Source organism: Sphingopyxis sp. (assembly GCF_025869345.1).
GTDB lineage: Bacteria > Pseudomonadota > Alphaproteobacteria > Sphingomonadales > Sphingomonadaceae > Sphingopyxis.
Genome location: NZ_JAOZVW010000083.1, coordinates 1 through 42,680 on the forward strand (window position 1 = coordinate 1; position 42,680 = coordinate 42,680).

A 42,680-nucleotide genomic window follows, 5' to 3' on the forward strand; every position below is an offset into this window, starting at 1 on the left:
GACAATGATAATCCAGCCTTTCGAAGCCGAACTGCACCCGCGGCAAGGGCGAAGCGTCTTGATAAAATGGGGACCGCTGGTCTAATGCGCCGCGATTGTCCGCCTGCGGCGGCTTATGACAGGACGGCATGTGACAGCGAATAGTGGCGATTATCTGGCGGCGAACCGCGTGCGGATGGGGCGTCCCGGCGTCGCCGGGCACGGCCGCGACCGTTTCGGGCTGACCGGCACGTCGCAGGCGTTCGACCCGCGCACCGTCGCGATCCGCCCCGACCTCGCCGACATCGCGGTCGCCGGCACCCATTTCGCGCCGCACTATGCCGCGCCGATGATGATGAGCGGCGTGCTGCCCGCCGCGGCGATGCGCGCTTCGCCTTCGCTCGACGCCGAGCAGACGAGCGAATTGCTGTTCGGCGAAGGCTTCGCGCTGCTCGACCTCACCGGCGGCTGGGCGTGGGGTTACAGCCTCGCCGACCATTATGTCGGCTATCTCGCCGCCGAAGCGCTCGGCGCGCCGATCGCGCCGACGCACCGCGTCGCGATGATCGAGGCGATGCTCCATTCGGCGCCCGACGCCGCGAGCGGCGGTCCCGCCGTGCTCCCGCGCGGCGCGCTCGTGATGGGCGAAGTTGAGGGCGAATGGCTCAAGACCGCGCACGGCTACCTCCCCCTCGCCGCGCTCGTCGAGGCGGGCCGCGCCGAGGACGATCCCGCCGCGGTGGCCGAAAGCATGGCGGGAACGCCTTATCTGTGGGGCGGGCGCACCGCGAACGGCATCGACTGCTCGGGGCTCGTCCAACTCGCCTGGGCCGCGGCGGGCATCCGCCTGCCGCGCGACAGCGACCTTCAGCTTGGCGCGCTCGGCGCCGACAAGGACGTCGCCCCCGCCGGTCTTGCCCGCGGCGATCTCGTCTTCTTCCCCGGTCATGTCGGCATCATGGCCGACCCGGCCACGCTCATCCACGCGAGCCGACGATGGATGGAGGTCAGGACCGAGCCGCTCGCCGACGTCGTCGCGCGCTTTGCGGAAGAAGGACATCAGCCGCCGGTGAGCGGCATGAAGAGATTGCGATAGCATCATCATGACACAGACGGTTTTCATCGACGGCGCGGCGGGGACGACGGGCCTCGAAATCGCCGAGCGGCTGGCCGGCCGGACCGAATTTTCGCTGATCACGCTCGACGAGGCGCGCCGCAAGGATGCCGCCGCGCGCGCCGAGGCGCTGAATGACGCCGATTTCGTCATCCTCTGCCTGCCAGACGCCGCGGCGGTCGAGGCGACGGCGATGATCGCGAACGAGCGGACGCGGGTGATCGACGCCTCGACCGCGCACCGCGTCGCGCCGGACTGGGCCTATGGCTTTCCCGAACTCAATGCGGGCCAGCGCGCGGCGATCGCGGCGGGGAAGCGGGTCAGCAATCCCGGCTGCTATCCGACCGGCTTCCTCGCGCTCGTCGCGCCGCTCGTCGCGGCGGGCATCGTAGCGCGCGATGCGCGGCTCAGCGTCAATGCCGTCTCGGGCTATTCGGGCGGCGGCAAGGAACTGATCGCGCGCTTCAAGGCCGACGCAGACATCGGCTTTCGCAGCTATGGCCTGACCCTTGCGCACAAGCATGTGCCGGAGATGCGCGAGCACGCAGGCCTGGCACATCCGCCGATCTTCGCGCCCGCGGTCGTGCCCGTCTTTCGCGGGATGCTCGTCGAGGTGCCGCTCGCCTTCGATCACGCGGTCGCGGACGCGGCTTTCGAGGCTCTCGCGGCGCATTTCGAGGGATCGCCGCTGATCAGCGTCCGCCATGCGGGCGACGAAAGCGAGCTTCTGCTCCGCAAGAGCGACGCCGCGACCGACCGGATGGAGCTGATGCTCTATGCCGACCCGAGCGCCAGCCAGCTCCGCCTCGTCGCGCGGCTCGACAATCTGGGCAAGGGCGCGAGCGGCGCATGCGTCCAGAATCTCAACATCATGGCGGGATTGGCCGAGACGGCGGGCCTGCGGCTGTAAGGCCCCTATCGTCATTGCGAGCGAAGCGAAGCAATCCAGGGCGGTTTACGCCACTCTGGATTGCTTCGCTTCGCTCGCAATGACGAAGGCCTTGGAACTCAATGCACCGTGTCGAGCGCGGTTTCGATCGAGAGATAGGTGATCAGTCGCTCGATCTGCCGCCAGCGCGCGAAATAGAGATGATTGCCGAGCACGCGATATTGTTCCGCGCGCGCCGCCGCCGCGAAACCGGCTTCCTCGCCATGCTCGCGGATCAGCATGTCGGCATCGTCGATCGCCGCGCGATCGGCAAGAAAGGGTGCTGGCAGTTGCATGACGTTCCCGGCCCGTTGCATCGGCGCCCCTTCTAACCCGCACGCCTGACCAGCCCGTTCCCGACCGTGATGAACATCGGGGTAAGGTTAATGCCGGCGATGCGGGAGTTAACCAACATCCCGCGCCAATCGCCCCTTTGCCGCCGCCGCATCGCGGTGTAAGACCGGCGTCATGCGCAAAATCCTGAAAATTGCCGGCCTCGTCCTCATCCTTCTGATCGTGGCAGCCGCCGCCGCTTATTATTGGCTGTCGCGGCCCGACGTCGCGCGCTTTTCGACCGCCGAACTCAGCGGCCGCGTGCCGGTGATGGCGGCGCAGCGCGGTCAGACCATCCCGACGGTGAACGTGCCCGAGGCGACAAGCTGGCCCGCCGGCCAGGCCCCGCACGCCGCCGAAGGACTGGCGGTCACGCGCTTTGCCGAGGGGCTCGATCACCCGCGCTCGATCTTCGTGCTGCCCAACGGCGACGTGCTGGTCGCCGAGGCAGAGAGCCCGCCGCGCGACACCTCGGGGATCGAGAACAAGATCATGGGCCGCCTGATGAGCAAGGCGGGCGCCGGCGGCAAGTCGGCGAACCGCATCACCCTGCTCCGCGACGCCGACGGCGACGGCAAGGCCGAGGTGAAGACCGCCTATATCACCGGCCTCAACTCGCCCTATGGCATGGCGCTGATCGGCAAGACGCTCTACGTCGCGAACACCGACGCCATCCTCGCCTTCCCCTATGTTGAGGGCGAGACGGTGATGAGCGGCAAGCCCAAGAAGATCGCCGACCTGCCCGCCAAGGGCACCAACCGCCACTGGACCAAGAGCCTCGTCGCGGCGCCCAACGGCTGGCTCTATGTCGGCGTCGGCGCCGATTCCAACATCGGCGAAAAGGGCATGGGCAACGAAACCCGCCGCGCCAGCGTGCTCGAGGTGCGGCCCGAGAACGGCTATGTGCGCACCTATGCCGCGGGCATCCGCAATCCGGTCGGGCTCGCTTATTATCCCGGCAGCGACCGGCTGTGGGCGGTCGTCAACGAGCGCGACATGCTCGGCAGCGACGTGGTGCCCGACTATATGACCACCGTCGATGAAGGCGATTTCTTCGGCTGGCCGTGGTATTATTGGGGCGGCTTCGTCGACCCGCGCGTTCCGCCCGAGGAAGAGGATCGCCGCCAATATGTGAAGCGCCCGGAGTATGCGCTCGGTGCCCATGTCGCGCCGCTCGGCTTCACCTTCACCGAAAAGTTGGCGCTGGGTGAGCGCTGGGCGAACGGCGCGCTGATCGCGCGGCACGGATCGTGGAACCGCGAGCCGGTGGCGGGCTATGACGTGATCTTCGTCAAGTTCGGCGCGAACGGCAAGCCGGTCGACGCGCTGCCCGTCCCCTTCCTCGACCAGTTCCTCGCCAAGGACGGCAAGACGACCCGCGGCCGTCCCGCCGACGTCAAGGTCGCGAAGGACGGCAGCGCGCTGGTCGCCGACGATACGGGGAATGTGATCTGGCGGGTGGCGAAGGCGGGATAACGCCAAGACACCTCGTCATTGCGAGCGAAGCGAAGCAATCCAGAGTAGGCGTAAACCGCTCTGGATTGCGTCGCTTCGCTCGCAATGACGGATAGCTTGCGCGGGTCTAGACCCGCATCGGCATCAGCACATAGAGCGCCGGGCTCTTCTCGCTCTCGCGGATCAGCGTCGGGGCATTGGCGTCGGCGAGGTGCAGCTCGACGCTGTCGCCGTCGACCTGGCCTAAAATGTCGCTGAGATAACGCGCGTTGAAGCCGATCTCCATCGCGTCGCTGTCATAACCCGCGGCGAGCTCCTCGGCCGCGGTGCCGTTTTCGGGGCTGGTCACGCTCAGCGTGATGCGGTCCTTGTCCAGCCCGACCTTGACCGCGCGGGTCTTTTCGCTGGCGATGGTGGAGACGCGATCGACGCCCTGGAACAGGCTCTTCGGATCGACCTTGAGCAGCTTGTCGTTCGCGGTCGGGATGACGCGGCTGTAATCGGGGAAAGTGCCGTCGATCAGCTTCGAGGTCAGCACGGCGTTGCCGAGCTGGAAGCGGATCTTCGACGCCGACAGGCTGATCTCGACATTGCCCTCGGCCTCGTCGAGCAGCTTGCGAATCTCGCCGACGCATTTGCGCGGGACGATGACGTCGGGCATCCCGGTGGCGCCGTCGGGGCGCGTCACCGTGTAGCGCGCGAGGCGGTGGCCATCGGTCGCCGCGGCCTTCAGCACCGGCCCCGTCGCATCCTCGGCGACGTGGAAGAAGATGCCGTTCAGATAATAGCGCGTTTCCTCGGTCGAGATGGCGAAGCGCGTCTTGTCGATGATCTGGATAAGTTCGGCCGCGGGCAGCTCGAAGCTGGTCGGCAGGTCACCCTCGGCGATCACCGGGAAATCGTCGCGCGGCAGCGTCGGCAGGTTGAAGTTCGAACGGCCGGCCTTGACCTGCATCTTGCCCTCGGCGGCGGCAAGGCTGACCTCGGCGCCCTCGGGCAGCTTGCGCGCGATCTCGAACAGGGTGTGCGCCGACACCGTTGTCGTGCCGGGGGTCTCGACCTTCGCGGCGATCGTCTCGACGACCTGGAGGTCGAGGTCGGTCGCCATCAATTTGAGCTGGCCCGTCGCATCGGCTTCGATCAGGACGTTCGACAGGATGGGGATGGTATTGCGCCGTTCGACCACCGACTGGACGTGGCCGAGGCTCTTCAGAAGCACTGCGCGTTCGATCGTCGCTTTCATTCTAATCCGCCATCCTCAGTATCTTGCGGGAAAAGTCCCTGAAGGCCGACATCGCAGGCGCGGCGGCGCCCCGATTCCCTGCCCCCGTAAAAATGTCCACCTTCCTTAACGAACGCATCGCGCCGCGCAAGCGATGTATGGGGCAGAACGGCTTTACCCGAGGCCTCCTTCCCCTTCATTGTCATGCTGAACTTGTTTCAGCATCCATGGTCTGCCATTTCGGCCTTGGGCCATGGACCCTGAAACAAGTTCAGGGTGACGGAGAAAAGAGACGTCATGCCGGTTGGAAAAGTTGAGCGCGCCGGATGGGCCACGACGGCATTTTTCATCCTGACCTTCGGCATTCCGATGTTCGCCCTCGCCGCCGCGCCGGCCGCGCTCGGCATCTTCGACGGCTGGGGGGCGTTTCGCGATCCCGGCACCCCGCGCTGCTACGCCATCGCCGCGCCCGCCGCGACGATCGGCAAGCCGCAGGTCAAGGCCTATGCCAGCGTCGGATATTGGCCCAAATCCCGCATTCGCGGGCAATTCTACGTCCGCCTGTCGAAGCAGCGCGGCGCGGGGCGCGAGCTGCGCCTGACGGTCGGCAGCCGCCGCTTCATCCTGACCGGCAACGGCGTCCACGGCTGGGCGAGCGACGCGCGGATGGACGCGGCGATCATCGCCGCCATGCGATCGGCACCGAGCATGAGCGTCGAAAGCGCGACCGCGACGGGCGGCGCGATCGCCGATACCTATCGCCTGCGCGGCGCCGCGACCGCGATCGACGCGGCGGCGCTGGGGTGCGCCAGCTTTCGTTGAGGGCGTTAGGAAAAGCGGCCGCACCGCCTACGCACGCGCCAGCCGCGTCAGCGCGCCCGCCAGAAAATCGAGGACGATGCGCACCCGCGGCACGTGACGAAGCCGCTCGTGGGTGAGCAGCCACAGGCCCGTCGTATCGTCGGCCTTGGGCGGGATGCAGCGGATGAGGTCGGGTTCGTGGTCGGCGAGAAAGGCCGGCAGGATGGTGAGCCCCATCCCCGAGCGCACCCCGGCGAGCAGGCCCGCCGCCGAATCATATTGCATGACCACCGATTCCTCGAGCCGATATTGCCGGAGCCACGCGCGGTAGGGCTCCCAAACCGATCCGCCGCCGCCGATGAAGGGATGGGTCGCCAGTTCCTCGCGGCTGTGCGGGATGCCGTGGCGGTCGGCATAATCGCGGCTGCAATAAAGCGTCCAGCCGTTGTCGGCGATGCGCCGCCCGACGAGGCCCGCGCCCGCGGGCTGCTTGCTGCTGCGGATCGCGATGTCGGCGGCGCCCGCGGCGAGATCGCGCGGCTCGTCCGACGTGTCGAGGTGGATATGGATTTCGGGATGCGCCGCGCGCAGATCGCGCAGGATCGGCGGCAGGACGGTGATCGCGAAAATCTCCATCACCGTGACGCTGACCGCACCGCCCGCATCGCGTGAGCGAGCGCCCGCAGCTTCGTCGAAGCGATCGGCAGCGTCGCGAACCGCCAGCGCGTTCGCCAGCATCGCCTCGCCCACCGGGGTCAGCGCATAGCCCGCCTGGCGGCGTTCGAAGAGGGTAAGGCCCATCGCCGCCTCCAGCGCCGCGATCCGCCGGGCGACCGTCGTCTGGCTGACGCGCAGCGCGCGTGCCGCCGCGAGCGTGCTGCCGCTCTCCGCGACGCCAAGGAAATAGCGAAGGTCGTTCCAGTCGAACATGATGTCTTGTGCGCGATACGCGCGATGGGCGCATTCTGCAATTTTGCAGAACAGCCGCGCAACATCGTTGCTCCCGCCGCTGGGGGCCGGGGATTATCTCTCGTTTTACCGGCTTCCTCCCCTCCTTATCAGCCGGCCGATGGAGACAAAGATGAGCAAGATTCTGATCCTCGCCGCTCTCGCCGCTGCTTCGCTGGCGCAGCCCGCTTTCGCCCAATCCGCCGCGCCGCGAACGGCGACGGTGGCGCACGCCGACCTCGACCTGAGCACCGCAAAGGGCGTCAAGACGCTCGACCGCCGCATCTGGCGCGCCGTCGTCGCTGTGTGCGGCACCGCGCCCGACTATGACCTCAAGGGCAAGAACGACGTCCGCGCCTGCCAGCGCGAGACGCGCCTCCTCGCGTCGGCCGAGGCCGAACAGGTGGTCGCCGACGCGGCGCGGGCCCAGCCAATCCGCATCACGACCCGCGCGAAATAGCGCCGCCGCCCGTCACCAGACGCCGGGCAGCAATCGCCAGCGAGTGCGCGCGGCATAGGCGGAGTAACCCGGCAGTTCGCGCTGCAGCAGCCGGTCTTCCCACGCGGTGCGCAGGACGAGGACGGCGCTCGCCACGAAGGCGGGGAGCGCCGCCCACAGGCTGCCGAGCGCGAAGGCCATGCCGAAGAAGAGCAGGATCGCGGCGGAATAGCCGGGGTGGCGGACGGCGCGATAAGGTCCGCTGTCGATCACCCGCTGGTGCCGTTCGGACTGGATGCGCACGCCGGGCTCGAAGAAGGGATTGACCGCCTGCGCCCAGGCGGTGACGGCAATGCCCGCGAGCAGCGCCGCATAGCCCGCGACGATGAGCCAGAGCGGCGCGAGCGACCAATGATAGCGCCCCGCATCGAAGGCCGCGACCGGCAGGATCGCGATCATCGCGGGCAGGATGACCGCGAGCAGCGCCTTGTCCCAGCCCTTCGTCCCCGGCTGAAAGCGGCTGCGCGCACGATAGATCACCGGATTGACGCGCGCGAGGATGACCCCCGACACGCCGAAGCCGATCACGACGACGGCGACGAAGACCCAGCCCGGCCGCCAGCCCAGCGATCCCGCGGGCCAGAAGATCAGCAGCAGCAACGAGAGCGGCAGCGTGACGGCATAGACGATCGCCTTCGCCGGCGACATCGCAGGCGGCTCTCGGGGAGGCGGTTCCTGGGGCGCATCCATCGTCCGGTCTCCTTCATTCGCGCGTGTCGAAGGCGGTTCGCGACGCCTCGACCCGGTCGAGATTCGCCTCGGCCCAGAGCCAGACGCCGCAAAAGGCCTCACCCAGGCTCTGGCCGAGCCCGGTCAAGCTATATTCGACCTTGGGCGGCACGACCGGATGCACCTTGCGATCGACAAGGCCGTCGCGCTCCATCGCGCGGAGCGTCTGGGTCAGCATCTTCTGGCTGATACCGGGGACTAGCTGCGACAGGCGCGTGAAGCGGCAGGTGCCATGCTCCTCGAGCGCCTCGAGCAGCAGCATCGTCCATTTGTCGGCGACTCGGCCGATCAGCTCGTTGACGAGCGTTTCGACGCGCGGGTCGAGCGCTTCATAGGCGGCGGGCGCAATTTTTTCGACACTGGGCATCGCGGAAAATCCAAATCTCTCTTTCGGGTAACTATGGCACTTTCTGGTGCCTACTTTCCTTTGGAGAGTATGGGATTAATTGGGGGATGTCGAGAACGGGAAACGGCTAAACGACCAATTGCCCCAACCCGTCATTCCCGCGAAAGCGGGAATCCCGCTATTTTTCTTTTTTTTCGCGCCTTTGCGCCTTTGCGTGGAACTCAAAAAAAATCTCACGCAAAGGCGCGAAGAAGAAAGCTGGATTCCCGCGTTCGCGGGAATGACGGGGTCGGGACCCTCGATGAGATGCACCGAAGCAATCAAGGAACCATCCTCATGAAAACCACAGGCAACACCATCCTCCTTTCCGGCGGCGGCTCGGGCATCGGGCTCGCGCTCGCACAGCGCTGGCACGATGCGGGCAATGTCGTGATCGTCACCGGCCGCAACGCGGCGAAGCTGGATGCCGCGGTCGCGGGCCGCGTCAATTTGCACGCGAGGGTGCTCGACGTGACCGATCCCGCAGCGATCGCGGCCTTCGCGAAGGAGATCGTGGCGGACTTTCCGGCGCTCAACATATTGGTGAACAACGCCGGCGTGATGATGTACGAACAGGCGGACGCGAAGCGCGACCTGACCGACGCCGAGGCGACGGTCGTCACCAACATCCTCGGCCCGATCCGGCTGATCGACGCGCTGGTCGATCATCTGGCGGCGACGGCGGACAGCGCGATCGTCAACGTCACCTCGGGCCTCGCCTTCGTGCCGCTGCCCAAGGCGCCGACCTATTCAGCGAGCAAGGCGGCGCTGCACAGCTATACGCAGGCGCTGCGCGTCCAGCTGGAGGGCATGGTCGAAGTGATCGAACTCGCGCCGCCCGCGGTCCGCACCGAATTGACGCCGGGGCAGTCGACGCGCGAGGCCTATATGCCGCTGGATGCTTTCGCCGACGAGGTAATGGCGTTGTTCGGGCAGACGCCGACGCCCGCGGAAATATTGGTGCAGAATGTCCTGCCGCTGCGCAATGCGGAAGCCGATGGCGCGGTGGCCGAGCGGCTGGCGTTTCTGAAGAACCTATAACCCCGTCCCCAGATCGTCATTGCGAGCGCAGCGAAGCAATCCGGAGTCTCCTTGCACCGCCCTGGCTTGCTTCGTCGCTGCGCTCCTCGCAATGACGAGCGCGAGAATTGCGCTTTTCCCCCTTCCCGCCTATATGCGCGCGCATCATGCAGATTCCCGGCCATATCGACCCCGTGACCACGGGCACCGTTCCCCTGCGCGGGGGCAACCGTATCGACCTGGTCGGGCTGACCCGCGAGGCCATCGGCGGGGTGCTGGTCGAGGCGGGGCTCGACGCCAAGGCCGCGAAGCTGCGCGCGAAACAGATCTGGCACTGGATCTATCATCGCGGCGTCACCGATTTCGAGGCGATGACCGACATCGCCAAGGCAATGCGCCCGTGGCTGACCGACCGCTTCATCATCGGCCGCCCCACCGTGCGCGAGGCGCAAGTGTCGAACGACGGCACGCGCAAATGGCTGCTCGCCGCCGCCGATGGCCAGGAATATGAGATGGTCTTCATCCCCGATGCCGACCGGGGAACGCTGTGCGTGTCGAGCCAGGTCGGCTGCACCTTGAACTGCCGCTTCTGCCACACCGGCACGATGCGCCTCGTCCGCAACCTCGCGGCGGGGGAGATCGTCGGGCAGGTGCTGCTCGCGCGCGACGCGCTCGGCGAATGGCCCAAGGGGACGATGGCTGGCTTCGGCCCCGATCCCGAGGATGACGACGCCGACGAAGAGGGCAGCCACTACACCGCCGACGGCCGGATGCTCACCAACATCGTGATGATGGGGATGGGCGAGCCGCTGTATAATTTCGACGAGGTCAAGGGCGCGCTCAAGATCGTCATGGACGGCGACGGGCTCGCGCTGTCGAAACGCCGCATTACCCTGTCGACGAGCGGGGTCGTGCCGATGATGGCGCGCGCGGGCGACGAGATCGGCGTCAACCTCGCGGTGTCGCTGCACGCGGTCAGCAAGGAGGTGCGCGACGAAATCGTGCCGCTCAACCGCAAATATGGCATCGAGGAATTGCTCGCGGCCTGCGCCGCCTATCCCGGCGCGAGCAACGCGCGGCGCATCACCTTCGAATATGTGATGCTGAAGGACAAGAACGACAGCGACGACGATGCGCGCGAGCTCGTCCGGCTGATCAAGCATTATAATCTGCCCGCCAAGGTCAATCTGATCCCGTTCAACCCCTGGCCCGGCGCGCCCTATGAATGTTCGTCGCCCGAGCGGGTGCGCGCGTTCAGCAGCCTGATCTTCAAGAGCGGGATTTCGGCCCCGGTCCGCACGCCGCGCGGGCGCGACATCATGGCCGCGTGCGGCCAGCTCAAGAGCGCGGCGACCAAGCCGACCCGCGCCGAACTCGACCGCATCGCCGAGGAAAAGCAGGCCGCGCTGGGCTGACGTATCGGCTTAGGCCGTTTTCCGTCAAAGGGTGCCAACGGCCGCATACCTATGCTGTGTTGCAAAAACAACACAGGTAAGAAAATTGTCATATTCTGAACGATCCATTCATTGCAGCGACAGCCGCGAAGCCCATTTAGGGCCCGGGCCGCGACCCAAAGGGCGTGGTCCGAAGGAATGAAAAGGAAAAGATTATGAAGAAGTTCGCAGTTGCTGCCGCTCTCCTCTCGGCTGCTGTCGCCACCACCCCCGCCCTGGCCGCCGACGGCGGCGAAGCCCGCGTCGAAGTGCGCGGCGGCTATGTCACCGGCAGCGGTCTTGACGACGCGACCCTCGGTGTTGCGGGCGGCTATGATTTCGACCTCGGCTCGACGGCATTCGGCGGCGCCGAAATCGCCGGCGACAAGGTTCTGATCGACGGCGCCAAGGTCCAGTTCTCGGCCGGCGGCCGCGCGGGCGCTAAGATCGGCGTCAACGGCAAGCTCTATGCCAACGCCGGTTACACCTTCGGCCAGATCGACGATCCCTATGTCGGTGCCGGCTACCAGCACAAGCTGGGCCAGAACCTGTACGGCAAGGTCGAGTATCGCCACCAGTTCCTCGGCAACAACGTCAACGACTTCGACACCTTCGCGGTCGGCCTCGGCTTCGCGTTCTGATTCCTTCGGAACAGCGATATGACACGGAAAGGGGCGGCCCGCGGGTCGCCCCTTTTCTTTTGGGGAATGGCTGAGACCGCCTACCAGCCAACTTCTCTTATCGTCATCCCGGACTTGATCCGGGATCCATTAATCCGGCGCTGCGTGAAGGAATCCCGGATCAAGTCCGGGATGACGAAGGAAGCGAACGCAACGCCCCACCTCAAGACACCCCTCTTCCCTTTCCCCTCCGCCCGCGCCACGGTGCGCGGATGACCGCCTTCGCCTATATCGCCGCCGCACTGGCCGAGATCGCCGGATGCTTCGCCTTCTGGGCGTGGCTGCGGCTGGACAAGTCCGTCTGGTGGACGCTGCCGGGGCTGGCGTCGCTGGCGCTGTTCGCCTGGCTGCTGACGCTGGTCGATACCGATCACGCCGGGCGCGCCTATGCCGCCTATGGCGGGGTCTATATCGTCGCGGCGCTGCTGTGGCTGTGGACGGTCGAGGGTGCGCGGCCCGACCGCTGGGATCTTATCGGCGCCGCGATCTGTCTCGGCGGCGCGGCGATCATCCTGTTCGGCCCGCGCGGGGGCTGATGATCCCGCGCGGCGCCGGCTTCTATTTGAGCGCGTCGAGCGAAGCGCCGAAATTGATGTGATAGGGCTGACCGCCGAGCACGAGCGCGGGCACCGACTGGACGCCCGCGGCCTCGGCTTCGGCGACGCGGCCGGGATTTTCGCCGAGATGCACGCTCTCGACGGCATAGCGCGCGGGGTCGATCGCTTCGGCGACCGCCTGTTCGGCATCGACGCAAACGCCGCAACCGGCGTGATAGAAAATCGCTTTCCGGGTCATCGTTCTTCTCCTTCGATCGATCGCAATGGTAGCGACTCGATACAAATCATATGCCACCCGCAATATGGGTTGAGCAAATGGTTTTTAGTCGATACCATCCGCACATGACCGACCGGCTATCCGATCTGCTGACTCGCACCGCGCGGCTGATCGCGGGGGACGGCTATTGGGCGGGATTGAAGCCGGCCCAGTGGCAGGCCTTGCGCTATCTGGCGGCCGCCAATCGCTTTTCCCGCACCCCCGGCGCGCTGACCGCATGGCTGGGCCAGACCAAAGGGACGGTGTCGCAGACGGTCGCCGCGCTCGAACGCAAGGGGCTGGTCGAACGCTCGGAGGATCGGGACGACCGCCGTCTCGTCCGGCTGGCGCTGACCCCGGCGGGACGCGCGCGGCTGGCCGAAGCCCCCGAAACGGTCGCCGATGCGATGACCGCCGGCCTGACCGGTGACGAGCGCGCCGCGATCGAGCCGCTGCTGGCACGAATGCTGACCGAACATCTGGCGCAGCGCGGCTATCGTCCGTTCGGCCTGTGCGCCGAGTGCCGCCATTTCATCCGCGATGCTGCGGACGGCGCGCCCCATCGGTGCGGCCTGCTGGCGCTGCCGCTGTCGGCCGAGGATGCGGGCGCGATCTGTATCGAGCAGGAGGCGGCATGAGCATCGCGATCGACGCGGTTCTGACCGGCAAGGCGCGCGCCTTTCGCGGCGAGGAGGCGAGCGCGATCGGCAAGACGCCGTTCGCGGGCGCACGCGCCGTCCGCCGCCTCGGCGTCGACGGCGACGAGCAGGCCGACCTGACCGTCCACGGCGGGGTCGACAAGGCGATCCATCATTATCCGCGCGATCATTATGGCTGGTGGGCGGAAGCGCTGGGCGGTCACGCGCTGCTGACGGCACCGGGCGCGTTCGGGGAGAATATCTCGACCGAAGGGCTGGTCGAAAGCGGCCTTTGCATCGGCGACCGCTTCCGCCTCGGCACCGCGCTGGTCGAGGTCAGCCAGGGGCGCCAGCCATGCTGGAAGCTGGGGCATCGCTTCGGAATCGCCAGCGTCCCCGCGACGGTAGTGACGACCGGGCGCAGCGGCTGGTATTACCGGGTGATCGAGGAGGGCGCGGTCGCGGCGGGCGATGCGCTCGACCTGATCGAACGGCCGCTGCCCGAGTGGAGCGTCGAGCGGGTCTTCCGGCTGCTGATCGGCGGCGCGGGCAAGCGCGAGCCGGAGGCGCTGAGGGAACTGGCCGCGATGGAAGCGCTGGCGACGACATGGCGGGCGCGGGCGGCGAAGCTCATCTGATTTCTCGTCATTGCGAGCGAAGCGAAGCAATCCAGAGCGGTTTATGCCTACTCTGGATTGCTTCGCTTCGCTCGCAATGACGAAGTTATTTCGCGTTCGGCAGCGCATCCTCGACCAGCGGGGCCAGTCCCGCGGCCACGATCTTCACCCCTTCGGCATTGGGATGGATGTGATCGCCGAGCATCAGTTCGGGCTTTCCCACCACATTGTCGAGGATGAAGGGATAGAGGCTGGTTCCATATTTGGTCGCAAGTTCGGGATAGATCGGATTGAATTTCCTTGCATAATCCGGCCCCATGTTCGGCGCCGCGACCATGCCGGTGAGCACCACCGGGATACCGCGCTTCTTCAGTTCAGCGAGCATCGCGTCGAGGTTGCCGCGCGTCTGCGCCGCGTCGATCCCGCGCAGCATGTCGTTGCCGCCGAGCCCGAGCAGGACGAGCGCGGGCTTCGTCTTCGCATTATCGAGCACATAGGCCAGCCGCTGGCGCCCCGCCGCGCTGGTGTCGCCCGAAACCCCGGCGTTCTGGACCCGCGCGACGACGCCGTCGGCGGCCAGCGCCGCCTGCAATTGCGGCGCGAGCCCTTCCTTCGGGCCAAGCTGATAGCCGGCATAGAGGCTGTCGCCGAAGGCGACGATCAACGGAGCGTTCGCCGGGATCGCCGCCGCTTTTGCCTCACCGGCCTTGTCCTTCGCCGGCGCGGCGGGCACCTCGGCCGAACCGCAGGCGGCGAGCGGTTGGCAAAGCGCGATTACGCAACCATATATCAAGGCAGAACGCCATCCGGCCGTTTTCATGTCCAAAGGGCTCCTTCTTGATCGACGTCTCACGCGCTTCGCCCGATCTGGCAATCGCTGCCCACAATGTGACGCTGACGCTGGGGAGCGACAAGGCCCCGGTCGAAATTTTGCGCGGGGTCGATCTGGAGGTCGCGGCGGGCACGTCGGTCGCGCTGCTCGGGCCGTCGGGGTCGGGGAAAAGCTCGCTGATGGCGGTGCTCGCCGGGCTCGAACGCGCGGGCGGCGGGACGATCCGCGTCGCGGGGCTGGATTTCGGCGCGATGGACGAGGATGCGCTGGCGCGGGCGCGGCGCGGGCGGATCGGCATCGTGCTGCAGGCGTTTCACCTGCTGCCGACGATGACCGCGCTCGAAAATGTCGCGGTGCCGCTCGAACTGGCGGGAATCGCCGATCCGTTCGGCAAGGCGCGCGCCGAACTCGAAGCGGTCGGGCTCGGGCATCGCCTGACCCATTATCCCGCGCAGCTTTCGGGCGGCGAGCAGCAGCGCGTCGCGATCGCCCGCGCGATGGCGAGCGCGCCCGCGATCATCTTCGCCGACGAGCCGACGGGCAATCTCGACACCGCGACGGGGCAGTCGATCATCGACCTGATCTTCGCGCGCCGCGCCGCGCTGGGCGCGACCCTGCTGATCATCACCCACGATCCCGAACTGGCCGAACATTGCGACCGCGTGGTCGTGATGCACGACGGGCGGATCGAGGAACGCGCGTGAGGGGCGGCGCACGATCCTCCCCCAGCGGGGGAGGGGGACCACCCGAAGGGTGGTGGAGGGGCATGTGCCTCCCGACGCTTTCATCCGGCAAAGCACAGACCTGCCCGTGCCCCTCCACCATGCTTCGCATGGTCCCCCTCCCCGTGCCGGGGAGGATCTGATGCTCCCCCTCGCCACCCTTTGGCGGATTGCACGGCGCGATCTAGCGGCGCGGATTCGCGGGCTTCGGCTGCTTGCGGTCTGCCTGTTCCTCGGCGTCGCGACGCTTGCCGCGATCGGCAGCCTGACGAGCGGCATCACCTCCGAGCTCGAAGCGCGCGGACAGACGATCCTCGGCGGCGATATCGAGTTCAGCCTGCCGCAGCGCGAAGCCACGCGCGAGGAGCTGGCGGGCTTCCGCAGCGTCGGCACGCCGTCCTCGACGGTGCGGCTGCGCGCGATGGCGAACGCGCCGGGCGGCGATGCGCTGCTGTCGGAACTGAAGGCGGTCGACGGCGCCTATCCGCTTTACGGCACGATGCGGCTGGAGAGCGGCGCGCGCCGGGGCCCGCCGCCGCCGGGTGCGATCTGGATCGGCAAGGATCTGGCCTCGCGGCTCGACCTGACAGTCGGCGGGCCGGTGACGTTCGGCGAAAAGACATTCCGGATCGACGGCCTCATCGCCGAGGAGCCCGACCGGCTGGGCGAGGGTTTCGCGCTTGGTCCGGTCGCGATCATCGGCCTTGCCGATCTGCCCGCGACGCAGCTCATCCAGCCCGGAAGCCTCTACGAAAGCAAATATCGCGTCCGCCTGCCCGCAGGCGCCGATCCCGCAGCGACCGGGAAACGGCTGACCGCCGACTTTCCCGAAGCGGGCTGGAAGGTCACCGATCGCAGCAACGGCGCGCCGGGAACGCGCCGCTTCATCGAGCGGATGGGGCAATTTCTGGCCCTCGTCGGTCTCGCCGCGCTGGTGATCGCCGGGATCGGCGTCGGCAACGGCGTCGCAAGCTATCTCGCCGGCAAGCGGCCGGGGCTGGCGACGCTCAAGGTTCTCGGCGCCGACAGCGCGGCCATCCTGCGCATCTATGGCCTGCAAATCCTCGCCGTCGCAGCGGCGGCGATCGGTGCCGGGCTGGTGGCCGGAGCGCTCGCGCCGAGCCTGATCGGCTGGATCGCGGGCGACGTGCTGCCGGTGCGGCCGGGCTTCGCGCTCTATCCGCTGCCGCTCGCGGTGAGCGCGGCCTATGGCCTGCTGATCGCCATCGCCTTCGCGCTGCCGCCGCTCGCCGCGACGCGGCATGTGCCCGCGGCGGGGCTTTATCGCGCGACGGTCGACGGCGGCGCGCGGATCGACCGGCAGACGATCATCGCGGTCGGCGCGGCACTCGCGGCGATCGTTGCGCTGGCGGTCGGCACCGCGCGCGATCCGCTGTTCGCGCTGTCCTTCATCGGCGCGGTATCCGCTCTGCTGCTGATCCTCGTCGGGCTCGGCTGGCTCGTCCGGCGCACCGCGAGCCGCCTGCCCCGGCCGAAGCGGCCGCTGCTGCGCCTCGCGCTCGCCAATCTGCACCGGCCGGGTGCCGCGACCGGCGCGCTCGTGGTGGCGCTCGGACTCGGCCTCACGCTGTTCGTCACGCTCGCCGCGATCCAGACGAGCATCACCGCCGAGATCGCGCGCACCGTGCCGCAGCGTGCGCCGAGCTTCTTCGTCCTCGACATCCCGCGCGGCCGCGCGGGTGAATTTCGTTCGCTCGTGACCGATGCCGCGCCCGATGCCGCGATCAACATGATCCCGGCGCTGCGCGGCAGCATCACCGAATTTCATGGACAACGTGTCGACGAGCTTGCCGAACTGCCCGAAGGCGCGTGGGTGCTGCGCGGCGACCGCGGCCTGACCTACAGCCCCACGCTGCCGAATGGCAGCACGCTGGTCGGCGGGAAATGGTGGCCGGCCGACTACAAGGGACCGCCGCTGGTCAGCGTCGAGCAGGAGGTCGCGGCGTCGCTGGGGCTGAAGCTCGGCGATACGCTGTCGGTCAATGTGCTCGGCGTCGAGGTGCAGGCGAAAGTCGCCTCCTTCCGCACCGTCGAGTGGGACAATTTCGGGCTCAACTATGTCCTCGTCTTCTCGCCCGGCGCCTTCGACGCCGCGCCGCACAATATGGTCGCGACGGTCGCGGTGCCGCCCAAGGCCGAGGCCGGGCTCGCGCGCAGCATCCCGCGCGCTTTTCCGTCAGCCTCGCTGATCGAAGTGCGCGACGTCGTGTCGCAGGTCACGACCCTGCTCACCCAGATGAGCCAGGCGATTGCCGCGGCGGCGAGCATCGCGATCCTCGCCGGCATCGCGGTGCTGATCGGCGCGATCGCGGCGAGCCGCGAACGGCGGGTCTACGACAGCGTCATCCTGAAACTGCTCGGCGCCACGCGCGGGCAGATATTGGGGGCGCAGGGGCTGGAATATGCGGTGCTTGCCGGAATATTGGCGCTGCTCGCGCTGGGGCTCGGGCTTGCGGGCGCCTGGTATGTCGTGACGCAGCTTTTCGATTTCCGCTTCGCGCCCGATCCGGTGATCGTCGGCGCAACCCTGCTCGGCGGCGCGGGCCTGTCCTTCCTGATCGGGATCGCGGGAAGCTGGCCGCTGCTCTCGGCCAAACCCGCGCAGGCGCTGCGAAGCCTTTAACTCAGCAGGCGCACCACCGCCGAAATCGCGGCAATGCCCAGCACGACCGCGACCATCGCCTGCCACACATGCGGCGGCACGCGGCCGAACTGGCGGCCGCCGACGCGGTTGCCGAGCCACATCGGGACGAAGAGCAGTAGCGCGAGCAGGAACAATCGCTGCGTCGCGATCCCGACCCATAGCGCCGCGGCGGTGCCGGCGATCGCGGTGAGGAAGAAGATCAGCAGCATCGACGCGCGCGCGGTCCTGGGGTCGAGACGGCGGCGCAGATAGAAGGGCACGACCGGCGGCCCCGGCATCGCGGCAAAGCCGGTGAGGATGCCCGATGCGACCCCGGTGCCGATTACCGCGGCGCGGCCCGGCCTGTGCCCCTCGGGCTGCTTGGGGAGCAGCACGGCGACGAACGCCCCCACCGCGACCACCGTGATCAGCAGCCGCGCGACATCGGGCCGCGTCACATCGAGTACCGCCATGCCGATCGGCGTCGCCGCCATCGCGATCAGCCCGATCGGCAGCGCCGTCGCGCGGTCGGCGTCGGCGTGAATCAGCCCCAGCCCGACCGGCCCGATCAGCAGTTGCAGCAAGATGCCGAGCACCACCGCCTGCGCCGGCGGGATGATGAGGCCAAGTAGCGGCACGAGGATGATCGCCATGCCGAAGCCGGTCAGCCCGCGCACAAAGGCGGCGCCGAACGTCATCGCCGCGGCCCCGGCGAAAGTCAGCGGCGCGATGCCGACGAGATGCTGCAATCCGTTCAAGCCGGCGACTCCCCTGTTTCGGGATGCCGTAGCCGAGCTTGGCGGCAGTCGCTAGACTTTCGGCAGCGGCCAGAGATTGGCGGCTGGCCGTTCGAGAACGCGCGCGGCGATTGTGTGCAGACGCGTAGGCGCGAAGCGCCCGCTTTGGACAGCGCGCGCCAGCCAGCCCTCCAGCGAACCGCCGGTCTCGATCCATTTGTCGTCCCGCAGCATGCCATAAAAGGCACCCGCGAGCACATGAATGCCGTCGTCCGATTGACGCCAGCGGTCGGCGGGATTGCGCCCGACGCCCAGCGCTTCGCCGATCAACTGATCGAGCGCCTGCGTCAGATCCTCGTTGAGCAGGCCTTCGAGCGTCGTGTAGCCCCATTTGGGATCATGCTCGCGGACGATGCGGGTAATGAGTTGATCGTTAGCGAGGAGTGCGAGCGCCGCTTTCGCCGCCGCGCCGTCCATCGGCACCGGCGGGTGCAGCATCTCGTGCGCGGCATTGCGCACGGTGATCGCGGTGTTCCAGTCGGCCGCCTGCAGAAAGGTCTGTCCCTGCACCTTGATGCCGTGCGGCTTGCAGAATTGCAGCAGCACGACCTCGATCTCCGGATCGAAGCTGCGGCCGGTCAGCTTCTCCTGCAGGCTGATGACGTCATAGTCGGCAAGGTCGCGGGTCAGTTCGGCAATGCGCGCGTCGAGGCCAGCGGAGCGCTCGGCGCGGAAGGCGGCGAAACCGGCCGCTTGCATCGCTTCGAAAACCGCCTTCAGGCGCGGCGCCGCGCCGGTGAACCATCGCCAGTCGCTTTCGCTCCAGTAGCTGCTCTGGCGATAGGCCGGTAGCAAGGCGGTTTCGGGATTCGCCGCCGCAGCGATCAGCGCCGCGATGCTGCCGTCGTGACCAGAAAAAAGGACCGACGCCACCGGACCGAGCAGGCCGAAGCCCGCCTTCTCCGCCTCTTGCCATAACGCGGCGATGTCGGCGCGGATTGCTTGCGGCAGCCGCGGCGCGAACGCATCGACGTCGGCCCGATAATAGGTGAGGTAAAGCTCGCGCCCGGCCAGCGGGCCGAGGAAGGCAAGTGTGTCGAAGCCCTCCGATGCGCGAACCTTCCAGCGCGTGCGCGAGGCTTTGCGCTGGGCGTGACCGAGAGCGGGCGCGGCGAGGCCGGCGAGCGCGGCGGCGAGGAAGAAGCGGCGATCCATGCCGCCAGTCCTAGCCGCGCGGCGGCGCGGCGGCTTGAACGGATTTTGCCCGGAACCGGACCGGCGCCATCCCGGTCATCGCAACGACCGACCGCGCGAGATGCGCCTGATCGGCAAAGCCCTGATCGGCCGCGAACTCGGCAAGGCTCCCGCGCCACGACGGCAGCGCGGCCAGCGCCCGCCGCGTCCGCGCCTCCAGCCGGAAGCGCTTGGGCGTGACGCCATAGGCGCGTGCAAAGCCGCGGCTGACCGATGCGCGATCGAACCCCATGGCTTCGGCCCAATGCCCGAGCGTCAGATCGGGGTCGACCGCCAATGCCCCGGCAAGCAAGTCGGGCCAGTCGTCGCGTCGTTCCACGCCCGACCTGAAATTGTCGCACACATAGGTTGCCGCCGCGACCGGATCGCGTTCGGCGAGCCGCGCCGCCGTGTCGGGATCGGATATATATCCCGCTGCCGGAAGCGCCGCGGCGACTACAGGCAGGTTGAGGACCTGCGCGCCGCTGGCGCCGAAACGATCGCTATGCGCGGTCCAGTCGCCATGAACGATCGTCATTCCCGCGCGCGCGTTCAGCCGGCCTTGATCGCCGGCCTCCTCATATCCGCCACCGAGCACCAGCGCGATATAACCGCGGGCATGGCGGTGGCGCGGCAGGCACTCGCCCGCCATATGGCGGCCGATGCCGGCTGCGCTCAATCGCGGAGGTCCGGCGGCGTCGCTTCGCCCTTCAGCATCGCGATCGCTTCGGCGAGCGGCAGGATGCGCTGGCCGTCCTGGCCGAGGGTGCGGATCGCGACCGTGCCCTCGTCGGCCTCGCGCTTGCCGACGACAAGCAGATAGGGAACCTTCTGCAGGCTGTGCTCGCGCACCTTGTAGTTGATCTTCTCGTTGCGGAGGTCGGTCTCGACGCGGATGCCCGCGGCTTCGAGCTGGGCGGCGGCGTCCTTCGCATAATCGTCGGCGTCGCTCACGATCGTCGCGACCACCGCCTGCACCGGCGCGAGCCAGGTCGGGAAGCGGCCGGCGAAATGCTCGATCAATATGCCGATGAAGCGCTCGTAGGTGCCGAGGATCGCGCGGTGGAGCATCACCGGGCGGTGGCGCTCGCCATCCTCGCCCACATAGGAGGCATCGAGGCGTTCGGGCATCACGCGGTCGGACTGGATCGTCCCGCACTGCCACGTCCGCCCGATCGCGTCGGTCAGGTGGAATTCCAGCTTGGGGGCATAGAAGGCGCCCTCGCCCGGCAGTTCCTCCCAGCCATAATCCTCGTTCGCCATGCCGGCGCGCGCGACGGCTTCGCGGAGTTCAGCCTCGGCCTTGTCCCACATTTCCTCGCTGCCGAAGCGCATGTCGGGACGCAATGCGAGCTTTACGGCATATTTTTCGAACCCGAGTTGCTTATAGACGCGGTCGAGCAGCGCGCAGAAATCACGCACTTCCTCGACGATCTGATCCTCGCGGCAGAAGATATGGCCGTCGTCCTGCGTGAACTGGCGGACGCGCATGATGCCGTGCAGCGCGCCGTGCGGCTCGTTACGGTGGCAGCAGCCCATTTCGGCCATGCGCAAAGGCAGGTCGCGATAGCTCTTGATCCCCTGACGGAAGATCAGGACATGCGCGGGGCAGTTCATCGGCTTGAGCGCCATCCACTCGGCGTCGTTCGAGACGATCGGCCCCTCATCCTCGGTGTTCGGGATTTCGTCGGGGATGACGAACATATTCTCGCGATATTTGCCCCAGTGGCCCGATTGCTCCCACTGGCGCGCGTCCATCACCTGCGGGGTCTTGACCTCCTGATAGGCGGCGCCGTCGATCGCGCGGCGCATATAGGCCTCGAGCTCGCGATAGATGCGATAACCCTTGGGGTGCCAGAAGACGCTGCCGTGCGCCTCTTCCTGGAGGTGGAACAGGTCCATCTCGCGCCCGATCTTGCGATGGTCGCGTTTCGCGGCCTCTTCGAGACGCACGAGATGTTCGGCGAGCTGCTTCTTGTTGAGCCAGCCGGTGCCGTAGATGCGCGAAAGCTGCGCATTTTTCTGGTCGCCGCGCCAATAGGCGCCCGACACGCGCGTCAGCTTGAAGGCGGCGGGGTCGAGCTTGCCGGTCGAGGCGAGGTGCGGCCCGCGGCACATGTCCATCCAGCCGTCGCCGCTGCGATAGACGGTCAGTTCCTCACCCTCGGAAAGTTCGGCGGCCCATTCGGCCTTGAAACTCTCGCCTTCGGCGCGCCATTTGGCGATGAGCTTGTCGCGCTCCCACACTTCCCTGGTGAGGGGAAGGTCGGCGGCGATGATGCGGCGCATCTCCTCCTCGATCAGCGGCAGTTCGTCGTCGCGGAACGCGCCATGCTCGGCGGTCGGCGCGAAGTCGTAATAGAAGCCGTCGTTCGTCGAGGGGCCGAAAGTGATCTGCGTGCCCGGAAACAGGCTCTGCACCGCCTCCGCCAGCACATGCGCATAGTCGTGGCGCACGAGTTCGAGCGCGTCGGCCTCGTCGCGGCTCGTCACCAGCGCGAGGTTCGTGTCCGCCTCCAGCGGGCGCATGATGTCGCGCAGTTCGCCGTCGATCTTCGCGGCAAGCGCGGCCTTGGCGAGGCCGGGACCGATGTCGGCGGCGATCTGCGCCGGGGTGGTTCCGCGCGCGACTTCACGGGCAGAGCCATCGGGAAGGGTGACGCGGATCATCTGGGACATCGGAAAAGGGAGCCTTTCTGGGCAGGATTGCCGCGCTCCTTTGCCAGCGCGCGAAAGCAGCGGCAAGGGCCGTTTTCATGCGGAGGGGTTGCAATGATACATTGTATCATTATGTAGCGGCGCGATCTGCCAACGGAAAGCCCCTGCCCATGCGCCTCCCCGCCCGCCCTTCGCTGCGTTCGCGCGCCGCCGACCTGCTCGGCGTCGGCCTGTCGCTCGCCTGCCTGATCCATTGCCTCGCGCTGCCGCTGCTGCTGCTCGCCGCGCACGAAGGCTGGATCGCGGGGCTCGATCCCGAGACCGGCGACCGCCTGCTCACCTCGCTCGGCGCACTCGGTCTGGCGAGCGCCCATATCGCCAATTGGCGGCTCCGCCACGGCAAGGCTCCGTCTGGCATCTGAATCTGCGGGATTGGCTCGCTTGTCATTGTGTAAATGACGCTTGACAATCACCACTCGCGATGTCAATGCTCCTTTACTGATTAACAAGGGAGCTTGACCAATGCCGAAAATCCTCCGCATCCTCGCCCTGCCCGCCGCGATCGCGGCCCTTGCCGGGGCGGCCGGGCTAATGTCGCCCGGCCTGACCAGCACGCTGATCGTCGCGCTGCCCGCCTTCACCGCGGCGCTGCTGATCGCCAAGCGGCACGAAGCCGCGCTGGCGAAGGGCTGAACCGATGGCGATGAACCCCGCGCAGCGGCGCTATGTCGGCCGCATGATCCCGGTCAGCATCGCTTATGTGGCCGCGATCTTCCTCGCCAGCAGCCTCGTCCCGAACGGGTCGCCCGCGACCCCGCTGACCGTCGCCGTCGCGTTGGTCCCCGGCCTTGCGGTCGTCGGCTTCATCTGGGCGATGGGCAGCTATTTGTTCGAGCTCAAGGACGAATATGTCCGGCTGCTCGAAGTGCGCAAGGCGCTGATCGCGACCGCCCTGACGCTGGGCGTCTGCGCGACCTGGGGGATATTGGAAATCTACACCAATGTGCCGCGCCTCGCGATCTTCTGGGTCTTTCCGATCTGGTGCGTCGGCCTTGCCATCGGCGGGCTGGTCAATCGGCTGACGCTCGGCGCCGGCGGGGGGTGTCCATGAGGAACCGCCTCAAGGTGCTGCGCGCCGAGCGCGACTGGAGCCAGGGGGATCTGGCCGAGCGGCTCGAAGTGTCGCGCCAGTCGGTCAACGCGATCGAGACGGGGAAATATGATCCCTCACTCCCCCTCGCCTTTCGCATCGCCGACCTGTTCGGCCTCCCCATCGAAGAGATTTTCCTGAAGGACTAAGCCCGTGAAAAAAGTTTCCATTGCCGCGCTGTTCATTCTGCTGATCGCGATCATCGCCCATCGCGCCAACGCCGCCGAAGCGCCGACCGAAGGCGCCTGCTCCGCCGACATCACGCTCGGCAAGAGCGTGACGATCCTGAACGAGGGCCAGGGGCCCGACGTCATCCTGATCCCCGGCCTGTCGACCCCGCGCGCGGTGTGGGACCCGACCGCCGCGCGGCTGAAATCGAAATACCGGCTCCACATCGTCCAGATTCGCGGCTTCGGCGACGATGCCGGTGACAATGCCGAAGGGCCTGTGCTGCCACGCGTCGTCGAGGATATCCACGGCTTCATCGCGGACTGCATTACCGGACAGGACCGCCCCGCCCCGGCGATCATCGGCCACTCGCTCGGCGGCCTGACCGCGATGATGATCGCGGCGCGTGACCCGGAGGACGCCGGCAAGCTGATGGTCGTCGACAGCCTGCCCTTCTTCGGGATGCTGTTTGGCCCGGCCGCGACCGTCGCCACCGTCGAGCCGCAGGCGGCCGCGATGCAGAAGATGCTTGCCGCGAAGAGCAATGCGGAGGCCGACGACCGGACGCTGCAGATCATGTCGGCGACCGATGCCGGCCGCGCGCAGGTCAAGGCGTGGACGGCCACCGCCGACGCCCGGGTGGCGGCGCAGCTCATATATGACGACATGACCACCGACCTGCGCCCCGAACTCGGCGCGATCACCGCGCCGTTCACGATGCTCTATCCCTTCGACGCGAGCGCGATGCCGGCCGAGATGGTCGACGGCCTCTACAAGGGCGCCTTCGCCCCCGCGAAGACCGCGACGCTGAAGCGGATCGACGGCAGCCGCCACTTCATCATGCTCGACCAGCCCGCCGCCTTCGCCGCCGCGGTCGACGCCTTCCTCGCGAATTGACGGCACCCCGGCGCGCCGCCCTTGCGGGAGACGGGCTCTCCCGCTAGGGCGGCGGCAGCCGGAAAGGAGCCACCCCCAGATGTTCAAGCGCCTGTTCGTCGATCACCCGAAGAGCGTCGATGAAAATTACATCGAGCATTTCGGCGTCGCGTCGAAATTCGGGGTGACGATGATCTTCGGCGGCCTCTGCGCGCTGGTTCACGCGGTGGTCCCCGGCTGGTGCATCACCACCGGCAGCGACACGATCCGCCGCCTGAACCGGATCATGGTCGAACAGCGCGCCGCCAAGGGGCTGGCGACGATCCAGATGAACACGGTCGACTGGGTCATCTGACGCCGGTGGAAACGCCGCCCGATTATCTCGAACGCCCCGGCCGTCCGCGCCTCGCCTATCGCCATGTCGCGGGCCGGGGACCGGCGATCGTCTTCCTGCCCGGCTATATGTCCGACATGGCGGGCGGTAAGGCAACCGCGCTGTTCGATTGGGCGGCCGCCGAGGGGCACGCCTGCCTGCTGCTCGACTATGCCGGCTGCGGATTGTCCGACGGGCTGTTCGCCGACCAGACCCTGCTCGACTGGCGCGGCGACGTGCTCGACCTGATCGATGCGAAGGCCGACGGCCCGGTGCTGATCGCCGGATCGTCGATGGGCGGCTGGCTGATGCTGCTCACCGCGCTTGCGCTCGCCCAGCGCAACGGGCCGGGGCGCGTCGCCGGACTGGTGGGGATTGCGGCGGCGCCCGACTTTACCGAGTGGGGCTTCACGCCCGAGGAGAAAGCGATCATCCTCGCCGAAGGGGCGCTGGTCGAGGACACGCCCTACGGCGACCAGCCCTATGTCACGACGCGCGGCTTTTTCCAGTCGGGCGAGGCGAACCGGCTGCTCGATGCCGACATCCCCCTCGCCTGCCCGGTGCGGCTGCTGCACGGGCAGGAGGATGGCGACGTTCCGCCTGCGATCAGCCTGCGCCTCGCTGCGGCGCTCGCCAGCGAGGATGTGCAGGTGACGCTGGTCAAGGGCGGCGATCACCGCCTGTCGCGCGACGGCGACATCGCGCTGCTCATCGACACGGTGGCGCGCTTGGCGGCGGCAAATTAAACTTTGATTGAAAAAATTCCGTTCCCCCGCGAAGGCGGGAACGCAAAGTCTTTCAAAGGATCATCATGGCCCGCAGCGACTTCAAATTCCACGTCACCAAGCGCGTCCGCTATGCCGAGATCGACGCGCAGCGCGTCGTGTTCAACAGCCGCTACCTCGAATATTTCGACATCGGCATCACCGAATATTGGCGCGCGGTGGGCGTATACGACCGCTGGCCCGACCACAGCAGCCCCGAATTCCACGTCGCCCACGCCGAAGTCGATTACAAGGTACCGATCCTTCTCGACGAGGAGATCGATATCTGCGTGCGCTGCTCGCGCGTCGGCCGCAGTTCGATGACCTTCCTGTTCGAGCTTCACGGCAAGGGCGCGGACGACCTGCGCGCGACGGGCGTCGAGGTCAGCGTCCACGTCGCCGAAGCGCGCGGCGCGCCTACGCCTGCGCCGGATGATTTCATCGCATTGTTCGAAGCATTTGAAGGACGGGCTCTTCGCGCCTAACATGGGCGCATGACCCAATATCTTCACACCATGATCCGCGTCACCGACCCCGACGCCACGGTCGATTTCTTCAAGCTGATCGGGCTCGAGGAGGTGCGCCGTTTCGACAGCGAGGCAGGCCGCTTCACGCTGATCTTCCTCGCGCCGCCGGGACAGGCAGGCGTCGCCGAGGTCGAACTGACTTACAATTGGCCGCCCGAGGATGGCAGCGCGCCCGAAGATTATACGGGCGGGCGCAATTTCGGCCATCTCGCCTATCGCGTCGACGACATTTACGCTACCTGCCGGCGGTTGATGGACGCCGGAGTGACGATCAACCGCCCGCCGCGCGATGGCCATATGGCGTTCGTGCGCTCGCCCGACGGCATTTCGGTCGAACTGCTGCAAGACGGTCATCTGCCGCCGCAGGAACCCTGGGCCTCGATGCCCAACACCGGCGTCTGGTAAATCGGCCAAGGCTGGCCGCCCGGCGCTCCGTCTGGGAGGCATGAGGCCGGAAGAAAGGAGATATTCGTGAGCCCGCTCGACATCGTCCGCATTCCGGTCCTCAATGACAATTATGTCTGGCTGGTCCACGATTCCGACAGCAAGGCGACGATGGTCGTCGATCCCGCCGTCGCCGAGCCCGTGCTCGAAGCGGCGGCGGCGCGTGGCTGGACGATCACCGACATCTGGAACACCCATTGGCACCCCGACCACACCGGCGGCAATGCCGCGATCAAGGAAGCGACAGGCTGCACGATCACGGGTCCGGCGGCGGAATATGAGCGCATCCCGACGCTCGACGTGCGGGTGACGGGCGGCGACCGCGTCCGGCTGGGCGCGCATGTCGCCGAGGTGTGGGACGTGCCCGCGCATACCGCCGGGCACATCGCCTATCATTTCGGCGCCGACGGCGCGATCTTCGTCGGCGACACGATCTTCGCGATGGGCTGCGGCCGCCTGTTCGAGGGCACCGCCGAACAGATGTTCGCGAACATGCGGCGCTTCGATGCGCTGGACGATGCGACGCGCGTCTATTGCGCGCACGAATATACGCTGTCGAACGCACGCTTCGCGGTTACCGTCGACCCCGGCAACGCCCTGCTCACCGAGCGGCTGGCGGCGGTCGAGGCGGCGCGCGCGGCGGGCGAGCCGACGGTGCCGACCAGCATCGGTGCCGAGCGCGCGACGAACCCCTTTCTCCGCGCCGCCACGGCGGCCGAACTCGGCCGCATCCGCGCGTTGAAGGACGCCGCCTGATGCCGCGGCTTCACCGTCCATTCATTTCGAAAATGCCAGCATCCCCGATGCTGCAAGGAGCCTGACGATGACCCTGACGATAACGGGCAGCAAGCCGATCCGCGCCGCGGCGCTGGCGCTGTTGGCGGCGCCGATGATGGCAAGCTGCGCCCCCGGCGGCACCGCCGAAGCGGGCGCGGCGGCGCTCAGCCCCAAGCAGGCCGAACAGCTCGACAAGCAGCTCGCGGGCAAGGTGCCGGGCGAGCCGGTCCAGTGCCTGCCCAGTTACCGGACGACCGACACCATCCGCATCTCGGACAATATCCTGCTCTATCGCGCAGGCGGCAAGCTCGTCTATCGCAACGACCTCAAGGGAAGCTGCCCGGGCCTTGCGCGCGACAGCGACATCATGGTCGTGCGCCAGTTCGGCTCGTCGACCTGCGAAGGCGATTTCTTCCATCTGGTCGACCGCAGCAGCGGCATTCGCGGCCCAACCTGCGTCTTCGGTCCCTTCGTCCCCTATCGCAAACCGGCGGGGGACGCTGGCTGAGCCATCGGCTCGGCCGCAGGCGGGGCTCCGGTTTGCACCGAGCTCTTCGGGTCGCATCTCCGCCTGCATCGACCAAACCCCATCCCTCCCCTTCAGGGGAGGGCAGCGAGACTTGCCAGCTTGCTGGCTTAGTCGCAGCGGGTGGGGCCATCAGCCTTGCGCAAGGGCGGCCCTCCACCCCAACCCCTCCCCTGAAGGGAAGGGGCTTTCAGCCCTTATACAGCGCCGCGATCTTGTCCTCATAGACCTGCCGCAGGATATGCCGCCGGATCTTCATCGAGGGTGTCATCTGCTCATTCTCGATCGTGAAGGGTTCGTCCGCGAAGTCGAACTTGCGCACCTTTTCGATCACCGAAAGCTGCTCGTTGACGCGGTCGACCGCGGCGCGGACGGCGGCGCGGAATTTCTCATGCTCGCGGAGCCGTTCGAGATCTTTCGGCAGCCCTTCAGCCTCGGCCCATTCGGCCATCCACTCGGGATCGGGAACGAGGATGCCGACAAGATGCGGGCGCTTGTCGCCATAGACCATGGCCTGGAGGATTTCGGGCTGGAGCGTCAGCATCCCCTCGACGCGCTGCGGCGAGACATTGTCGCCCTTGTCGTTAACGATCAGGTCCTTCTTGCGGTCGGTGATGACGATGCGCCCCTTGGCATCGATATGACCGATGTCGCCGGTGTGGAGCCACGGCCCCTTGTCGGGCTCGGCGGGATCGACGACGAGCACGCGCTCGGTTTCGGGCTGGTTGCGCCAATAGCCCTTCATCACCAGTTCGCCGCGCACAAGGATTTCGCCGTCGTCGGCGATCTTCACCTCGGTGTTCATCAACGGCGGGCCGACGGTGTCCATCTTGAGCCCAGCCGCGGGGCGATTGCAGCTGATCACCGGCCCCGCCTCGGTCTGCCCATAGCCTTGGAGCAGGGTCAGGCCGATCGAGTGGAAGAAGACCCCAATCTCGGGATTGAGCGGCGCGCCGCCCGACACCAGCGCCTTCATCCGGCCGCCGAAGCGCTGCTGTATCTTGGGGCGGAACAATTTGTTGAGGAGGAGGTCGACGGGGCGGTCGAACACGCCCATGCGGCGTTCATAATCCTTTTCACCGACGCGCAGCGCCTGCCCCAGCATCCAGTTCGCAAGCTTGCCCTGCTTCTCGACCGACTTGATCATCCGCGCGCGGATCACCTCGAACAGCCGCGGCACGACGACCATGATCGTCGGCTTCGTCTCCTCGATGTTCGAGACGAGCTTTTCGAGCCCCTCGCTGTAATAGATTTGCGCACCGACCATGATCGGCAGGAACTGCCCGCCCGAATGCTCATAGGCGTGGCTGAGCGGCAGGAAGGACAGGAAGGTCTCATTCTCGCCGATGCCGAAATCGTTGACGAGGATTTCGGCCGCGCCCGCGCCATTGTGCAGGATCGCACCATGATGCTGCATCACCCCGCGCGGCGCGCCGCCGGTGCCGCTGGTGTAGATGAGGCAGGCGGTGTCGTCGCGCGTCATCGCGAGGCCGCGCGCTTCGGCCTCGGCGCGATACGCCTCGCCACCCTCGACGAGCGGGTCCCAGTCGAGCACCCGCACATCGCCCTGCTGGCCGACGCGCATCGGTTCCATGGTGATGACCAGCTTGACGTTCGAGCGCAGCACCGCGGGCATCAGCGTCCGCGCGAGCTTCGCGGTCGAGACGATCACCGCGCTCGCGCCGCTGTTGCCGAGGATATGCTGGTGATCACGCTCGGTGTTGGTGGTGTAGGTCGGCACGGTGACGCAGCCCGCCGCCATGATGGCAAGGTCGGCGATGCAGAATTCGGGCCGGTTCTCGCTGACCAGCACGACGCGGTCGCCGTCCTTCAGCCCCAGTTCGCGGAGATTATGCGCGAGCGCCGACACCTGGTTCGCGACCTGCCGCCAGCTCAGCGGCTGCCACGCGCGGTCGGCCTTGCGCCACAGGAACGGATCTTCGCCGCCCCGCCCCGCGCGGTCGAAGAACATCGCGACCAGACTCGGAAAATGGTCGAGATGGGGGTTTTCCAGCTTCATCCTTGGCCTCTCCCGGCAAGATTGGCAGTTATATATCGTTCAAACATCTCGTCATTGCGGCCCCGGCGAAAGCCGGGGGAAGCAATCCAGAGCGGTTTACGCGACTCTGGATTGCTTCGCTCCGCTCGCAATGACGACCGGCATATCTCTAATTCTGCGCTGGCGCACCATCGACCGACGAGGTGCCGGGACCGCGCGGATCGGCGGCGCCCTGCCAGCTATCGCCCACCCGCTGGATCGCATTGAGTTTCGAGCCGAGGTCAGTCGGCGTGAAGCTGTAGCCGAAAGGCTTCATCTTCGCGGCAATCGCCTCGCCCGCCGCATCATCCTCGATCAGCACGCCCTGTTGGCCGAAAAACAGGTTGGGGAGTTCCATCGCCGACTTGGCGTCGAGGCCCCAGTCGAGGACGCCGATCAGCGTCTTGGTCACATGCATGATGATCCGCTTGCCCCCCGCCGAGCCGAGCGCGAGCACGACCTTGCCGTCGGGGCCATAGACGATCGTCGGCGACATCGAGGAGAGCGGCCGCTTGCCCGCCTGCACCCGGTTCTGCGTCGGCACCCCGTCCTGGATCGGCGCGTGGTCGAAGTCGGTGAGTTCGTTGTTGAGGAAATAGCCGTTCGCCATCAGCTGGCTGCCGAAGATGCTTTCGACCGTCGAGGTCATCGACATCACGTCGCCGTCCTTGTCGGCGACGACGAAATGGGTCGTCCCCTGCTCCTTGACCGGCGCCGCCGCGGTGCGCGGCTTGGCACCCGGCGGAGTGCCGGCCTCATAATGCCCGGCGGCGCCGAAGGGCGAGATGAGCTGGCGGCGCTCGGCGAGATAGGCCTTGTCGAGCAGGCCCTTGACCGGCACATCGACGAAATCGCTGTCGCCGAGATAGGCGGCGCGATCGGCATAGGCGAGCTGCATCGCCTCGGCGAGCAGATGCCAGCTCATCGGATCGTCCTTGCCCATCGTCTTCATGTCATAGGCTTCGAGCATCCCGAGGATACCGAACACGGTGGTTGCACCCGACGAGGGCGGCCCCATGCCGCAGACCTTGTAGATGCGATAGGTGGTGCAGACCGCCGGGCGCTCCTTCGCCTTGTAGGCGGCCAAATCCTTGAGCGTGAGCTGGGTCGCGTTGCGCGGCGCCTTGGCGACCGCGTCGCTGATCGCCTTGGCATTGGCGCCCGAGTAGAAAGCTTCCGGGCCGCGCGCCGCAATGTCGCGCAGGATCGCGGCATAGGCGGGGTTCCGGATCGTCGTGCCGACCGGCGCGGGTTTGCCGCCCACATAATAGATGGCGCGCGCCGCCGGGAAATCCTTCCACAGCGGCTCGAACTGGACGAGCCAGTTATTGAGCGCGGGGGTGACCTGATAGCCCTCCTCGGCCAGCTTGATCGCGGGCTGGAACAACGCCTTCCATTCCAGCTTACCCCATTTCTTGTGCGCCATCTCCATCAGCCGGACATTGCCCGGAACGCCGACCGAGAGGCCGCCGGGAATGATGTCCATATAGGGACGCGGCTTGCCGTCGGGGCCGAGGAAACGCTCGGGCTTCGCCGCGGCGGGCGCGGTCTCGCGCCCGTCGATCGTCGAGATGCTGCCGTCCTTCGCATCGTGATAGACCATGAAGCCGCCGCCGCCGATGCCGCTCGACTGCGGCTCGACCAATGTCAGCACCGCGACCATCGCGATCGCCGCGTCGGCGGCGCTGCCGCCCTCGTGCAATATCTCGCGCCCCGCCTCGGTCGCGCGCGGATCGGCGGACGAGGTGACGCCCTGCGCGCTCGCGAGCGACGGGAAGGCGATGACGAACAGGCTGAAGGCCGCAAGGAGTCGTTTGATCATGGGCGCGACATTGGCGCGCCCCTCTGGCGAGCGCAACCCCGCCCTATCGTTCCATTACCCCCGTGTCCCCGCGAAGGCGGGGACCCATCTTCTGCCCGTTCGACATAACGCGGTCCGGAGATGGGCTCCCGCCTTCGCGGGAGCACACGGCTTACTAACCGCCAGAGGCGGTTCCGACCGCGTCGCTCACCCGCGCAAAGCCGTCGCGCGCGGCGAGCTTTTCGAGGCCGTGCGCGATGCGCGCGGCGAGCCCCGGCCCTTCATAGACCATCGCCGAATAGATCTGGATCAGGCTGGCGCCTGCGCGGATGCGCTGCCACGCCTGCTCGGCCGAACCGATCCCGCCCGCGGCGATCAGCGGCAGCTTGCCGCCGCTCGCGGCGCGGAAATCCTTGACGCGCTGGAGCGCGAGCGCGGCAAGCGGCGCGCCCGACAGGCCGCCGGCCTCGCTCGCATGGCGCGAAGCGAGCGCGGGGCGCGCGATCGTCGTGTTCGACACGATCACCGCGGCGAGCCCCTTGGCGAACGCGACCGCGACGATGTCGTCGATGTCGGCGGGTTCGAGGTCGGGCGCGACCTTGAGGAACACCGGCTTTGCCGCGCCCTTCGGCTGCGCGGCCGCGACGCCGTCGAGCAGCGCCTCCAGCGCGCCCTTGTCCTGCAAGGCGCGCAGCCCCGGCGTGTTCGGCGACGATATATTCACCGTCAGATAATCGGCGAGCGGCGTCATCGCGGCGGTGCCCTTCGCATAGTCGGCGATGCGGTCGGCGCTGTCCTTGTTCGCGCCGATGTTGATGCCGAGCGGCACCGGCAAGCCGTAACGGCGCAGGCACGCGATGCGGTCCGCCGCCCGCGCCTGCCCGCCGTTGTTGAAGCCCATGCGGTTGATCACGGCGCGATCCTCGACCAGCCGGAACAGGCGCGGGCGCGGGTTGCCCTCCTGCGGCAGCGGGGTCAGCGTCCCGACCTCGACGAAGCCGAAGCCGAAATGCGGCATTGCGTGCGCGGCGCGCGCATCCTTGTCGAAACCCGGCGCGAGGCCGACGGGGTTCGGGAAATCCAGCCCGGCCAGTTCGGTCGCCAGCATCGGACTGGTCAGCGCGCGGCGCGCGCGCGGCAAGGGCTGCAGCGCGTTCAGCGTCAGATTATGCGCCGCTTCGCCATCGCTGGCATGGACGAGCGGGCGGACGAGCGCATAAGCGGCGTCGGCGGCGGATGCGATGAACGACATGGGGTCGCCATTGCGCGCGCCGAGCCGCTATGGCAAGTCCGCCAGCACAGGAAAACAGGGAGAAAATCGTGTCGCACCGCCGCCTGATCGCCGCATTGTCCACCAGCCTGCTGGCGCTGACCGTTGCCGGCTGCGCCGCGCAGCCCGGTATCACGCCGCCCGCCGCCGAGGCCGCGCCGGACCAGCCGCCCGCGGGCGCCGACCTTGCCGGCTTCTTCCAGAAATATGACGATGCACAGCTCTCGCTGAGCCCGCAGGGCAAGGCCTATCGCGGCATTCGCGACGCCGATTATGGCCGCTGGGACGATGTCGGCGACGAAGCCGCGGTCGCGCACCACAAATTGCAGCAGGCGAGCGCCGACGCGATGCGCGCAAGCTTCGATCCGGCGACGCTTTCCGCCGACGACGCGCTGTCGTTCGAGCTGTTCAACGCGCAGGCGGCGCGCGCCGACCGGCTCTTCGCGTGGCGCGACCACGACTATATCTTCGATCAGATGAACGGCGCGCAGAGCCGCCTCCCCGCCTTCCTGATCAACATCCACCGCGTCGCCAACGTCGCCGAGGCCGAAGCCTATGTTTCGCGCATTCGCGGGCTCGGGCCGCTGCTCGACGCGCTGTCGGCCGAATCGGCGAAGCGCGCCGGACAAGGCTATGCGCCGCCGAAATGGGTCTATGCCTATGTGCTTTCGGATATCCGCAACCTGCTGAAACCCGACAATGCGGTGATCGAGGACATTACGGCAAAGGTCGGCAAGCTCGACGTCGATGCGACCGAAAAGACGCGGTTGATCGACGCCGCCAAAGCCGCCTGGGCCGACAGCGCGGCCCCCGCCTATACCCGCCTGCTCGCCGAGATGGAGCGCCAGCAGGCGGTCGCGCCGACCGAGGACGGCGTCTGGCGGATGCCCGGCGGCAAGGATTATTACGCCGCGCTGCTCGCCAATTACACGACCACCGACATGAGCGCGGCCGAGATCCACGACCTCGGCCTATCCGAAGTCGCGCGCATCCATGGCGAGATGGAAGCAATCATGAAGAAGGTCGGCTTCAAGGGCACGCTGCCGCAATTCTTCGAGCATCTGCGCACGAGCCCCCAATATTATTACACGACCCGCGAGGCCTATCTGTCCGACGTCGCGGCGAAGGTGAAGGCGATGGAGGCGCGGCTGCCCGCCTATTTCAACACGCTGCCGAAGGCGCCCTTGCAGGTAAAGGCGGTCGAGGCATTCCGCGAGAAATCCGCGGGCAAAGCCTTTTACCAGTCACCTTCGCCCGATGGGTCGCGGCCCGGCACCTATTATGTAAACCTCTATGACCTGCGCGACATGTCGAAGATCGAGCTCGAGGCGCTGGTTTATCATGAGGGCATTCCTGGCCACCACCTCCAGCGCGCGGTGCAGACCGAACTCACCGGCCTGCCGCCCTTCCGCCGCTTCGGCGGCTTCACCGCCTATACCGAAGGCTGGGGCCTCTATTCGGAGGAACTCGCCAAGGACATGGGCGCCTATACCGATCCCTACAGCGATTTCGGGCGGCTGGGGATGGAGCTGTGGCGCGCGTGCCGCCTCGTCGTCGATACCGGCATCCACGACAAGCGCTGGAGCCGCGAACAGGCGATCCAGTATTTGAAGGACAATACCCCCAACCCCCAAGGCGACATCGAGAAAGCGATCGAGCGCTATATCGTCTATCCCGGGCAGGCGACCGCCTATCTGATCGGCAAGCTCAAGATCATGGAGCTTCGGACCCGGGCGCAGACCGCGCTCGGGGACCGCTTCGACATCCGCGCCTTCCACGATACGGTCTTGCAATCGGGGCCGGTGCCGCTCGATATATTGGAGCGCCGGGTCGATAGCTGGATTGCCAGCGAGAGGGAACGCTAACAGAGAATTGCGGCTTGACGCCCTGCGGCAAATGGAAAATTATGGCGGATAGAAAAAGGCGGCAACAAAGCTGCCTGGGGTCGGTCTCGTCATGTCGGAAACTGCTACGCCAGCGGGCGCGGAGGGCGATGCGCCGTTCGAGCTCCAATATTTCCCGCCCGATCCCGATCTGGCGGAGATGGTATCGAGCTTCTATTTCGTGCGGATCGACATGCCGCTGTTCGACGAGGCCGAGCGCGCCGACCGCCCGCAATTCCGGATCATGAGCACGGTCGAGGGCGAATATGTCTTTCCCGACGGCCACCGCTTTCCCGCCGGGCGCGCGACGATCATCGGCCCGACGAGCGGCAGCGTGCGCGCGATCGGCCGCGGCCCGCTTCGCATCTATGGCTTCGGGATGATGCCCGCGGGCTGGGCGACGCTGATGGGCGACCATGCCGACAAGCTCACCGACCGCGCGATCGATGCCGCCGACCTGTTCGGAAACTGGATCGAGGAAGTGATCGAAACGCTGATCGGCGCCGCCGATACCGCCGAGCGGCTGGTGATCGCCAATAATTTCGTCCGCGAAATCCTGAAGAAGAACGAGCCGGCGCCGGTGTGGTTCACGCGCACCGTCGACCAATGGCTGACCGCATCGATATCGCCGCAGGTTCCCGATCTCGTCGAGGCGACGGGCATGTCGATCCGCTCGGTCGAGCGGATGACCAAACATTATTACGGCCTGTCGCCGCGGATGCTGGCGCGCAAATATCGCGCGGTCCGCGCGGCCTCGGCGCTCGCGCGCGGCGAATGCCTGGAGGAAGCGCAGCTCGGCGACGCCTTTTACGACCAGTCGCACCTGATCCGCGAGATGAAGCGCTTCGCGGGCGCGACCCCCGGCCAGCTCGCCCACCCTACCCTCTATACCGAAGCGACGACCAGGGGCCGCAAGCAGATGGCGGGCAAGGTCAGCCCGCTCGTCTCGGACACCTGATCCCCGACCCGTCCCACGACAGGACGAAAGAAAATGGCGCCGAACGACGATTTGGCGTTTTCGTCCAATCGCGAATCGCGCGGCGGGCATAATCGGACCTTGCGACCCAGAAGAGCTCTTCCTCTGACGAGGACTGAGACCTTCATCTCGGCACTCGCTCGGCCCCGGCCGGGCGGGTGCCTTTTTCTTTGGGCCTCCCAATTCGCGCTTGCTTGCGCCGCGCGCAACCCTCGCCTATATAAGTGGAGTAATTTGCTCCAGTTAAGAATCATTCGCAATTCCAACGAGGATTTCGTGCGCCTGTCGAACCTTGCCGATTATGCCGTGGTGCTGATGAGCGCCGCCGCGCGCCAGTGCGGATCGGTGCCTTTGCACGCCGCGCTGCTTGCCGAGCAGACGGGGATTCCGGGGCCGACCGCGCAGAAGCTGGTGAGCGGCCTCGCGCGCGCCGGGCTGCTCGTCGCCTCGCGCGGCAGCGGCGGCGGCGTGCGCCTCGCGCGGCCCGCCGCCGCGATCAACGTCGCCGAGATCATCGAGGCGGTCGAAGGCCCCATCGCGCTGACCGCCTGCTGCGACGAGGGGCGCCACGACTGTGGCTTCGAGGGAAGCTGTCAGGTCCAGCCGCACCTCGGCGTCGTCAACGGCGCGGTGCGCGCGGCGCTGGCGGGCATCAGCCTGGCGAGCCTGACCGTCGCCCCGAAGAAACCAAACCCGTTCGTGTCGAGCGAAGTCGAGACCCCCCTCGATAACGCACGACCGATGGGCCTCTCGACTTCGCTCGAGGTGAACGGAATTATGCCATGACCGACGACCCCACCCTCCCCGTCAAGGACCAGGCCGCGCACGACGCCGCCGCGAAGGTCGCCGATTATGAACATGGCTGGTCGTCGGCGATCGAAACCGATTTCGCCCCGAAAGGGCTGAACGAGGATATCGTCCGCTTCATCAGCGCCAAGAAGAACGAGCCCGAATGGATGCTCGACTGGCGGCTGAAGGCGTTTCGCCACTGGCTGACGATGGAGACGCCCGACTGGGCGAAGCTCGACGTTCCGCCGATCGACTATCAGGACGCTTATTATTACGCGGCGCCCAAGGCGAAGCCGAAGCTGGCGAGCCTCGACGAGGTCGATCCCGAAATCCTCGAAGTCTATAAAAAGCTCGGCATCCCGATCGAGGAGCAGAAGGTGCTCGCCGGGGTCGAGGGTGCGCGCAAGGTCGCGGTCGACGCGGTATTCGACAGCGTCAGCGTCGCGACGACCTTCCGCGAGGAATTGAAGCGCGCGGGCGTGATCTTCCTCTCGATCAGCGAAGCGATCCGCGAATATCCCGATCTGGTGAAGAAATGGCTCGGCAAGGTCGTGCCGATGCACGACAATTATTTCGCGACGCTCAATTGCGCGGTCTTTTCGGACGGCACCTTCGTCTATGTGCCCGAGGGGGTGCGATGCCCGATGGAGCTTTCCACCTATTTCCGCATCAATGCCGAGAATACGGGGCAGTTCGAGCGCACGCTGATCATCGCCGACAAGGGCGCCTATGTCTCCTATCTCGAAGGCTGCACCGCGCCGATGCGCGACGAGAACCAGCTTCACGCCGCGGTGGTCGAACTGGTCGCCTTGGACGATGCCGAGATCAAATATTCGACCGTCCAGAACTGGTATCCCGGCAATGCCGAAGGATTGGGCGGCATCTATAATTTCGTCACCAAGCGCGCGCTGTGCCAGGGCGCGCGGTCGAAAGTGTCGTGGACGCAGGTCGAAACCGGCAGCGCGATCACCTGGAAATATCCGAGCTGCGTCCTCAACGGCGACGACAGCGTAGGAGAGTTTTACTCCGTCGCGGTCACCAATAATTTCCAGCAGGCCGACACCGGCACCAAGATGATCCACAACGGCAAGCGCACGCGCTCGACCATCGTGTCGAAGGGCATCAGCGCGGGCCAGTCGAACAACAGCTATCGCGGACTGGTGCGCGTCGCGCCGAACGCCGAGGGGGTGCGCAACTTCACCCAGTGCGACAGCCTGCTGCTCGGCGACCGCTGCGGCGCGCATACCGTGCCCTATATCGAGGTCCGCAATCCCTCGGCGCAGGTCGAGCATGAGGCGACGACGAGCAAGATCAGCGACGACCAGCTCTTCTACGCGATGCAGCGCGGGCTTTCGCAGGAAGAAGCGGTGGCGCTGATCGTCAACGGCTTTGCGAAGGAAGTGCTGCAGCAACTGCCGATGGAGTTCGCGGTCGAGGCGCAGAAATTGCTGGGGATCAGCCTTGAAGGGAGCGTGGGGTGAGCGCCATCGATGTCAGAATGGAGGAAGCTCTAGAGGGGCTTCAAGACCTCGTCGGTTCGGGCGCTCCTCTTCCCGAGGCGCTGTTGCAAACGGCTCAAGAATCTGGGTTTTCAGCCGACGTAATCAAAATTCGCGCTGAGAGGCGTTTCGGATCGTTGGAGGATTGGCGCGATCGCCTCCAAACTAAAATAGCCAGCCAATCCGCAATCAGGGAATATGCAGAACTCCCTGAATACGAGCCTGTAGAACCTTGGCTCAAACAGAAGCTGGGACGCGAACCAACAGAAAACGAAGTGAAAGATGCGGATCGTTTATTCTTAGATCACTTCCTTTCCAAAATACCTCGGGATTAAAATGCTTAAAATCGATAACCTCCACGCCACCGTCGCCGACAAGCCGATCCTGAAGGGATTGTCGCTCGCCATCAACGCGGGCGAGATTCACGCGATCATGGGGCCGAACGGCGCGGGCAAGTCGACGCTGGCCTATGTGCTCGGCGGGCGGCCGGGGTATGAGGTTACCGAGGGGTCGGTGAGTTTCACGCCCCCTCGTCATGCCGGACTTGATCCGGCATCCATATCTGCGGCGCCGGAATGGACCCCGGATCAAGTCCGGGGTGACGAAGTTGAGGAAGCCATTGACCTCCTCGCTCTCGAACCATACGAACGCGCAGCCGCGGGGCTGTTCCTCGGCTTCCAATATCCCGTCGAAATTCCCGGCGTGTCGAACGTCCAGTTCCTGCGCGAAAGCCTGAATGCCCAGCGCAAGGCGCGTGGGCAGGAACCGCTGTCGGGCGGCGAGTTCCTGAAGCTCGCGCGCGAGAAGGCGGGGCTGCTCAAGCTCGACATGGACATGCTCAAGCGCCCGGTGAACGTAGGCTTTTCGGGCGGCGAGAAGAAGCGCAACGAGATGGTGCAGATGGGCATCCTCGACCCAAAGCTCGCGATCCTCGACGAGACGGACTCGGGGCTGGACATCGACGCGCTGCGCATCGTCGGCGACGGGATCAACGCGATCATGCGGCGGCCCGACAAGGCGGTGCTGCTGATCACCCATTATCAGCGGTTGCTCGACTATGTGCAGCCCGATTTCGTCCACGTCCTCGCCGCCGGGCGCATCGTCAAGTCGGGCGGGCCGGAACTGGCGCGCGAGTTGGAAGCGCATGGCTATGCGGAGGTGGTGGCATGACCCGCTTTCGCGCCGCAGGCGCAACCTCTTCTTTTCTCCGCGTCTCCGCGTCTCCGCGTGAATCCTTCATATTGTTAGCGCGGAGACGCGGAGACGCGGAGAGGAGCAGGCCGTGAGCGCGGCGACTCTCCCCACACGCCGCGACGAGGCGTGGCGGTATAGCGACATGGAAGCGCTGGCGCGCCTCTGGCCGCTGCCCGCGCCCGAGAGCATCATGGTGCCCGCGGGCGGCAGCTTTGCGCGCGCGATCGTGCAGGACGCAGGCGCGATCCAGCAAATAGATCTCACCCTTGGTAAGGGTGCGGTTGCCAAACTGCACATCCTCAACATCGGCGGCGCCTATGGCCGCATCGAACTCGACGTCACCCTCCACGAAGGCGCCGATTTCACGCTCGGCGCGGTGCAGATCGGCGGGGGGGAGCAGATTCTCGAGATCGTCACCACCGTCACCCACGCCGAGCCCGGCGCGACATCGCGGCAGGTGGTGCGCTCGGTGCTGGCGGGCACCGCGACGGGCACCTATCTCGGCAAGGTCGCGGTCGCACGCGATGCGCAAGCGACCGACAGCGCGCAGGATGTGAAGGCGATGCTGCTGACGCGCAGCGCGACCGCCAACGCCAAGCCCGAACTCGAAATCTTCGCCGACGACGTCAAATGCGCGCACGGCTGCGCGATCGGCGAACTCGATGCCGAAGCCCTCTTCTACCTCCAGTCGCGCGGGATGCCGCCGGGCGAGGCGAAGAAGATCTTGCTGCAAGCCTTCGTCGCCGGCGTGTTCGACGGGGCGGAGGACGAGGCGCGGTTGCAGGAGCTGGCGTTGGCGAAGCTGGGGGAATTGGTGTGAGCAGCGACGCGAATATCCTCCCCGGAACGGGGAGGGGGACCAGCGAAGCTGGTGGAGGGGCACCCTCGGGTGAGCGCTCCGCCGATAGGTCGCGCAAACCGCCCGTGCCCCTCCACCATCCTGCGGATGGTCCCCCTCCCCGTTCCGGGGAGGATTTGAGGGCCGAGTTCCCCGGCCTCACCCCCGGCTGGCATTATCTCGACACCGCGGCGACGGCGCAGAAGCCGCAGGCGGTGATCGATGCCTGCACGCTGGCGATGGGGCGCGACTATGCGACCGTCCATCGCGGCGTCTATGCGCGGTCGGCCGATATGACGCTCGCCTATGAAGCGGCGCGGCGGCGGATCGCGGCGTTCATCGGCGGGACCGAGGAGCAGGTGAGTTTCGTGCGCGGCGCGACCGAGGCGATCAACCTCGTCGCCTATAGTCACCCGCGCAAGGGCCGCGTGCTGCTCTCGACCCTCGAACATCACAGCAATATCGTGCCGTGGCAGCTCGCGGGGTGGGAGATCGACGTCTGCCCGCTGACCGCCGACGGCCGCATCGATCTCGATGCCGCGGAAAAGCTGCTGACCCCCGAGCACACGATGGTCGCCTTTGCCCATGTCTCGAACGTGCTCGGCAGCCCGCTCGACGTCGCGCGCGCCGCGGAGCTCGCGCACCGCGTCGGCGCCGAGCTGCTGATCGACGGTTGCCAGGCGGTGCCGCGGCTGCCGGTCGACGTCGCGGCGCTCGGCTGCGACTATTATGTCTTTTCGGGGCACAAGCTTTACGGCCCTACCGGCATCGGCGTGTTGTGGAGCGACAAGCTCGACGCGCTGGCGCCGTGGCAGGGCGGCGGCTCGATGATCGACCGCGTGACGTTCGAGAAGACGACCTACGCCCCCGCCCCCACCCGCTTCGAGGCCGGCACCCCGGCGATCGTCGAGGCGCTGGGGCTCGCCGCAGCGGCCGATTATGTCTCGGGGCTAGGCGTCGAGGCCATTCACGCGCATGAATGCGCGCTGGTCGGCTCGTTGCGCGAACAGCTCGCCCGCAAGAACAGCATCACCCTGTTCGGCCCCGACGACAGTGCCGGGATCGTCAGCTTCGCGATGGCGGGGGTCCATCCGCACGACATCGGCACGATCCTCGACGAAAGCGGGGTCGCGATCCGCGCCGGGCATCATTGCGCGCAGCCGCTGATGGCGCATCTCGGCGTGCCGGCGACCGCGCGCGCCAGCTTTGGACTTTACAGCAACGACGACGATGTGGCGGCGCTGATCGACGGTCTCGCCCGCGTCGAAAGGATTTTCGGATGAGCGACGAGCGGACGATCAGGATCGAAGAAGTGGAAAGCGTCGAGGCGCCGCCCAAAGCGCGCGTCGAGGACGCCGAGCCGGCTGCCGCAAAGCTGGAGCGCAAGCGTGACTATCTGGAAGGCTTCCTCGCCGCCAAGCCCGCGGCCGACGATCCGAACGCGGTGGGCGGCGATCTCTACGAAGCCGTCATCAATGCGCTCAAGGACATCTACGACCCGGAAATCCCGGTGAATATCTATGACCTCGGCCTCATCTACAATGTCGAGATCGACGAGGGGCATGTGCTGATCACCATGACGCTGACGACCCCGCATTGCCCGGTCGCCGAATCGATGCCGGGCGAGGTCGAACTGCGCGTCGGCGCGGTGCCGGGCGTGGGCGATGCCGAGGTCAATCTGGTGTGGGATCCGCCGTGGTCGCCGCAGAATATGAGCGACGAGGCACGGTTGGAGTTGGGGATGTTGTGATTTTCCCCTTCTCCCCTTGCGGGAGAAGGATATGAAGCCTTGGCGCGAAGCGCCTAGGCGCAGTTGGGTGAGGGGTCTGCGAGCCTCCGGCTCGCGCGGTCTTCGACCGCAACCCCTCACCCAGCTTCGACTAGCGAGCAAGCTCGCAAGTCTGCGCAACCCTCTCCCGCAAGGGGAGAGGGGAAGGAGTTTGAAATGACGACGTTGAAAGCCCGCCCCGCCGCGGTGACGCTGACCCCGAACGCCGAGGCGCGCGTCGCCGCGCTGATGGCGGCCGCGCCCGAAGGCGCGATCGGGGTCAAGCTGTCGACCCCGCGGCGCGGCTGTTCCGGCCTCGCCTATTCGGTCGATTATGTGACCGAGGAAGCGAAGTTCGATGAGAAGATCGAGACGCCGGGCGGCGCCTTCTACATCGACGGCGCGTCGGTGCTCTATCTGATCGGCAGCGTCATGGACTGGGTCGAGGATGATTTCGCCGCGGGCTTCGTCTTCCAGAACCCCAACGCCAAGGGCGCCTGCGGCTGCGGCGAGAGCTTTACCGTCTAGGGTCTGCGACCTCCTCCTTTCGTCATTCCCGCGAAAGCGGGAATCCCGCTATTTTCCATCTCTTTTTCTTC

48 protein-coding genes are annotated in these 42,680 nt (G+C 66.7%); 34 read left to right on the top strand and 14 right to left on the bottom strand.

Annotated elements, in window-relative coordinates; translation table 11 throughout:
* The first annotated feature begins 130 nt into the window (after positions 1–130).
* Positions 131–1,075, top strand: a complete 945-nt coding sequence (locus OJI97_RS09060) for a C40 family peptidase (RefSeq protein WP_297662790.1) — start codon at positions 131–133, stop codon at positions 1,073–1,075.
* 7 nt (positions 1,076–1,082) lie between these two features.
* Positions 1,083–2,003, top strand: a complete 921-nt coding sequence (gene argC, locus OJI97_RS09065; RefSeq protein ID WP_297662791.1) for an N-acetyl-gamma-glutamyl-phosphate reductase — start codon at positions 1,083–1,085, stop codon at positions 2,001–2,003.
* A 98-nt stretch (positions 2,004–2,101) separates the two neighbouring features.
* Here argC and OJI97_RS09070 read toward each other — a convergent pair whose 3' ends face one another.
* Complete coding sequence (locus OJI97_RS09070) at positions 2,102–2,317, bottom strand: hypothetical protein (RefSeq protein ID WP_297662865.1); 216 nt, start codon at positions 2,315–2,317, stop codon at positions 2,102–2,104.
* A gap of 172 nt (positions 2,318–2,489) precedes the next feature.
* Here OJI97_RS09070 and OJI97_RS09075 point away from each other — a divergent pair, with 172 nt between their 5' ends.
* On the top strand, positions 2,490–3,830 hold the full coding sequence (locus tag OJI97_RS09075) for a sorbosone dehydrogenase family protein (protein ID WP_297662792.1): 1,341 nt from the start codon (positions 2,490–2,492) through the stop codon (positions 3,828–3,830).
* A 106-nt stretch (positions 3,831–3,936) separates the two neighbouring features.
* Here OJI97_RS09075 and dnaN read toward each other — a convergent pair whose 3' ends face one another.
* Complete coding sequence (dnaN, locus tag OJI97_RS09080) at positions 3,937–5,052, bottom strand: DNA polymerase III subunit beta (RefSeq protein ID WP_297662793.1); 1,116 nt, start codon at positions 5,050–5,052, stop codon at positions 3,937–3,939.
* A gap of 348 nt (positions 5,053–5,400) precedes the next feature.
* Between dnaN and OJI97_RS09085 the strand changes: the two genes are divergently transcribed.
* On the top strand, positions 5,401–5,853 hold the full coding sequence (locus OJI97_RS09085) for a hypothetical protein (protein ID WP_297662867.1): 453 nt from the start codon (positions 5,401–5,403) through the stop codon (positions 5,851–5,853).
* A 27-nt stretch (positions 5,854–5,880) separates the two neighbouring features.
* Here the strand turns inward: OJI97_RS09085 and OJI97_RS09090 are convergent, their stop codons facing one another.
* Positions 5,881–6,762, bottom strand: a complete 882-nt coding sequence (locus OJI97_RS09090; RefSeq protein WP_297662795.1) for a LysR family transcriptional regulator — start codon at positions 6,760–6,762, stop codon at positions 5,881–5,883.
* Positions 6,763–6,913: 151 nt separating this feature from the next.
* Here OJI97_RS09090 and OJI97_RS09095 point away from each other — a divergent pair, with 151 nt between their 5' ends.
* The gene (locus OJI97_RS09095; RefSeq protein WP_297662796.1) at positions 6,914–7,240 is read left to right on the top strand and encodes a UrcA family protein; all 327 of its coding nucleotides are present in this window, start codon (positions 6,914–6,916) and stop codon (positions 7,238–7,240) included.
* A gap of 12 nt (positions 7,241–7,252) precedes the next feature.
* Here OJI97_RS09095 and OJI97_RS09100 read toward each other — a convergent pair whose 3' ends face one another.
* Positions 7,253–7,969 carry an isoprenylcysteine carboxylmethyltransferase family protein gene (locus tag OJI97_RS09100; RefSeq protein WP_297662797.1) on the bottom strand — a complete coding sequence of 239 codons (717 nt, stop codon included), beginning with the start codon at positions 7,967–7,969 and terminating at the stop codon, positions 7,253–7,255.
* Between the two features lie 13 nt (positions 7,970–7,982).
* Positions 7,983–8,375: a helix-turn-helix domain-containing protein gene (locus tag OJI97_RS09105; protein WP_297662798.1), complete on the bottom strand. Its 393-nt coding sequence runs from the start codon at positions 8,373–8,375 to the stop codon at positions 7,983–7,985.
* 315 nt (positions 8,376–8,690) lie between these two features.
* Here OJI97_RS09105 and OJI97_RS09110 point away from each other — a divergent pair, with 315 nt between their 5' ends.
* The 4 genes from OJI97_RS09110 to OJI97_RS09125 all read left to right on the top strand — a co-directional run bounded on the left by OJI97_RS09110 (position 8,691) and on the right by OJI97_RS09125 (position 12,062).
* A complete protein-coding gene (locus tag OJI97_RS09110; RefSeq protein WP_297662799.1) occupies positions 8,691–9,434 on the top strand; it encodes an SDR family oxidoreductase in 744 nt (247 codons plus the stop codon).
* Between the two features lie 146 nt (positions 9,435–9,580).
* Entirely contained in the window at positions 9,581–10,828 is a 1,248-nt protein-coding gene (gene rlmN, locus OJI97_RS09115; RefSeq protein WP_297662801.1) for a 23S rRNA (adenine(2503)-C(2))-methyltransferase RlmN, read from the top strand.
* A gap of 194 nt (positions 10,829–11,022) precedes the next feature.
* Positions 11,023–11,487, top strand: coding sequence for a hypothetical protein (locus OJI97_RS09120; RefSeq protein WP_297662803.1), 465 nt, complete (start codon positions 11,023–11,025; stop codon positions 11,485–11,487).
* 251 nt (positions 11,488–11,738) lie between these two features.
* The gene (locus OJI97_RS09125; protein WP_297662805.1) at positions 11,739–12,062 is read left to right on the top strand and encodes a YnfA family protein; all 324 of its coding nucleotides are present in this window, start codon (positions 11,739–11,741) and stop codon (positions 12,060–12,062) included.
* A 22-nt stretch (positions 12,063–12,084) separates the two neighbouring features.
* Here OJI97_RS09125 and OJI97_RS09130 read toward each other — a convergent pair whose 3' ends face one another.
* Complete coding sequence (locus tag OJI97_RS09130) at positions 12,085–12,321, bottom strand: thioredoxin family protein (RefSeq protein WP_297662807.1); 237 nt, start codon at positions 12,319–12,321, stop codon at positions 12,085–12,087.
* 104 nt (positions 12,322–12,425) lie between these two features.
* Here OJI97_RS09130 and OJI97_RS09135 point away from each other — a divergent pair, with 104 nt between their 5' ends.
* A complete protein-coding gene (locus OJI97_RS09135; RefSeq protein ID WP_297662809.1) occupies positions 12,426–12,977 on the top strand; it encodes a MarR family winged helix-turn-helix transcriptional regulator in 552 nt (183 codons plus the stop codon).
* Entirely contained in the window at positions 12,974–13,615 is a 642-nt protein-coding gene (locus tag OJI97_RS09140; protein ID WP_297662810.1) for an MOSC domain-containing protein, read from the top strand. Before OJI97_RS09135 ends, OJI97_RS09140 begins: the two co-directional genes overlap by 4 nt.
* An 85-nt stretch (positions 13,616–13,700) precedes the next feature.
* Here OJI97_RS09140 and OJI97_RS09145 read toward each other — a convergent pair whose 3' ends face one another.
* Positions 13,701–14,414, bottom strand: a complete 714-nt coding sequence (locus tag OJI97_RS09145) for an arylesterase (RefSeq protein ID WP_297662811.1) — start codon at positions 14,412–14,414, stop codon at positions 13,701–13,703.
* A gap of 17 nt (positions 14,415–14,431) precedes the next feature.
* Here OJI97_RS09145 and OJI97_RS09150 point away from each other — a divergent pair, with 17 nt between their 5' ends.
* A complete protein-coding gene (locus OJI97_RS09150; RefSeq protein WP_297662813.1) occupies positions 14,432–15,130 on the top strand; it encodes an ABC transporter ATP-binding protein in 699 nt (232 codons plus the stop codon).
* A gap of 160 nt (positions 15,131–15,290) precedes the next feature.
* The gene (locus tag OJI97_RS09155; RefSeq protein ID WP_297662815.1) at positions 15,291–17,792 is read left to right on the top strand and encodes an FtsX-like permease family protein; all 2,502 of its coding nucleotides are present in this window, start codon (positions 15,291–15,293) and stop codon (positions 17,790–17,792) included.
* Here the strand turns inward: OJI97_RS09155 and OJI97_RS09160 are convergent.
* The 4 genes from OJI97_RS09160 to thrS are packed head-to-tail and all read right to left on the bottom strand — an operon-like array spanning position 17,789 to position 22,441.
* On the bottom strand, positions 17,789–18,550 hold the full coding sequence (locus OJI97_RS09160) for a sulfite exporter TauE/SafE family protein (RefSeq protein ID WP_297662817.1): 762 nt from the start codon (positions 18,548–18,550) through the stop codon (positions 17,789–17,791). The two genes, OJI97_RS09155 and OJI97_RS09160, sit on opposite strands and share 4 nt — an antisense overlap.
* A 51-nt stretch (positions 18,551–18,601) precedes the next feature.
* Positions 18,602–19,744, bottom strand: a complete 1,143-nt coding sequence (locus tag OJI97_RS09165; RefSeq protein WP_297662819.1) for a hypothetical protein — start codon at positions 19,742–19,744, stop codon at positions 18,602–18,604.
* Positions 19,745–19,754: 10 nt separating this feature from the next.
* A complete protein-coding gene (locus OJI97_RS09170; protein ID WP_297662821.1) occupies positions 19,755–20,441 on the bottom strand; it encodes an AraC family transcriptional regulator in 687 nt (228 codons plus the stop codon).
* The gene (gene thrS / locus OJI97_RS09175) at positions 20,438–22,441 is read right to left on the bottom strand and encodes a threonine--tRNA ligase (RefSeq protein ID WP_297662822.1); all 2,004 of its coding nucleotides are present in this window, start codon (positions 22,439–22,441) and stop codon (positions 20,438–20,440) included. Before thrS ends, OJI97_RS09170 begins: the two co-directional genes overlap by 4 nt.
* A gap of 149 nt (positions 22,442–22,590) precedes the next feature.
* Here thrS and OJI97_RS09180 point away from each other — a divergent pair, with 149 nt between their 5' ends.
* From OJI97_RS09180 to OJI97_RS09230, 11 genes are all read left to right on the top strand, one after another.
* Positions 22,591–22,842, top strand: a complete 252-nt coding sequence (locus OJI97_RS09180) for a hypothetical protein (RefSeq protein ID WP_297662824.1) — start codon at positions 22,591–22,593, stop codon at positions 22,840–22,842.
* 100 nt (positions 22,843–22,942) lie between these two features.
* Complete coding sequence (locus tag OJI97_RS09185) at positions 22,943–23,113, top strand: hypothetical protein (RefSeq protein WP_297662826.1); 171 nt, start codon at positions 22,943–22,945, stop codon at positions 23,111–23,113.
* Between the two features lie 4 nt (positions 23,114–23,117).
* Complete coding sequence (locus OJI97_RS09190; protein WP_297662828.1) at positions 23,118–23,531, top strand: hypothetical protein; 414 nt, start codon at positions 23,118–23,120, stop codon at positions 23,529–23,531.
* Complete coding sequence (locus OJI97_RS09195; protein WP_257548746.1) at positions 23,528–23,719, top strand: helix-turn-helix transcriptional regulator; 192 nt, start codon at positions 23,528–23,530, stop codon at positions 23,717–23,719. The genes OJI97_RS09190 and OJI97_RS09195 overlap by 4 nt, the downstream gene beginning before the upstream one ends.
* Before the next feature lie 4 nt (positions 23,720–23,723).
* Complete coding sequence (locus OJI97_RS09200; protein ID WP_297662829.1) at positions 23,724–24,635, top strand: alpha/beta hydrolase; 912 nt, start codon at positions 23,724–23,726, stop codon at positions 24,633–24,635.
* A gap of 79 nt (positions 24,636–24,714) precedes the next feature.
* Positions 24,715–24,969, top strand: a complete 255-nt coding sequence (locus OJI97_RS09205) for a DUF6356 family protein (RefSeq protein ID WP_297662830.1) — start codon at positions 24,715–24,717, stop codon at positions 24,967–24,969.
* 5 nt (positions 24,970–24,974) lie between these two features.
* The gene (locus OJI97_RS09210; RefSeq protein WP_297662832.1) at positions 24,975–25,733 is read left to right on the top strand and encodes an alpha/beta hydrolase; all 759 of its coding nucleotides are present in this window, start codon (positions 24,975–24,977) and stop codon (positions 25,731–25,733) included.
* Between the two features lie 65 nt (positions 25,734–25,798).
* Entirely contained in the window at positions 25,799–26,236 is a 438-nt protein-coding gene (locus tag OJI97_RS09215) for a thioesterase family protein (protein ID WP_257548740.1), read from the top strand.
* Positions 26,237–26,245: 9 nt separating this feature from the next.
* Positions 26,246–26,683, top strand: coding sequence for a VOC family protein (locus OJI97_RS09220; protein WP_297662835.1), 438 nt, complete (start codon positions 26,246–26,248; stop codon positions 26,681–26,683).
* A gap of 66 nt (positions 26,684–26,749) precedes the next feature.
* Entirely contained in the window at positions 26,750–27,478 is a 729-nt protein-coding gene (gene gloB / locus OJI97_RS09225; RefSeq protein WP_297662837.1) for a hydroxyacylglutathione hydrolase, read from the top strand.
* Positions 27,479–27,545: 67 nt separating this feature from the next.
* Positions 27,546–28,007, top strand: a complete 462-nt coding sequence (locus OJI97_RS09230; RefSeq protein ID WP_297662839.1) for a hypothetical protein — start codon at positions 27,546–27,548, stop codon at positions 28,005–28,007.
* A 208-nt stretch (positions 28,008–28,215) separates the two neighbouring features.
* On the opposite strand, the gene OJI97_RS09235 is transcribed toward OJI97_RS09230, so the two are convergent.
* From OJI97_RS09235 to OJI97_RS09245, 3 genes are all read right to left on the bottom strand, one after another.
* The gene (locus OJI97_RS09235) at positions 28,216–30,045 is read right to left on the bottom strand and encodes a long-chain fatty acid--CoA ligase (protein ID WP_297662842.1); all 1,830 of its coding nucleotides are present in this window, start codon (positions 30,043–30,045) and stop codon (positions 28,216–28,218) included.
* 148 nt (positions 30,046–30,193) lie between these two features.
* The gene (ggt, locus tag OJI97_RS09240; RefSeq protein WP_297662844.1) at positions 30,194–31,885 is read right to left on the bottom strand and encodes a gamma-glutamyltransferase; all 1,692 of its coding nucleotides are present in this window, start codon (positions 31,883–31,885) and stop codon (positions 30,194–30,196) included.
* 154 nt (positions 31,886–32,039) lie between these two features.
* Positions 32,040–33,116, bottom strand: coding sequence for a quinone-dependent dihydroorotate dehydrogenase (locus OJI97_RS09245; protein ID WP_297662846.1), 1,077 nt, complete (start codon positions 33,114–33,116; stop codon positions 32,040–32,042).
* Positions 33,117–33,184: 68 nt separating this feature from the next.
* On the opposite strand from OJI97_RS09245, the gene OJI97_RS09250 reads away from it, so the two are divergent.
* From OJI97_RS09250 to OJI97_RS09295, 10 genes are all read left to right on the top strand, one after another.
* A complete protein-coding gene (locus OJI97_RS09250) occupies positions 33,185–34,999 on the top strand; it encodes a DUF885 family protein (RefSeq protein WP_297662848.1) in 1,815 nt (604 codons plus the stop codon).
* Positions 35,000–35,090: 91 nt separating this feature from the next.
* On the top strand, positions 35,091–35,975 hold the full coding sequence (locus OJI97_RS09255; protein WP_297662850.1) for an AraC family transcriptional regulator: 885 nt from the start codon (positions 35,091–35,093) through the stop codon (positions 35,973–35,975).
* A 294-nt stretch (positions 35,976–36,269) separates the two neighbouring features.
* Complete coding sequence (locus tag OJI97_RS09260) at positions 36,270–36,779, top strand: Rrf2 family transcriptional regulator (RefSeq protein ID WP_297662869.1); 510 nt, start codon at positions 36,270–36,272, stop codon at positions 36,777–36,779.
* A complete protein-coding gene (sufB, locus tag OJI97_RS09265; RefSeq protein WP_297662852.1) occupies positions 36,776–38,263 on the top strand; it encodes a Fe-S cluster assembly protein SufB in 1,488 nt (495 codons plus the stop codon). Before OJI97_RS09260 ends, sufB begins: the two co-directional genes overlap by 4 nt.
* Positions 38,260–38,616 (top strand): hypothetical protein, encoded by a 357-nt coding sequence (locus OJI97_RS09270; RefSeq protein WP_297662854.1) that lies wholly within the window; start codon positions 38,260–38,262, stop codon positions 38,614–38,616. Before sufB ends, OJI97_RS09270 begins: the two co-directional genes overlap by 4 nt.
* Before the next feature lies 1 nt (position 38,617).
* The gene (gene sufC, locus OJI97_RS09275; RefSeq protein WP_297662856.1) at positions 38,618–39,451 is read left to right on the top strand and encodes a Fe-S cluster assembly ATPase SufC; all 834 of its coding nucleotides are present in this window, start codon (positions 38,618–38,620) and stop codon (positions 39,449–39,451) included.
* Between the two features lie 112 nt (positions 39,452–39,563).
* On the top strand, positions 39,564–40,295 hold the full coding sequence (locus tag OJI97_RS09280; protein WP_297662858.1) for a SufD family Fe-S cluster assembly protein: 732 nt from the start codon (positions 39,564–39,566) through the stop codon (positions 40,293–40,295).
* A 155-nt stretch (positions 40,296–40,450) separates the two neighbouring features.
* Positions 40,451–41,596: an aminotransferase class V-fold PLP-dependent enzyme gene (locus tag OJI97_RS09285; protein ID WP_297662860.1), complete on the top strand. Its 1,146-nt coding sequence runs from the start codon at positions 40,451–40,453 to the stop codon at positions 41,594–41,596.
* A complete protein-coding gene (locus OJI97_RS09290) occupies positions 41,593–42,063 on the top strand; it encodes an SUF system Fe-S cluster assembly protein (RefSeq protein WP_297662862.1) in 471 nt (156 codons plus the stop codon). The genes OJI97_RS09285 and OJI97_RS09290 overlap by 4 nt, the downstream gene beginning before the upstream one ends.
* A 195-nt stretch (positions 42,064–42,258) precedes the next feature.
* A complete protein-coding gene (locus tag OJI97_RS09295; protein ID WP_297662863.1) occupies positions 42,259–42,609 on the top strand; it encodes an iron-sulfur cluster assembly accessory protein in 351 nt (116 codons plus the stop codon).
* The last annotated feature ends 71 nt before the right edge of the window (positions 42,610–42,680 follow it).

Coding starts and splice junctions, on each gene's coding strand:
- OJI97_RS09190 (WP_297662828.1), top strand. CDS start 23,118: ATGGCGATGAACCCCGCGCAGCGGCGCTATGTCGGCCGCATGATCCCG.
- dnaN (WP_297662793.1), bottom strand. CDS start 5,052: ATGAAAGCGACGATCGAACGCGCAGTGCTTCTGAAGAGCCTCGGCCAC.
- OJI97_RS09155 (WP_297662815.1), top strand. CDS start 15,291: ATGCTCCCCCTCGCCACCCTTTGGCGGATTGCACGGCGCGATCTAGCG.
- OJI97_RS09215 (WP_257548740.1), top strand. CDS start 25,799: ATGGCCCGCAGCGACTTCAAATTCCACGTCACCAAGCGCGTCCGCTAT.
- OJI97_RS09290 (WP_297662862.1), top strand. CDS start 41,593: ATGAGCGACGAGCGGACGATCAGGATCGAAGAAGTGGAAAGCGTCGAG.
- OJI97_RS09125 (WP_297662805.1), top strand. CDS start 11,739: ATGACCGCCTTCGCCTATATCGCCGCCGCACTGGCCGAGATCGCCGGA.
- OJI97_RS09085 (WP_297662867.1), top strand. CDS start 5,401: ATGTTCGCCCTCGCCGCCGCGCCGGCCGCGCTCGGCATCTTCGACGGC.
- OJI97_RS09145 (WP_297662811.1), bottom strand. CDS start 14,414: ATGAAAACGGCCGGATGGCGTTCTGCCTTGATATATGGTTGCGTAATC.
- OJI97_RS09100 (WP_297662797.1), bottom strand. CDS start 7,969: ATGGATGCGCCCCAGGAACCGCCTCCCCGAGAGCCGCCTGCGATGTCG.
- OJI97_RS09105 (WP_297662798.1), bottom strand. CDS start 8,375: ATGCCCAGTGTCGAAAAAATTGCGCCCGCCGCCTATGAAGCGCTCGAC.
- sufC (WP_297662856.1), top strand. CDS start 38,618: ATGCTTAAAATCGATAACCTCCACGCCACCGTCGCCGACAAGCCGATC.
- OJI97_RS09230 (WP_297662839.1), top strand. CDS start 27,546: ATGACCCTGACGATAACGGGCAGCAAGCCGATCCGCGCCGCGGCGCTG.
- rlmN (WP_297662801.1), top strand. CDS start 9,581: ATGCAGATTCCCGGCCATATCGACCCCGTGACCACGGGCACCGTTCCC.
- OJI97_RS09185 (WP_297662826.1), top strand. CDS start 22,943: ATGCCGAAAATCCTCCGCATCCTCGCCCTGCCCGCCGCGATCGCGGCC.
- OJI97_RS09095 (WP_297662796.1), top strand. CDS start 6,914: ATGAGCAAGATTCTGATCCTCGCCGCTCTCGCCGCTGCTTCGCTGGCG.
- OJI97_RS09135 (WP_297662809.1), top strand. CDS start 12,426: ATGACCGACCGGCTATCCGATCTGCTGACTCGCACCGCGCGGCTGATC.
- ggt (WP_297662844.1), bottom strand. CDS start 31,885: ATGATCAAACGACTCCTTGCGGCCTTCAGCCTGTTCGTCATCGCCTTC.
- OJI97_RS09205 (WP_297662830.1), top strand. CDS start 24,715: ATGTTCAAGCGCCTGTTCGTCGATCACCCGAAGAGCGTCGATGAAAAT.
- OJI97_RS09180 (WP_297662824.1), top strand. CDS start 22,591: ATGCGCCTCCCCGCCCGCCCTTCGCTGCGTTCGCGCGCCGCCGACCTG.
- OJI97_RS09120 (WP_297662803.1), top strand. CDS start 11,023: ATGAAGAAGTTCGCAGTTGCTGCCGCTCTCCTCTCGGCTGCTGTCGCC.
- OJI97_RS09235 (WP_297662842.1), bottom strand. CDS start 30,045: ATGAAGCTGGAAAACCCCCATCTCGACCATTTTCCGAGTCTGGTCGCG.
- OJI97_RS09075 (WP_297662792.1), top strand. CDS start 2,490: ATGCGCAAAATCCTGAAAATTGCCGGCCTCGTCCTCATCCTTCTGATC.
- OJI97_RS09255 (WP_297662850.1), top strand. CDS start 35,091: ATGTCGGAAACTGCTACGCCAGCGGGCGCGGAGGGCGATGCGCCGTTC.
- OJI97_RS09070 (WP_297662865.1), bottom strand. CDS start 2,317: ATGCAACTGCCAGCACCCTTTCTTGCCGATCGCGCGGCGATCGACGAT.
- argC (WP_297662791.1), top strand. CDS start 1,083: ATGACACAGACGGTTTTCATCGACGGCGCGGCGGGGACGACGGGCCTC.
- thrS (WP_297662822.1), bottom strand. CDS start 22,441: ATGTCCCAGATGATCCGCGTCACCCTTCCCGATGGCTCTGCCCGTGAA.
- OJI97_RS09110 (WP_297662799.1), top strand. CDS start 8,691: ATGAAAACCACAGGCAACACCATCCTCCTTTCCGGCGGCGGCTCGGGC.
- OJI97_RS09295 (WP_297662863.1), top strand. CDS start 42,259: ATGACGACGTTGAAAGCCCGCCCCGCCGCGGTGACGCTGACCCCGAAC.
- OJI97_RS09245 (WP_297662846.1), bottom strand. CDS start 33,116: ATGTCGTTCATCGCATCCGCCGCCGACGCCGCTTATGCGCTCGTCCGC.
- OJI97_RS09195 (WP_257548746.1), top strand. CDS start 23,528: ATGAGGAACCGCCTCAAGGTGCTGCGCGCCGAGCGCGACTGGAGCCAG.
- sufB (WP_297662852.1), top strand. CDS start 36,776: ATGACCGACGACCCCACCCTCCCCGTCAAGGACCAGGCCGCGCACGAC.
- OJI97_RS09140 (WP_297662810.1), top strand. CDS start 12,974: ATGAGCATCGCGATCGACGCGGTTCTGACCGGCAAGGCGCGCGCCTTT.
- OJI97_RS09165 (WP_297662819.1), bottom strand. CDS start 19,744: ATGGATCGCCGCTTCTTCCTCGCCGCCGCGCTCGCCGGCCTCGCCGCG.
- OJI97_RS09130 (WP_297662807.1), bottom strand. CDS start 12,321: ATGACCCGGAAAGCGATTTTCTATCACGCCGGTTGCGGCGTTTGCGTC.
- OJI97_RS09090 (WP_297662795.1), bottom strand. CDS start 6,762: ATGTTCGACTGGAACGACCTTCGCTATTTCCTTGGCGTCGCGGAGAGC.
- OJI97_RS09220 (WP_297662835.1), top strand. CDS start 26,246: ATGACCCAATATCTTCACACCATGATCCGCGTCACCGACCCCGACGCC.